General features: G+C 42.9%; 46 protein-coding genes, 1 tRNA gene and 1 other RNA gene (2 of these 48 cut by a window edge). 6 read left to right on the forward strand and 42 right to left on the reverse strand.

Annotated elements, in window-relative coordinates; all coding sequences use genetic code 11:
- The 9 genes from QVE09_RS25535 to QVE09_RS25575 form a co-directional block, all read right to left on the reverse strand.
- Positions 1-69, reverse strand: the 5' end (the start) of a protein-coding gene (locus QVE09_RS25535) for an MBL fold metallo-hydrolase (RefSeq protein ID WP_315939087.1). The gene continues 912 nt to the left of window position 1, outside the view; only the first 69 of its 981 coding nucleotides appear in the window; its start codon is at positions 67-69; its stop codon lies beyond the left edge, outside the window.
- 191 nt (positions 70-260) lie between these two features.
- Positions 261-2510, reverse strand: coding sequence for a UvrD-helicase domain-containing protein (locus tag QVE09_RS25540; RefSeq protein WP_315939088.1), 2250 nt, complete (start codon positions 2508-2510; stop codon positions 261-263).
- Positions 2507-5374, reverse strand: coding sequence for a PD-(D/E)XK nuclease family protein (locus tag QVE09_RS25545; RefSeq protein WP_315939089.1), 2868 nt, complete (start codon positions 5372-5374; stop codon positions 2507-2509). Before QVE09_RS25545 ends, QVE09_RS25540 begins: the two co-directional genes overlap by 4 nt.
- A 195-nt stretch (positions 5375-5569) precedes the next feature.
- Positions 5570-8746 carry a P-loop NTPase fold protein gene (locus QVE09_RS25550; protein WP_315939090.1) on the reverse strand — a complete coding sequence of 1059 codons (3177 nt, stop codon included), beginning with the start codon at positions 8744-8746 and terminating at the stop codon, positions 5570-5572.
- 9 nt (positions 8747-8755) lie between these two features.
- Positions 8756-9490 carry a hypothetical protein gene (locus QVE09_RS25555; RefSeq protein ID WP_315939091.1) on the reverse strand — a complete coding sequence of 245 codons (735 nt, stop codon included), beginning with the start codon at positions 9488-9490 and terminating at the stop codon, positions 8756-8758.
- The gene (locus tag QVE09_RS25560; RefSeq protein WP_315939092.1) at positions 9456-10385 is read right to left on the reverse strand and encodes a queuine tRNA-ribosyltransferase; all 930 of its coding nucleotides are present in this window, start codon (positions 10383-10385) and stop codon (positions 9456-9458) included. Before QVE09_RS25560 ends, QVE09_RS25555 begins: the two co-directional genes overlap by 35 nt.
- Before the next feature lie 109 nt (positions 10386-10494).
- Positions 10495-11286, reverse strand: a complete 792-nt coding sequence (locus tag QVE09_RS25565) for a hypothetical protein (RefSeq protein WP_315939093.1) — start codon at positions 11284-11286, stop codon at positions 10495-10497.
- Between the two features lie 92 nt (positions 11287-11378).
- Positions 11379-13427 (reverse strand): tRNA-guanine transglycosylase DpdA, encoded by a 2049-nt coding sequence (gene dpdA / locus QVE09_RS25570; RefSeq protein WP_315939094.1) that lies wholly within the window; start codon positions 13425-13427, stop codon positions 11379-11381.
- 83 nt (positions 13428-13510) lie between these two features.
- Entirely contained in the window at positions 13511-14053 is a 543-nt protein-coding gene (locus QVE09_RS25575; RefSeq protein ID WP_264934929.1) for a VUT family protein, read from the reverse strand.
- Positions 14054-14296: 243 nt separating this feature from the next.
- Between QVE09_RS25575 and queC the strand changes: the two genes are divergently transcribed.
- The 3 genes from queC to queE are packed head-to-tail and all read left to right on the forward strand — an operon-like array spanning position 14297 to position 16141.
- Positions 14297-14956, forward strand: coding sequence for a 7-cyano-7-deazaguanine synthase QueC (gene queC / locus QVE09_RS25580; protein WP_315939095.1), 660 nt, complete (start codon positions 14297-14299; stop codon positions 14954-14956).
- Positions 14953-15435 carry a 6-carboxytetrahydropterin synthase QueD gene (queD, locus tag QVE09_RS25585; protein WP_315939096.1) on the forward strand — a complete coding sequence of 161 codons (483 nt, stop codon included), beginning with the start codon at positions 14953-14955 and terminating at the stop codon, positions 15433-15435. Before queC ends, queD begins: the two co-directional genes overlap by 4 nt.
- Positions 15428-16141, forward strand: coding sequence for a 7-carboxy-7-deazaguanine synthase QueE (gene queE / locus QVE09_RS25590; protein ID WP_315939097.1), 714 nt, complete (start codon positions 15428-15430; stop codon positions 16139-16141). The genes queD and queE overlap by 8 nt, the downstream gene beginning before the upstream one ends.
- Positions 16142-16472: 331 nt before the next feature.
- On the opposite strand, the gene QVE09_RS25595 is transcribed toward queE, so the two are convergent.
- The 11 genes from QVE09_RS25595 to QVE09_RS25645 all read right to left on the reverse strand — a co-directional run bounded on the left by QVE09_RS25595 (position 16473) and on the right by QVE09_RS25645 (position 30222).
- A complete protein-coding gene (locus QVE09_RS25595; protein WP_315939098.1) occupies positions 16473-17069 on the reverse strand; it encodes a hypothetical protein in 597 nt (198 codons plus the stop codon).
- Positions 17070-17386: 317 nt separating this feature from the next.
- Positions 17387-17751, reverse strand: a transfer-messenger RNA (tmRNA) gene (gene ssrA / locus QVE09_RS25600).
- Between the two features lie 588 nt (positions 17752-18339).
- Positions 18340-18822: an SsrA-binding protein SmpB gene (gene smpB, locus QVE09_RS25605; RefSeq protein ID WP_036674736.1), complete on the reverse strand. Its 483-nt coding sequence runs from the start codon at positions 18820-18822 to the stop codon at positions 18340-18342.
- A 260-nt stretch (positions 18823-19082) separates the two neighbouring features.
- Positions 19083-21875, reverse strand: a complete 2793-nt coding sequence (gene rnr, locus QVE09_RS25610) for a ribonuclease R (RefSeq protein WP_315939099.1) — start codon at positions 21873-21875, stop codon at positions 19083-19085.
- 566 nt (positions 21876-22441) lie between these two features.
- A complete protein-coding gene (secG, locus tag QVE09_RS25615; RefSeq protein ID WP_036616231.1) occupies positions 22442-22675 on the reverse strand; it encodes a preprotein translocase subunit SecG in 234 nt (77 codons plus the stop codon).
- Positions 22676-22887: 212 nt separating this feature from the next.
- Positions 22888-24174 (reverse strand): phosphopyruvate hydratase, encoded by a 1287-nt coding sequence (gene eno / locus QVE09_RS25620; protein WP_062837741.1) that lies wholly within the window; start codon positions 24172-24174, stop codon positions 22888-22890.
- 240 nt (positions 24175-24414) lie between these two features.
- A complete protein-coding gene (gpmI, locus tag QVE09_RS25625) occupies positions 24415-25959 on the reverse strand; it encodes a 2,3-bisphosphoglycerate-independent phosphoglycerate mutase (RefSeq protein ID WP_315939100.1) in 1545 nt (514 codons plus the stop codon).
- Position 25960: 1 nt separating this feature from the next.
- Positions 25961-26713 carry a triose-phosphate isomerase gene (gene tpiA, locus QVE09_RS25630; RefSeq protein ID WP_036616221.1) on the reverse strand — a complete coding sequence of 251 codons (753 nt, stop codon included), beginning with the start codon at positions 26711-26713 and terminating at the stop codon, positions 25961-25963.
- A gap of 36 nt (positions 26714-26749) precedes the next feature.
- Positions 26750-27931 carry a phosphoglycerate kinase gene (locus QVE09_RS25635; protein WP_036674741.1) on the reverse strand — a complete coding sequence of 394 codons (1182 nt, stop codon included), beginning with the start codon at positions 27929-27931 and terminating at the stop codon, positions 26750-26752.
- Between the two features lie 151 nt (positions 27932-28082).
- Positions 28083-29090, reverse strand: coding sequence for a type I glyceraldehyde-3-phosphate dehydrogenase (gene gap / locus QVE09_RS25640; RefSeq protein WP_056695277.1), 1008 nt, complete (start codon positions 29088-29090; stop codon positions 28083-28085).
- A 106-nt stretch (positions 29091-29196) separates the two neighbouring features.
- Complete coding sequence (locus QVE09_RS25645; protein ID WP_221822444.1) at positions 29197-30222, reverse strand: sugar-binding transcriptional regulator; 1026 nt, start codon at positions 30220-30222, stop codon at positions 29197-29199.
- A 426-nt stretch (positions 30223-30648) separates the two neighbouring features.
- Here QVE09_RS25645 and QVE09_RS25650 point away from each other — a divergent pair.
- Both QVE09_RS25650 and clpP read left to right on the forward strand, forming a co-directional pair.
- A tRNA-Arg gene (locus tag QVE09_RS25650) sits at positions 30649-30723 on the forward strand.
- Between the two features lie 175 nt (positions 30724-30898).
- A complete protein-coding gene (clpP, locus tag QVE09_RS25655) occupies positions 30899-31495 on the forward strand; it encodes an ATP-dependent Clp endopeptidase proteolytic subunit ClpP (RefSeq protein WP_017691245.1) in 597 nt (198 codons plus the stop codon).
- A gap of 169 nt (positions 31496-31664) precedes the next feature.
- Here clpP and QVE09_RS25660 read toward each other — a convergent pair whose 3' ends face one another.
- The 10 genes from QVE09_RS25660 to QVE09_RS25705 all read right to left on the reverse strand — a co-directional run bounded on the left by QVE09_RS25660 (position 31665) and on the right by QVE09_RS25705 (position 42931).
- A complete protein-coding gene (locus QVE09_RS25660) occupies positions 31665-32762 on the reverse strand; it encodes a stalk domain-containing protein (RefSeq protein WP_315939101.1) in 1098 nt (365 codons plus the stop codon).
- Positions 32763-33149: 387 nt separating this feature from the next.
- Positions 33150-33902 (reverse strand): SIMPL domain-containing protein, encoded by a 753-nt coding sequence (locus QVE09_RS25665; protein WP_074092967.1) that lies wholly within the window; start codon positions 33900-33902, stop codon positions 33150-33152.
- 156 nt (positions 33903-34058) lie between these two features.
- Positions 34059-34328: an HPr family phosphocarrier protein gene (locus QVE09_RS25670; protein WP_017691248.1), complete on the reverse strand. Its 270-nt coding sequence runs from the start codon at positions 34326-34328 to the stop codon at positions 34059-34061.
- 254 nt (positions 34329-34582) lie between these two features.
- Entirely contained in the window at positions 34583-35521 is a 939-nt protein-coding gene (whiA, locus tag QVE09_RS25675) for a DNA-binding protein WhiA (RefSeq protein WP_091038642.1), read from the reverse strand.
- Between the two features lie 6 nt (positions 35522-35527).
- Positions 35528-36514 carry a gluconeogenesis factor YvcK family protein gene (locus QVE09_RS25680; RefSeq protein ID WP_017691250.1) on the reverse strand — a complete coding sequence of 329 codons (987 nt, stop codon included), beginning with the start codon at positions 36512-36514 and terminating at the stop codon, positions 35528-35530.
- 13 nt (positions 36515-36527) lie between these two features.
- Positions 36528-37427 (reverse strand): RNase adapter RapZ, encoded by a 900-nt coding sequence (gene rapZ / locus QVE09_RS25685; RefSeq protein ID WP_017691251.1) that lies wholly within the window; start codon positions 37425-37427, stop codon positions 36528-36530.
- A 51-nt stretch (positions 37428-37478) separates the two neighbouring features.
- Complete coding sequence (locus tag QVE09_RS25690; protein ID WP_062837749.1) at positions 37479-38429, reverse strand: ROK family glucokinase; 951 nt, start codon at positions 38427-38429, stop codon at positions 37479-37481.
- 443 nt (positions 38430-38872) lie between these two features.
- A complete protein-coding gene (locus tag QVE09_RS25695) occupies positions 38873-39943 on the reverse strand; it encodes an AI-2E family transporter (RefSeq protein ID WP_315939102.1) in 1071 nt (356 codons plus the stop codon).
- A gap of 123 nt (positions 39944-40066) precedes the next feature.
- Positions 40067-41026 (reverse strand): thioredoxin-disulfide reductase, encoded by a 960-nt coding sequence (gene trxB / locus QVE09_RS25700; protein WP_315939103.1) that lies wholly within the window; start codon positions 41024-41026, stop codon positions 40067-40069.
- A gap of 171 nt (positions 41027-41197) precedes the next feature.
- Entirely contained in the window at positions 41198-42931 is a 1734-nt protein-coding gene (locus tag QVE09_RS25705) for a tetratricopeptide repeat protein (protein WP_315939104.1), read from the reverse strand.
- A 455-nt stretch (positions 42932-43386) separates the two neighbouring features.
- On the opposite strand from QVE09_RS25705, the gene QVE09_RS25710 reads away from it, so the two are divergent.
- Positions 43387-43836 (forward strand): hypothetical protein, encoded by a 450-nt coding sequence (locus QVE09_RS25710; protein WP_315939105.1) that lies wholly within the window; start codon positions 43387-43389, stop codon positions 43834-43836.
- Positions 43837-43977: 141 nt separating this feature from the next.
- Here the strand turns inward: QVE09_RS25710 and QVE09_RS25715 are convergent, their stop codons facing one another.
- The 12 genes from QVE09_RS25715 to hisH form a co-directional block, all read right to left on the reverse strand.
- Positions 43978-45729 carry a hypothetical protein gene (locus QVE09_RS25715; protein ID WP_315939106.1) on the reverse strand — a complete coding sequence of 584 codons (1752 nt, stop codon included), beginning with the start codon at positions 45727-45729 and terminating at the stop codon, positions 43978-43980.
- A 256-nt stretch (positions 45730-45985) separates the two neighbouring features.
- Entirely contained in the window at positions 45986-46936 is a 951-nt protein-coding gene (locus tag QVE09_RS25720; protein WP_315939107.1) for a sugar phosphate isomerase/epimerase family protein, read from the reverse strand.
- Between the two features lie 57 nt (positions 46937-46993).
- Positions 46994-47866, reverse strand: coding sequence for a carbohydrate ABC transporter permease (locus QVE09_RS25725; protein ID WP_315939108.1), 873 nt, complete (start codon positions 47864-47866; stop codon positions 46994-46996).
- 75 nt (positions 47867-47941) lie between these two features.
- Entirely contained in the window at positions 47942-48838 is an 897-nt protein-coding gene (locus QVE09_RS25730; RefSeq protein ID WP_074092961.1) for an ABC transporter permease, read from the reverse strand.
- 102 nt (positions 48839-48940) lie between these two features.
- Positions 48941-50527, reverse strand: coding sequence for an extracellular solute-binding protein (locus tag QVE09_RS25735; RefSeq protein ID WP_397387098.1), 1587 nt, complete (start codon positions 50525-50527; stop codon positions 48941-48943).
- Between the two features lie 415 nt (positions 50528-50942).
- Positions 50943-53213 carry a helix-turn-helix domain-containing protein gene (locus QVE09_RS25740; RefSeq protein ID WP_315939110.1) on the reverse strand — a complete coding sequence of 757 codons (2271 nt, stop codon included), beginning with the start codon at positions 53211-53213 and terminating at the stop codon, positions 50943-50945.
- 260 nt (positions 53214-53473) lie between these two features.
- Positions 53474-54421, reverse strand: a complete 948-nt coding sequence (locus tag QVE09_RS25745) for a ribose-phosphate diphosphokinase (RefSeq protein ID WP_315939111.1) — start codon at positions 54419-54421, stop codon at positions 53474-53476.
- Between the two features lie 76 nt (positions 54422-54497).
- Positions 54498-55322, reverse strand: coding sequence for a histidinol-phosphatase HisJ (gene hisJ / locus QVE09_RS25750; RefSeq protein ID WP_315939112.1), 825 nt, complete (start codon positions 55320-55322; stop codon positions 54498-54500).
- A gap of 12 nt (positions 55323-55334) precedes the next feature.
- A complete protein-coding gene (gene hisIE, locus QVE09_RS25755) occupies positions 55335-56069 on the reverse strand; it encodes a bifunctional phosphoribosyl-AMP cyclohydrolase/phosphoribosyl-ATP diphosphatase HisIE (RefSeq protein ID WP_127546306.1) in 735 nt (244 codons plus the stop codon).
- Positions 56062-56823, reverse strand: coding sequence for an imidazole glycerol phosphate synthase subunit HisF (hisF, locus tag QVE09_RS25760; RefSeq protein ID WP_017691268.1), 762 nt, complete (start codon positions 56821-56823; stop codon positions 56062-56064). The genes hisIE and hisF overlap by 8 nt, the downstream gene beginning before the upstream one ends.
- A 30-nt stretch (positions 56824-56853) precedes the next feature.
- Positions 56854-57588, reverse strand: coding sequence for a 1-(5-phosphoribosyl)-5-[(5-phosphoribosylamino)methylideneamino]imidazole-4-carboxamide isomerase (gene hisA / locus QVE09_RS25765; protein ID WP_047841450.1), 735 nt, complete (start codon positions 57586-57588; stop codon positions 56854-56856).
- Positions 57589-57650: 62 nt separating this feature from the next.
- A protein-coding gene (hisH, locus tag QVE09_RS25770; protein ID WP_315939113.1) for an imidazole glycerol phosphate synthase subunit HisH crosses the window boundary here: on the reverse strand, positions 57651-57671 show its 3' portion. The gene runs 606 nt beyond the window's last position; 21 of the gene's 627 nt are visible here — the last part of the coding sequence; the start codon falls outside the window, past its right edge; the stop codon is at positions 57651-57653.

Genomic DNA, 57671 nt, shown 5'->3' on the forward strand with positions numbered 1-57671 from the left:
AAGATGAAACTCTTCGTCTTTGACAAGAAAACAATCTCCCATTCTAACCGGAAAAGCATAGAAATCCATCTTATCTTTCTCCTTTCAAATATTATTTCCACTCTTTTCTGTATACAGAGACTCAAAATTTCACCCATATAGCTCAACGAAAAATGGCTAATATCTGGCTTCATTTTTCGCTGGGCTAAAGAGAACTGCAGTACAGACTACCTACATGAATCACGTTCTTTAATAGCATTTATACTCAAACATTATTTATTTTAGTTTAGGCTTATCTTCACTACACCACTTCCTAATGATTCGAGTGCCGATCTTGCACTCAAAACTTCGTCCTGCCAAGACCAATTTTGATTTCCTATCTCTCCCGCCTTCGTTTTACCATGCCCGATTAAACAAATAACGTGTTCTGCTCTAGTTACCGCTACATAGAATATTCGGGCTTCTTCCTCTAAAAAATTGCTTTTAAAGGAGTTGATCCACTCATTGTACTTGGAAGAGGGTCCCAGTCCTACTTCCCCAGGCAATTTAAGATCAATACCCCAATCGGGATGTGGTATGAAATCGGGTATATTATTTTCCTTTAGAAGCGGACGACCGATATCTGGAATAATTACGATCGGATATTCCAATCCTTTTGCCGAATGTATGGTAGAGAACCTTACTTTGTTAGACCTAATTTCCTCTTCACCAGTGCTGGCTTCGTCTGTCTCCATACCCGATAAAAGAGCGGATTGAAATCGATCAAAAAATTGCTGTAAAGTTAATGCTTCAGTATTCATTAGGTCTCGTGACCACATAACTAATTTCTCAAGATTTGCCACTGCTTGGAGGTCGCCTAATTTACCGTAGTATTCTCTCACTTTAGTAAAATCATAAATATCAGTTAATAACTTTGGTACTAAATCAAGTTTCATCTGTTTTCGTATTTTTTGGATACCCTCGTACCACTCCTGGCAATCCTCTTCATTTTCGAACCAATCACAAAGTACTAAATTCTCACCAGTACTACGATAAATAGAACTTGAAGCTTTAAAAGGGAGAAAAGGCGTTTCAAGGGCAAGATCAAGGGAGACATCATCAGGATACTTAATTATAGCCTGTAACATATAATAACAAGATATGATTTCAGGTTTACGAAAGAACCCCCCTCCAAAATCCGTTTGAATAGGAATACTTTCTGGCATTAGCGAAGCGTATTGAGATATTTGATAATTTGATCGAAACAACACACAAATATCTCTATACTCAATTTGACGCAATCCCTCAGATCTATCATCGATTTGTTGACCAATGAATTCATTTATTTTTTCCACTAAGCGTTGAGCTATCGGTTGTGTACGTTCAGAATATACATTTATATGTTCATATTGAAAGGGTAACAATGAATCTGTAGGATTATGAGCATCATCTGCCTGAGTAGATTTATCTAACAAAAAATTATAGCGCTCTCCCATGTGTGTAAATAGAGACGTTTGAGCCTGAAATAACGGCATAGTCGGGCGTCTAGAAGCACTAAGAGAAAGCAGAGGCTTTTTATTTTCATTAGCTATCTTTTCTAACACTCGATGGTTTGATCCTCTAAATGCATAAATAGCTTGTTTACGATCACCCACAACGAGTACATGCTGCAATTTTGGTGATAACTCCTGTATGATCCGCATTTGTAACTCATCTGTATCTTGAAACTCATCAACAAATAAGTATTGAAAGCGGGAAGCAACTAATGGAGTTATTTGATCCCTATGCTGTTCAATAAGGGCAGCACTCTTATGAAGCAAGTCATTTGTGTCCATACCGTTAACACTATTCTTTTCTTCATGGTAATTTGTCTCTAACATATCCAGTATACGAGCAATAGCATTACGATAATTTTGATTATCATCCTTTTCATTTTGAGCAAATGTTTTTTCTACCATATCTTTAACAGAGTAGCCCCTGTTTCGAATCTCTTCATACCATTTTTCAATTTTATTAGCCATTTGATATGTTGCCCATTCTATTTTTCCTATGTCAAAAAGACACTGTGTTTCAGGATTATCCAACGCCTCACTCATAGTCTTTTTCATAGCAGTTCTAAAGTAATGTTTAGCCATCAATATTTGAGATTCATGAGCTATATTCTCTGTGTATCCAAAATTCCGAAGTAGCATTGTGCAAAATTTATGAATTGTGCCAATAAATGTTGATGCTATTCGTTCTTTCTGCTCGATCCATCTTGTACGTTGAGCCCAGTCATTATTTTTCTCTGCTTCTTTAACTCGGTCATATACTCCATTTTCTAGTCTCTCACGCATCTCATCTGAAGCTTTATTTGTAAATGTAATCAATGCAAATTCGTCTATATTTACTTCTCCATCATCTATTAATTGTAAAACAGTAGCTACCATCGTACGCGTTTTACCCGATCCAGCTCCTGCTGAGACAATTGTAATTTTATCGGTATCTCTGACACTGTCGACTATAACGGCCTGTTCCTCTGATAAAGAAATACCACCTCTTAGAATACTCATTCAGTGAAATCCTCCTTTGCTACAGTTATACCTAAACACTCTAACCTGACAGGACATGATTTGCAGTGATCCCCAGTATTTTTCGGAAAATTACTACTCTCAATGTTATTTATCCAATGTACTATTTTTTCTTTTACACCTGAATAATGTTTCTCTAATTTTTTAATGTACCAGTGGGTTCCGCTCTTTTTTTCCACTTCTACCATATAGTAAGAATTAATGGTGTCTCTCCACCAATCAACAGCTCTTTTTTGTGTAGGAAATAAACTAACTCCTTCAATATCAATATCTTCATCTGCCCCATTTCCACTCTTTTCATCTTTATTGCTTCCTGGTAGCAGCCATTCTTCTGTCTGTAGGTAATTTATAATTGGTGACTGTATTTTTGTTCTGTCAGCTATGAATGGAACATCAAGACTGATTTTTACTGTCCTCTCTTCATTCGTCCCAGATAACATCACACGAAAAGATTCCTTCTTCCCTTTTTTAACACCTTTAAAATAATTTTTAGTCCAATCTTCGAAATATTTAATTTGATTCTTAACTTGGTTCTCTATTGAATGCCAAGTTATTGAACCAAAGGCAGGAAATAACCTCAACATTCCCTCTTTCGAAGATTGCATATATTTCATTAGGAACTGTGAAGTAGGTAAAGAATAAGGTTTTTCTTCTTTATTTCTTTCAATTAGACTAAAAATACGATTAAGCCATACTCCTTGCGCGTAAATCTCAAGTTGCCACTCATTACGATACATTCGTACTTCTGGATGTAGCATCTCAAGTCTATATCTGAGTGGACACAGACCATAATGAGCTATTTCACTCAAACTATACTCTTTCCTTCTAGCCGAACGTACCTTTGATTGCTTTATATCTTCAGGCGCTTTACTTATATCAAGTGTATCGAGAAGAGCCTTTTTTTCTCTTTTAGTCCCTAGTACTCTCTCAATTTCTTGAAAATATGTACTTGGTTGAAAAGAATGGTCTCCATCCTTCTGGGAATAGCTAATCACAAGATTTTCTTGTACAGATTTTACTACAGTCATAAACATATATCTCTCTTTGTACAAATGCTCTCTTCTTCCGTCCTTATAAAAGGGCCACGGCTCAGGATATAGAACAGGTGAATGCACATTGTCGCATCCTACATATATCACAGCCTTAAACTGTATTCCGTCTAATGTCTCTGGTATAACAATACGAAGATTATGACTTTTTACATCTGATTTTTCTTGCTCCTCTTCATCTTCATTATCATTTTCTCCCCGAGTTATAGCATGAAGAGCATCCCCAAATTCAGTTGTTGTAAGATCAATGGAATAATAATTACTTAACTCATCAAACACCTCCCTGATTTTTTCCAGAACTTCTTTCTCTGATTTCCGAATATCTTCTGGAAGCATTTCGTTTAATTGCTCTTGCAATTTTTCAATATGCTCTGCCACTGGGGATTTTTTGTTTGAAAATAATCTGTAACAAACGGAGTATAACATCTCCACAACCTTATTCCAGTTCCTAACTGTTTCAGAATCGATTAATTTAGTTGGAAGACGTACATCATCTGTTTCTTCGCTATATCTTTCCAATTGCTCTAGTTTTTCAATCCATTCGTCTTTGGTTTTGCACGCAGTAAAATACTGATTTTTTGCGGCTCTAAATAAGGATGTCGAGTCTTGAATTGATGCACCCAGCCATCCAGACGCTATAATGGATTCGAATTCATTTGATTCAAGTAAAAAACCTTCTTCATGCCATAATTGATAGAGATTTAAAATAAATCTCCCAACAGGTGTTAACAACAGTAATCTCGGATTGTTTGGTAGAGTTACCAAATGTTTATTCCCATTTTCATCTGTAAATTCTAAGGGCTTCATGGAAAGATAGTCCTGAAAACGATCATTAAATTCTTTTGCCCTACGAGTAACAATTACAATTTCTTCAGGTTGGTACAAACCTTCACTAAACCACTTCTCTATTTGTTCAAGGCAGCCCTGGAGCTCACGATCCCGATTTACAAACTGTCTCAAAGAAACATTCTCAACTTGTTCAGGGAAAATCTGAGGTTCGCTATCAGCGAATAGATTATTTTGAATATATTTGATATCCTCTTTGGTACTTAATTTACTCGTTTCAATTGAAATACGACCAGCCCAAACAAAGTCGTATGTGTTTCTAATTATTTGATAAGCTTGCTTTTGATTATCATTATAGGGTGCTAAGAAGAATACTTCTTTTCCTTGCTTCTCACACTGCTCTATAAACCATTTTTGTAAATCGGTCAAAAATGTAAAACCTTCCATTATAACTATATCCGTAGTAATTTGGTTATTCGTAAGATACTCTCGAATAGCCTGCTCAAATATTTTTTTATTTTCTCTTCTCAAATTATCATAAAATGTTTTTTGAATCTCTTTCAGATAGTCCTCTATCTTTGGATTAACAAGTTGGTCCTTCTTTATTTTTGAAAGTTCCTCAATACGTAAATCGATCCCCTGTGCAGCTAGATCATACAATAAACGACTCCAAGACATAAAATCATGGCGTAATAAATTGCGCAGGCTTATGTCATCTTTAGAAACTTCATCCATAGCCCGGAATAACATTGTTTTGGCTTCGCCACGCGGTGCTAACAAATACTCACGCTTTGTCCACTCCCTTAGTACATCAGCAAATAGTGCCTTTTTACGGTCTTTACCTTCATCGTCTTGGAAAACTTGCTCCGCAGGTATTAGACCATCTTTTTCCCGTTGAGTAGCAATAGCCATGGTGGCAGTTAAATATGTATAACTACGTTCCTTTATAATAAGATTTTTAATTTCTGATTCTGCTGGTCTCTGATTATCATAAGTATATAGAGTAAGCATAAAGTCCTCCTTAAGATTGGGAAAATAAAACTATATAACTACCGAATAGAGATATCGTACCATATATGAACTACTTTGGAAAAAAGAATTTAGGGAGGAATAGATTACGTTTTTAACGAAAAATATCATACATATAATACCTTTTGTAACAAAAAAGCTTAGAGGCTAAGCCTCTAAGCTTTTTCAAGATTATATCTAGATCCTTGAAGCAACTAATCGTATTTCTACCACTTCGAAAAGAGTTGGGAATCTCATTTTTAATTCATCCAACAATCGCTTCCATTGCATAGGAGGAAGCGTAGTAAAGCCCTGCTCTAATAGCAACTTCAGATGTCTCTTAACAGATGGTCGTAAATCTTCATTAAGTTCAATTTTAATTATCAAGTCATCTAAATTATTTATACTTTTGTATCCAAGATCATTTTTTAGATGTTTGATCACACTCTGTTGCCCAGCTTCTCGTATGTCCATCACTTCCAAACGAGTTTTAAGTTCATAAAAATCAATACACTGCCATTCATTAATAAGATTCTGAACATCTATATTTACTGTGCTTCTTCTTACTAACTGTTTTGCAACTTCCACTAACCTAGCCCATATTGTTTTTACTAATTTTACGTCTTTTATTAAGTGGTTGGAACGTAGGACTTCTGTCCAAGCATTTCGAGAAATGGATAAACAGTGTACCAGCATACTTAGACTATTTATAGTCTTAGTTAACTCTTCTTTTTCTAAAGAAAGCATTGACCAATCCGGAAGATCACAACTCCAATCCTTATTTAATATTTTGTTGAACTCCCCCATTTGTTTTTCAACTACTAAACATACTGATTCAAATTGCTTAGACAAGTTCATCACATCATTATATAGTGATGTACTAATTGAAAACTTGTTCACTATTTCCTCTTGCTCAAGGCTTTCTTCGAATTCCGAATAATTTAAGTAATCGCTGAGCATATATGACGTTGTTACATCGAAACTGTTTATTCTATCTGCATGTACCAGGTATTCTTTATTTCCCGTTCCCAGCAAAAAGGGAAGCATGCCTTTTGCAAATTGGATTTTTTGCTTTAGGTGCTTATCTAATAAATCGCGATAAGTTAAATAATTATTTTTTAATCTTATAAAAAAGATATTGAGTGATTCCTCTCCAATTTGGTATTGTTCCAGCACCTTGATAGGTTGATAACGCTTCAGCCATATATCAAATTCAATAGCCAATTCTCTTTTATGACTAGATTTGGGGATTTTAATCATGTTATCTCGCAACAAATGCCAATCCTTAAAACTATCCTCAATGAGATTTACCACATCCCGAGTTAAAGGGAGCTGTTTTTGTATCTCTGATGACCAGTGGGCATTTCCAACTTCAATGCATGTTTCAGCCCAACTTTTCAATAGGTAAACAAATGAACCAATGGGCATTCCCAGACCACTTTCTAGCTCCCAATGCCAACTACGTTGTATCTCTTCAGATTCATATATCCATCTTGCAGTTTCATATTCATTTGCAATTTGTTGAAAAGCTCTAGTTTTTTCTGAATGCTTTAACGATTGAAAATTTGATATTTGGAGTGCTGCAAAACCTCGATTAACGAATATACTTCTTACTCCTATCCCCTTTGAATCAAATGTAATAGGATAGCGAGTCCGGTTCACTACACTTCTCCTTTGGATCGTTGCTGTCATTCTTGGAGTGAACGGTAGGGACATATTTACACCTTTTACTACTTCATGAATGAGAGAAGATACACCTAACCTGACAGGTTCAAGAAGTTCTGGATTGACTCTTTTACCTTCAGCCCACTCTCTCACTGTAGATTTAACTACATTAGGTAGTGGAACTCCTTTTGTTAACAAAACAGAGTTAATCTCCCCCCTACTTTCAAGAGTGTTTAAGCATACTTTCATTGCTCCATCAGGAAATCCAAAATAGCTCAATATCTTTTGGGGAATAAAACATTCGTTCTTTCCTTCAGAAACGTACCATTCAGCATACGTCTTTATAAAAAGCTCCGGATGATCAGAGAATTTCTCCCTTTCCACTAAAGGAAGAACTCTGGATATCTTATCTTTTTTTCCACTCTGAAAAAAACGAAGTAGCTCTTTACAATTGAGAATCATATATCTAAGTTTACCCTTCCCCACCGGAATAGCATCGAATGTTCTTCTGATTAAATGACGATTAAACGGTAAGAGATTTATCTCTTGTGCTATTTTTTCATCATCATTCTCTTTTTCTGGAATGCTGTATCCTTTACACTCTGAATAATGGGGGCATTGATTACCGCAATTGTACCCTTGAGAAGCCTTTAATTGCACTAAATAATTGGACATATAACTAACCACTTGAGAGCGATTTAGGTTGTAAAAATCCTTTCCTGACTCATCAGACAACCACAACTTTTTCACTCTGTCTGTAATGGTATCCAAATTTTGAATTCGTTGTGTTAGATCAAATCCTTTATCAGTGTCTCGCACAGCTCCTGGTGTAAGACCAATGACTACATCCCACGTTCCTTCCTCAAGGGTAATTATCTGATCGAGCAAGTCAGAAGCGTATATATTAACTGACTGTACAAGATCATCAATTAATAACAAAGGACGTATATTCAATCTTTTTATTTTCTCTGTCAACTCCTTAAATAGAGAAGCAATATCTTTACCTTCAAATAGGAATTGATCTAATTTTTGAGATAGTTTCTTTCTTAATAAGGAATACTCAACAGGAATTTGAAGCGTGGTGCTTGATATTAACTCATCAAACTGAACTTGATGCAGTACTTCCAAGGGCTTCTTAATTCGACCATTCTGCACTTGCACTATAAATTCTGTTACATTCTTTTCAATAACAGGCCTAATTAATAATGCAGTTGGAACAATCTCTTCATCGGAAGGAAGAATTTCTGATAGCGTTGACCACACAATTTGATTTATTAAGGTTATGGGTTTCTTAATTAGTAGATTCCAACGGGTTTCATCAATAGATATCCCTAAAGGAATACCTATTTCAGAATAACATTTCTTTATCAAAATCTGAGGATTTAACTCAGTACGGGATATACGAACGACAGGGCGATTTACCTCATGCTGCTGCCATTTATCTTTGATCCAACACAATAACTCTGATTTACCAGACCCAGTAGATCCAAACAAGAAAAACACGCGGTTTCCTTCAGAATCCACATCTAATAAATTTTTATATAGTTCGTTTTCACTTATTTCTTCAAGAAGTTGACTACCATGATATCTATGCATGACTTGAGGAAAGTGCGTTTTACGAAAGTACTCTGAAGAATAGTTATACCTCTCATCTGCGGTGCCTACCAATAACTTTAACGCATCTTTATTTAGACATGGTAACATCGTCATCGTTCCCCCCTAATTCTTTTTTAGTTGAATCCAATTCCACTCTTGATTAGGTCCGTACGATTTAAAAGGTAGGTCTTGTTTGTAACTAATTTCGAGTGATTTATGCTGTAAGCCCATTAATCCAAAAATCAATCCTCTAAAGATCATCCCTTCTGAAGTGATGCAAGGTAGAATAGGATGGATCTTTTCCTCACAAAATGGATGAAGTGCCCCTTCCCATTCACCCACCTCCTCTATAATTTCTTGTAAAAACGATATATGCGGCAAGGCATAAAACCCTGTGTATACCCGTCTTCCCGCTCCCCAAGATTCCATCATCCGTTTCCAAGCATTAATTTTTTCTTGACCAATCATTGTTCTTGTGAACCTTTTGTTTACATGATAATGAATGTTGGTTTCAAAAATCTTATCTTGTTTTACAAAAACTTCATTGTATAAGGATGAAAAGATGTAATTTAAACTTTCTTCATCTTTGCTTTGTGACATTGATATCTTACCTAATCGTCTAAATACATCTTTATTACTCCATGCCTTATCATCAACAGCAAAAAGTAATCCTTCTTCTTTCACTATAAAATGAAGATCCAGAAGTATAGTTATAACGCCCTCAATTAAGGAAGTAATATCTCCTTCGTCTGTATATTGATATGCTTCTCGGAGTGTACTGATCTTAATGCCCCTATGTTCTCTAATCGTTTCATAGATTGACTCAATTTCCGGTCCGTAACACATTTGAAAAAGCACATGTCTCACCTCCACTCTTTTCTGTTAAGAAGTCATTTATTACAATAGAAAGATGATAGTAATTATGTATCGATCTTAGTTTCATGTATTCTCTTGGAGAGGGAATAAATAAATTTTGCGCATCAACTTGGCATACAGGACAATTACAAGGAAGCGGTTCACTGAGCCTTGGACTAGTTAATTTTGCGTGTGACTTGGACAAAAAATAGGTTTTAAATGGTCTACTATAAAATACCTGAAAGAAAGCTGCTGCCATTGTTGGCCTCGTAGAATCAAAAGATTTCACCCCAATATCAATCATAGCTCGCATCTGAGGAACCCCTGTTACTCCAAAGACATGAAGGTTAGAAGGTCCAACTATATCTGCTGCGTAGTTAATCATTTCAATTTGTTTACTTTGATTTTGGAACAATAAAGAACCGATTCCGAATGATCTATAACCCATTCGAGATAACTCCCTCGCAGAAAACTCTATACTTACCCGATCGTAGCCTTGAATTACCCCCATTGGTACTACATGTCCAGGCAAACTTTTAGAATTAAAAAGATTCATATATTCGTAAGCATTAAACAAGGTTTTTTCCATAGCCATATATCTTTCGGATAATGATGTTTTGTTTAACATCGGTTCATCGAAGTGAACCATATAAGCCTTACAGGGATCACAACTCTCAAGAAAAGATATTTGTATTTGAAATATATCTTTAAGTGATGGACGAGTTTCTTGCTTTACATAATAGACCGATCCACAATCCAGTATTATATTTTTGGGTTTTGTTTTGAATTTTCCTAAGGACCCCTTATTATCAGGAACAGCGCTTACAAGTATAGAGCAATCTGGATAATAATCTGTGAATATAGCATCACTATGAGACCATCCAACATAAAATTGCATGATATCCCCTCCTATTTTTTACGTGATTTTACGTGATAAATGCATTTTACCATAGTTTTTTTATCTCAGCTACCGCTAAATAAATAAAAAGAGTGAGCCTTTTTTAGGCTCACTCTATCCATTCTTTCCAGATTTCATATATAGATTCACGAACAGCACGATGAAATCGAAATTTCCCATTCTTACTAAGGTAAGATTGCCAAAAGGGGTTATCTCGTTGAAAAAAGTCCCCCGTCCAACCCATATGATGAAATGGTTTTGATAAGTTTGGCAGGTTAATTACATAATCTTCAGATTTCCATTCATCTACGAAAAACTTTATATAAAACTCCCATGCAAAACTTGTATCCGCAACAGATCTTTCTCTAAATTTTTTTCGCTCCATAACAGGCAGGTATCCGAGATACGGATACTCTTTTATTAGGCACTTTAAATATTGGATGAAGTCGCTACAATAGTTAGGCCATTCTTCATTTCTAATTTTGACATTGTTAAGCATCTTAAGGATACTCTGCAACGATTGAAGAGTAAGTAATTTGGTAGAGTTACTACTGAGCTTATCCGTTCTCTCAACTATTCGATTGATGAAATCATAAGCTAGTATTACTTTCTCACAGTATTCGGCTAAAGAATTGTTTGAAGAAATAAAAATTGTTACATATTCATCCCCTTCATCACCATCTGGTAGAGGATAGAGGAACACCGGATTAGATAATTTTATTTTATCTTTTGCCTGTTCTATAATTTCTTCATAACTTACTGTAACAACATTCTGGTTAAAGATTGCTGTATTTATAACAGGAAAATCCCATAATTTTAGCCTATGTAATGTAACAACGCAAAAATGACCTGTTTTATCGTTCCTATTTAACCTACGTACTCCATCAATTGAAAATTGCATGGAACTCCCCCAAAGCAAATAAGCCCTAGTGTATCACACTAAGGCAACTTATGCAGTACTGCTACATAGTAAAAATCAAAATTTACTATTATTTATTCTATATTTAAAGACTTTCTGAGTGCTTTTACTTGCTCATGATATACATGTGTATTATGGAAACCTCTTCTTCTGTTTCGATTATTCCCACGGAACACTATTGTATCAATACCAATTGTCTTACATATTTCACATCCACATGTCTCCCATGGACGTTCAGAGAGCACCTCACGGTAAAGATCTTCATGGACTTCACGTTTCTCACCTAGTAACTCATCATATCGTAATATGGCTGATAGGGCTTCTTCCAATCCCAATTCTCCACTACTAAATGCTCTCAATGCCTTTAAAGCATTCTGTTCAAGTTCCTTATATTGAAGGAACTCTCCCTTTCCTTCTTGGACCATCTTTTTCACTCTTCCGGACGTTTCTTTCGCTTCTGGAATTCGAATGGCCGTATAGTGTTTTCCACTTAAAGCATGATAATTGTGTCCTGAACCTAACCACGCGCGTCGCAACGGGGAACTAGAGTCGAATGAAGTAACCCCTAGTTTATGAAAGGATTTCATAGTACGCATATCACGTGCGACCCCAAACAAGTGCAAACGGAAATTTTCGTTTGGAATAATCGGTGAAATTTCTCTTAAAATCTCATATATTTTTCCCGATTGTTCCCTTGCAAGTCCACCTATCGCAATATAGTCATAACCTAAGTTAATTAAATGCAGCGCTGCTTCTTTGAACGACTGGGGATCCCATCCTTGAATAATTCCAATCGGATGAAACTTATGAGTCCCTTTACGGAATTCGACAATAAATTCCTCGGCCTTTTTCAGAGTCAACTCATACCTAAACTGCCTTGTGTCCAAATCCTTCTTGAATGGACCAACGACCAAGTGATCAACGGAAACACCATAATTGATTCCTAATTCATCATAATAGTCGATAATTTGCTTCGTTGTATACGGTGGAACTTCGCTGCTAATATAACTGAATGCTCCGCAATCCCCCATGATTGGAAAGTCCTCAGGCAGATGGAGAAACTTGTGAATGCCACCCATTTCTTTTATAAGTTGAACCTTTTGTTTAGTTGCATTATCAATATTGACTTTAGACACCAACAAACCATCATATTGAGGAGTTCCATAAATCTGGTGAGAATAGACATCATGAAGGAGCGGATTCCGATCCTTATGAGAGACATCATTTATAAAATCATAATTTGGATCCACACGATCATCATTCTCTGGCAAAAAGAAATTAAGTTCCTTTTTATAGTTTACAGCAATTAAAGAATCCGGTACCGGGAATAACTCACTATAAAAAGTTAAGAGTTGAGATGCTTTTAGTGAGTCAACTCTATTTTCTTTTTCAGAAAAATCAGATAGAGTGAGTTGCTTGTCTTTGCTTACAAAAGATTCCATAACATAATCGCGTACTTTAGATGGGTTTAAATAAAGATCTTCCCAGACCTTACGGTGGCCCACAGCAGCAGCTTGTTTTAACAGTTGGGCAAAAAGGAATCCCTTAATACCAATGAGTCCAAATCTAAATACTTTAGCCTCATCCTCTCCTATGGAAAGAAGATGATAATTTTCTTCAACCATAACTCTAGTTCTGCTTGAATTCCCAGCAAAAAAGAAAAATCTTTGTTGACCACTAATGCTCAGCGGCCATTCAACAGATTGTAGATACTTATCACCAAGAAGAAAGAACACCAAATCGTATTCACGAACTCTTTCTTGCAGCGTTTCGGTGATTCTTTGTTTTTTTGACCAATTCTTTATAGTTTGGGAATTCATATTGTTAAACGTCACTTCATAAGGAACAATCTTGTCGTTCTCACTTAACAATCCATATCCTGCAGAAATTATATTAAGATCAATGTTTCCCCCGTGTTCACGGTAAGTATTAATACCATCCATCAATGCCAGATGTTGACTACCTGTGTACATATCCTTGGCAGTTGTTCTATACGGGGATAATTCGGTTTCTCTCTGATGTAATCTGTTTTCATCCTGAAAATCTTCAAATAACAATTGATTTTCGGGCTTACTTATTTTCTCACCCGTACATGAGGTTACCACTAATATGCGCTTTTCCATATGTCCTCCGTATCCCTATATACAAATGTTTGTTCCCCTGCAATATTAACATATATCTCTTTTTAATTAAAATGTCACTACTCTTAAACAAATCGGTCCAATCTTTTATTCAATGAGAGACGAATTACACCAGATGCAAGCAACTGAACAACAGTTTTAACAATAATCTGTCCTAAAATTGCATATACAACTGCATTCCATGGAATAAAGTTTGCCCCAAGTGGTGATAAGCCTACCACAACAAAAATTATACTATCTAAGAAGCCCCCAACAATGCCGCTATACATTACACGCAGATAAAAAGGAAACTTTAAACGAGTATATATTTCCGTATCAGTTGTCTCCGATACTAAAAAAGTCAAAACAGATGCAAATGTAATCCAAAGCCCATCACCAAGTAAATATGAAGTTGCTCCAGACAAAATCATTGCCAGGATAATAAGAATATATACCACTCTTCTCCCTACAAAAATCTGAACAAAATCTCTAAGGATAAAGGTAGCCCCAATAATAAAGGACCCTGCTGGAATAATAAACATTCCAATTTGGATAGGTTTTGTTCCTGCTGTTACGACATTCGCTGTAACAATAGCCGCTAAGTATAATAGAATAACTAGGTATTTCATTTGTTCACCTTTTCTCAATTTTATCAGTATTCCAACTATTATATAATAGGATTTTGAAATCAGCTACCCCCCTCTTTTGACTCATTGGGTACTCGAAGGTTTAAAGAAAGTTCTAACAACAAATAATTTATTCCACGTTTACCTGTAATCGCACCAGAAGAGTAAACATGATTCCTGACCGTATAGTGATATACTTGTTATGTAGCATACTGCTCATAGAGCATCAGCAAAGGAGACTAACCTATGAATAATAAAGCACTTGTTGTATTTAGTGGAGGACAAGATAGTACTACCTGCCTACTCTGGGCATTAAAAGAATATGATGAAGTTCAAACTGTCTCTTTCCAATACGGCCAACGTCATAAACTAGAATTAGAATGTGCATCTGAAATTGCAAAAGAACTTAACGTAAAGCACCATGTTCTGGATCTTAATTTACTCAATCAATTAGCACCTAATGCGCTAACTAGAAAAGATATTGAAATAGAAGCAGGTAGCGAAGGGACTCTTCCAAATACATTTGTAGATGGCCGTAACATGTTATTCCTTTCCTTTGCAGCCATTTTAGCTAAGCAATTAGGTTACTACCATATTATTACGGGTGTATGTCAAACCGATTTTAGTGGCTACCCAGATTGTCGAGATGTTTTTGTTAAGTCTCTAAATGTCACATTAAACCTTTCAATGGACTACAACTTTGTAATTCATACGCCGTTAATGTGGCTAAATAAAAAACAAACTTGGGAGTTAGCGGATCAGTTAGGACATCTTGATTTTGTGAGAACGAAAACATTAACTTGCTACAATGGAATTATTGGAGACGGATGCGGTGAATGCCCAGCATGTCTTTTGCGTAAAGCAGGATTAGAACAATATCTTCAAGAGAGGGGCAATATTTTATGAAAAACGAAATTAATGTGTGCAAGATTTTTCAATTTGATGCCGCTCATCAACTTATAGGTCACAATGGGAAATGTGCAAATGTTCATGGGCATACGTATAAACTTGAGGTTGTCATTAGAGGTACAACTTACGGTTCTGAAGATGTGTCCAACGAAGGATTCGTTATGGATTTTAGTGATCTCAAAAAAATTGTTAATGAGGTTATTATAGATAAGTTTGACCATGCTTTTCTAGCAGCGGGGAATGAACCTGTTCTCCAAACACTAAAGTCTACTGGATCAAAGGTTTGTATCGTTGGATGTCGTACAACCGCAGAGAATATGTCAAAGTACATTTGTTTTGAACTTATTAAAGCCAACCTTCCAGTATGGTCCATAAAACTTTGGGAAACGTCTACAAGTTGGGTAGAAGTCTTTGCTTCAGATATAGATCATGAAGGACCTTTTTATGCACAAAGTGGAGTTTGCGATTATGAGTAAACTTCCAGTAATTGAGCTTTTCGGACCGACTATTCAAGGAGAAGGTTCAGTTATTGGACTGAAGACAATGTTTGTTCGTTTATACGGATGTGATTACAAGTGCTCCTGGTGTGATTCAGCTTTTACCTGGGATGGCTCTAGCAAATCAAGTATACAACGTTTAACCAGTTTAGAAATTATTGATAAACTGAATTCAATTGGATTAGATGGTTGTACCTATGTCACAATATCAGGTGGTAATCCTGCCCTCTATAATGAACCTATGCATGATCTTATTTCTGAACTTCATAAAAGGTCAAAAAAAATCATTGTCGAAACACAAGGGAGTATTTGGAAAGACTGGTTTAATGATGTTGATATATTAACCATTAGCCCTAAACCTCCTAGTTCTTTAATGTCAACAGATTGGGGGATTCTTCAATCTATCTTTGCGAACCTCCAACATTCAAACGTCTCTTTGAAAGTAGTTATTTTTGATGAAACTGATTATCTTTATGCAAAAAAAGTTCAAAGTTTATTTCCTGACATTACTTTATATCTTCAAGTAGGAAATGCTGAGGTAACACGCAGTGAAAGTATTGCAGGACAACTACTAAACAAATTAGAATGGTTATTCAATTTGGTTATTAATGATCCAGAAATGCAAACTGTTAGAGTACTCCCACAACTGCACACTCTGATTTGGAATAACGAACGAGGAAAATAGGAAATTAAAAAATATTATATAGACCACCAGTAGGGGAGTTAAGCATACTCCTATTGGTGGTCTATATCTTGTTTGCAACATCACATCATAATTGAGTTGTTTTAAGTGCGTCGTTTAATGCTTGAACCACTCCCTTGTGAGTTTTATCAAATCTGTGAGTGTAAATACGACTAGCACCACTAAGAATATTTCTTTTTCAGTATCCAAAATGACCCCCTCACCAATTTAGTCACTTTACACCTATAATATGCTGCTTACTTGACCTGTAGATTTCTCCTCACTATCAATAAAACCGACAGTAGTTAGCCACTGTCGGTTTTATTTTGAAAGATTAAATTTTATTAAATAAGTTCTGTATCTTATCCATGACATCTATATCATCCACGACTTTTGTTAAATATCTTTTCCATTTATCATATGTAACTTGATTAGGCTTTAGCGAATTATTTACTCTTATATTGGGATGTTCCCCATTATAGTCAATTTCAAATAATAGATACGCATCTCTGGTATATTTCCTACCTTGTTTAATTCCAAGGTTTATCAACTTAATTTGTTTATCAAGCGGCTTCCATTCTATCATGTGTCGATACTCAGAGATCTTTATGGAACTCTCTTTCTCATTCCATACTCCACCTTTATAATAGAGAATCTGTTCTTCTTCTCCATACTGCCAAAAATCTAATATTTGTATGCGGTTACTCGATTTGTCACGAAGTTCTCCAAATCTTATAACGTTTACTCCAAAACATGTGTCCTTCTCTAATAATTCCATAAGTCTTTGACAATTCTCCAATAGCCTTTCATCTGCAAGTTTCATTAAGGCAACTACTTGATAAAAAGATTCTAGGGGTATTAATTTCTCTTGGCTATATTGGTGGTTTATCCAATTAGGAATAATGAATCCATCTGAAGATGAGAAAATCATACGAAATACTTTTTGCCCTTTTTCATTGTAGCATTCGATCTGATAGCGATACTTATCAAACCACTTTTTTACGTTTGTCTCGTCCCCATCTGTCGTTTCTTACTTCTTTAACGTAATTTTTTATAAGGCTAAAGCTCGAGTTTTCTGTCCTAAATTCAATCATTAATGTTCCAACTCCCAATAAAATAATAGCAAACCTAAATAGACATTATGTCAACAACATCATCGATATAAGCACTATAGAAATCTAGGGTCTATATTTGGTCTATAATTTTTACCTTTACAAGTAAAAAACCCGCTCTATGAGCGGGCTTTTAGAATGGAGGCGAGGGGAGTCGAACCCCTGTCCGAAGATAACGGCACATAAGCTTCTACGGGTGTAGTCACAGTTTTGATGTCACCCGAGTATCGCCCCGTAACCGGCTATACGTTGGGTCAGCCTGATTATCTTCTTCAGCACACCCCAGGCGGAGATGTGACAGCGTATCCCACTACTTGTTAGCCCCTATCCCTGTCACATGGGCGATGCAGGGTAGAAGCACGCACACAGTTTCTTAGGCTGCGAAAGCGTAGTTTGTTTGTTGTTTGCCGTTTAATAGGCTTTAGCGTTGATAAAGCGGACGCGTCCCCACTACCCGCTACCCATGCTCGAACTATCCCCGTCGAATCCATAAACGCCCCCTCAATGAAGAAGGGCTCCAGGATTAAATCCGTGAATACGGAGCAAAGGTGCTGCACATCTTTTTCCTCCAAGGTAAAAAGATGCTTCTTTCAAACTCGGCATTCCTGTCTGCTACATGAGTAATCATAACACAGGACACATCACCGAAATAGTACAGATTGCTGGAAGACATTCCAGCAGGCTGAGCATGTGTACAAAGTTATACAATACAACAGGCTCAATCGTCTACATATTATACCGCGTCACTAATCGGAAGTAAAGTTTCCCAGATCGGATCACGAACAACTGCACCTAAGTATTTTACCCACTACCCTGACAAACTACGCAACAGGTGATAATTTAGATTCATCACCACACTTAGCTCCATGCTCCTAGCAATGTACTTAATCACACACAACAAAAATCAGCCAACTGCATACTTCAGCTATTCACATCAAATCACCTTCCCCAATACAAATAACAAAAGCCTCAATTTGCCCATTGCAGGACAAACCTTGAGACTCCTTAACTCATACATCAATCTTCCTAGCTCCATCACAAAAACTAACTTATACACCTAAAGTAAAGCTTTCGCGCCCAGCGCTCCACTTAACGTGCGACCTTCTGCTTCTCGCGCAGTACCCGTTGGATATCACGTTGAGCATCCCGCTTGGCTGCAGTCTCCCGTTTATCATACTGCTTCTTACCTTTACCCAGTCCAAGCAAGAGCTTTGCGTAACCATTGCGGATATAGATTTTCAGCGGCACAATGCTGTATCCGTCCTGTTTCGACAGCCCGAGCAGCTTGTGAATCTGCACTTTATGCATCAACAACTTGCGCGTTCGTGTTGGATCGAGCGGATTATTTCGGTTCCCTTGTTCAAAAGGACTAATATGCATATTGTGAATATGAATCTCACCGTTTCGAATCGTGGCAAATGCATCACCAATATTCGCACGGCCGTTACGAAGAGATTTGATCTCCGTTCCGGTAAGCACCATGCCCGCTTCATACGTATCTTCAATGAAGTAGTCATGGGAAGCCTTTTTATTCTGTGCGAGCACTTTACTCTGTCCATCATTCTTGCCCATGTCCTCACTCCTTCTCCGTAAAATAAGCCGGTACCATGCTATATAGCAGCGCACCCAATGTTGCACCAAGGTACCTCGTGCCAGACCTTAATTGTAGCAAGTACGGCTGTTAAAATCAAGAAAGAGGCGACCTCTGCCGCCCCTCCTCATTACACCACTTTCAGACTGTGCGAAACAACACACCGGCTGAAGTGACTATTTCTCTAACGCTTAACCCGGAGGAACCAGTTGTAATCCGTCTCTCCAAAGTTACGTTAGCTTTATTTTTTCTTTTTTCGTACAAAAGCTGCCGTGCCGTTACCAGCGGCACCTTTGCTCTTCTTCCGCTTGCGTCGTGGTGCTCCACCTTCCTGAGCGCCACCAGGAGTTGCATTCTCTCCAATAAACACGCCGCTCGGCGAAGTGTTTTTGCGTCCACTTACGCCTTTGCCACCTTTACCGCCGCCCTTGCCGGACTTAAAGCTTCCTTCACCGCGACCGCTGCCGCTGTTCAGGCCACTTCCTTGTCCACCGGTTGAACTAGTATCCGATCCACCCGATGTAGAGCTATAACCGCCTTTACCTGAGCCAAAACCAAAGCTCACCGCGCCTTTGCCCCGGCCAGTTGATCCACCAGCATCACCAGCACGACGCTCACCTTTAGGTTTGCCGCCTTTACCTGCGTAGCCACCAGATGAGCCTGCGCCCGCGCCTGCACTTGCTGCTCCACCGCGACCGCCACGTCCACCTTTGCTGCTTTCTTCCGTTGATCTGCCACCACGGCTGGCTCCAGCACCTGTTGAACTGCCTTTGCCGCCACGTGAACCGCTGAAACCACTTGGTCCACCCTTGGCACCGCCGCGTCCGCCGCCGCTACTAGGACGTCCACCTTTTCCTCCACGTCCGCCACCGAAGCCGCCAGGACGTTCACCGCGAGGTTTCATATCCACCATTTCAAAATCAATCGTATACTCTTCCATGCTTACACGTGCCACACGGATCTTCACTTCATCACCGATGCGGAAGACTTTCGAGGTACGTTCACCAATCAGAGCCATATGCTGATCATCAAAATGGTAATAGTCGTCTGTGAGCGCGCTCAAGCGAATCAGGCCTTCGACCGTGTTCTCCAGTTCAATGAACATACCAAAGCTGGTCACACTGCTGATCATGCCTTCGAATTCTTCGCCTACTTTATCGAGCATGTACTCGGCTTTTTTCATTTTCTCCGTATCCCGCTCAGCTTCTACTGCCACACGTTCACGTTCCGAAGACTGCTGCGCAATATCGGCCATACGTGCTGCCAAATACTCCTGACGGTTCTCCGGCAAAGCACCATTATTTTCAATGACTTCGCGAATCACCCGGTGAATGACGAGGTCGGGATAACGACGAATTGGAGACGTAAAGTGACTATAGAATTCTGCCGCGAGGCCAAAGTGACCTGACATTTCAGAATCATACTTCGCCTGTTTCATGGAACGGAGCATCATCGTACTAATCACGGTTTGTTCTTTCGTTTCTTTGATATCCTCAAGCAAAGATTGAAGCGCCCGTGGATGAATCGCATTGCCACGTCCTTTGACCTGGTGTCCAAAATTCGCCGCAAAGGCGAGGAAATTTTGCAGTTTTTCCTGATCCGGATCTTCGTGCACACGATAAATGAACGGAACCTTCAACCAGTGGAAATGCTCTGCCACGGTTTCGTTCGCTGCCAACATGAATTCCTCAATGATTTGCTCTGCAATTGAACGCTCCCGTTTTACGATATCTATCGGTTTGCATTCTGCGTCCACAATAATTTTGGATTCTTCAAAATCAAAGTCGACCGCACCACGGCGCATACGCATAGCACGCAGCTTCAGGGCAATCTCTTTCATCAGATGGAAATCATCTACCAGATCCTTATAACGCTCGAGTAATTCCGGCTCTTCACCTTCAAGGATTTTACGGACGTTGGAATACGTCATCCGCTCTTTGGTTTTGATTACACTTGTGAAAATATCATGTTTTACAACCTTCATCTGGTCGTTAAACTCCATCTCACAAGACAATGTCAGGCGGTCTACCTGTGGGTTTAAACTGCAGATACCGTTGGATAGACGCTGTGGCAGCATCGGAATAACCCGATCCACCAGATACACACTGCACCCACGGTTGTAGGCTTCTTGATCAAGCTTAGAATTCTCTTGCACATAATAGCCGACATCGGCAATATGAACGCCCAGACGGTAATTACCATTAGGCAGTTTCTCTACATTTACAGCATCATCCAGATCCTTGGCATCTTCACCATCAATCGTGACAATGTTAAGTCCGCGCAGATCACGGCGACCCTGTTGTACAATCTCTTCATCCGTGATGGAGTCTGGTGCTCTCTCCGCCTCTTCTACCACTTCATCCGGGAAAGCTTCAGGCAGCTGATGCTTGCGAATGACGGACAAAATATCGATACCCGGCTCATCCTTATGACCAAGAATCTCGATCACTTCACCCTCGGCTGCCGCACGGCCCTCCGGATAGCTGACGATTTTTGCTACAACTTTCTGTCCATCCACAGCCCCAGCAAAGTTCGTACGCGGGATGAAAATATCGCGATTAATCCGTTTGTCATCCGGAATAACGAAGCCGTACACCTCATGGCTTTGGAACACACCTACAACTTGTGTCACAGCACGAGTAACAATACGGACGATCTCACCCTCCAGGCGACCGCCAGAAGGTCCTTGAGACGTGACTTTAACCAATACCGTGTCACCATTCATTGCACTCTTCATATCATTGGCGTGAATGTACACATCCGGGTGCTCCCGATCCTCAGGAATAAGGAAAGCAAAACCTTTGGCGTGAGCCTGTAATCGTCCGCGTACCAAATCCATGCGCTCTGGCATGCCATAACGATTGTTACGGGTCAGCAAAACTTTGCCGGATTCCTCCAGCGTATTAAGCATAATCAAAAAGGCTTTGAAATCAGCTGCATCTTCAATAGCGAAGTGCTGTTCCAACTCCTGATAAGTCATAGGTTTATAAGCGGTTTCCCGCATGAAGTCGAGCAATTGTTGTTCTGTTATCATTAATATATTCACCTCGGGAAACATAAAAGTGTAAGCAAGTCTTATCTCTTTATGTATCGGAATTCTTACCATTTTCATGCAATACAATATCACTTTTGTGAAGAGTGTTGTCGTGCAACCATACTATCTCATACCCTAGTATACACGAATTCAATCCGGCCCATCCGTACCTCGCAAAAAAACCACAGTTGCCGGGCGCTTTTCTAAAATCACGCTTTCACGTATCTCTACAGACATTTTATGCGATACAAGTGCTGTGCGCATCTGGAAAAGAACTACATCCGAAAATTTTCTGTACACATGACATTCATTATAGGGAGTGAGTTCGCGCGTAACGAATAAGCGAGGTACATTTCCATACATGATAGGGGTTTTGTTGCATGATTAAGGAAGGAAAACCGAACAGAAGTGAGAAGAAGACCGAAAATCATGGAGTCTATAGATTAAATTGTTGGAAAAGTTTGGACGCGTAAGAATTTATTAAAAAACCCCCGTTTCTTCACGAAACGAAGGTTCATCAATTAAGCCATTAGCTTAAGCTATTCATTGAACAGCAGTTCCGAATCTTACTTGGAAACCACCGTAACAACAATAGACAAAATCATAAATCCTGCACCCAGTACCACCGTTGCACGTTGCAGGAAGAGATCCAATCCGCGCGCTTTCGTTTTACCGAAAAGATGTTCCGCACCACCGGAGATGGCACCCGCCAAACCAGCGCTTTTCCCGTGCTGCAGCAATACTACAGTGATTAGACCGATCGAGAAGACAACGAGCAGCAATTTCAAAGCAATATCCATTCTTTCCACCTCCTACCCATGTGGGCATAACATCTCACCATAAAAACAGTTACTTTAATTGTAACATAGCTATGGTTGTACTACAAGTAGTACCGTTTATACAATGCCCTACATTTCACCATCTGCTTAATCCTCACGTTATACCATTACTCCGTTTCAATAAAAAAGACAAGCCGGTTACCCGGCTTGCCCGTAAAAGCTGGATATCCAGCTTATTTTTTAAGGTTGTAGAATCCTTTAAGACCATTGTATTGAGCCAGTTCACCCAGTTGATCCTCGATGCGGAGCAATTGGTTGTACTTCGCGATACGGTCTGTACGGGAAGGAGCACCCGTTTTGATTTGACCAGCGTTAGTTGCAACAGCGATGTCAGCGATTGTGCTGTCTTCGGACTCACCGGAACGGTGAGAGATTACAGCTGTGTATCCTGCACGTTTAGCCATTTCGATTGCATCAAATGTTTCAGTCAATGTACCGATTTGGTTAACTTTGATCAGGATGGAGTTACCGATACCTTCGTCGATACCTCTGCCCAGACGCTCAGTGTTTGTTACGAACAGGTCATCACCAACGAGTTGTACTTTGTCTCCCAATTTCTCAGTGAGCAATTTCCAACCATCCCAGTCATCTTCGGACATACCGTCTTCGATTGTGATGATTGGGTATTTCTCAACCCATGAAGCCAGAAGGTCAACATACTCAGCGGAAGTGTAAGATTTACCTTCGCCAGCAAGTGTGTACTTACCATCTTTGTAGAACTCAGTGGAAGCAACGTCCATACCCAAGAATACGTCAACGCCTGGTTTGTAACCAGCTTTTTCAATTGCTTCGATGATTGTAGTGATTGCTTCTTCGTTCGAACCAAGGTTCGGTGCGAAACCACCTTCGTCACCTACAGCTGTGTTCAAGCCTTTGGAGCTCAATACGGATTTCAAGTTGTGGAAGATCTCTGCACCTACGCGAAGAGCTTCTTTGAAGCTTGGTGCTCCAACTGGAAGAACCATGAACTCTTGAACGTCGATGTTGTTGTCAGCATGCTCACCACCGTTGATGATATTCATCATTGGAACTGGCAGTGCTTTAGCGTTGAATCCACCCAAGTAAACGTACAATGGCAGGTCCAGAGCGTCAGCAGCTGCGCGAGCTACTGCCATGGATACAGCCAGGATTGCGTTAGCACCCAGTTTACCTTTGTTTGGCGTACCATCCAAAGTGATCATCAATTTGTCGATACCCAGTTGATCCAATGCATCCATACCGATAACTTCTGGAGCGATTGTTTCGTTTACGTTTTTAACAGCTTGCAGAACGCCTTTACCGAGGTAACGGGATTTGTCACCATCGCGAAGCTCAACGGCTTCGTGGGCACCAGTGGATGCACCAGATGGAACGATTGCGCGTCCGATTGCGCCGGACTCCAGGTATACTTCAACTTCTACTGTAGGGTTACCGCGGGAGTCGAGGACTTCGCGAGCGTACACGTCAGAAATAATAGTCATTTGTGATAATCTCCTTTATAGTTGGGATTTAATTTTAGGACCAACTTGTGTTTGCCCTTATTTCACTTCGTCAGCAGAATCGTCTTCCGATCGCTGTTATCCCCTGATTTCTTTGAACTTATTTTCATAAGTTGAAATCATGTGATAAAGGCGAGCGCTTCGCTTCTTCAGACTATTTCTGCTGCCTTCGTTCCATGTGCAAACGCCAAACCGCCCAATTTATATCTGTTGTTGCGTAACTTATTTACGGGTAGCGATGACGGATGTACCTGTCATCTCAGCCGGTTTAGGCAATTGCATCAGGTCAAGAATCGTTGGCGCGATATCTGCCAGGATTCCACCTTCACGCAGGGTTACATTGGCGTCCGTAACGATAAATGGAACCGGGTTCGTTGTATGAGCTGTGAACGGACGTCCTTGCTCATCGAACACCATATCCGCGTTACCATGATCCGCCGTGATCAGTACAACGCCGCCTTTGGCAAGTACTGCATCCACAACACGGCCCATGCACTCATCTGTTACTTCAACCGCTTTGATGGTAGGCTCCAGCATGCCGGAGTGTCCAACCATGTCAGGGTTAGCAAAGTTCAGAATGATGGCGTCATGTTTGTCTGCTTCTATCTCGCGAACACATGCGTCAGCTACTTCATACGCACTCATCTCTGGTTGCAGGTCATACGTTGCAACTTTTGGTGAGTTGATCAGTACGCGAGTTTCGCCCGGAAGCTCTACATCACGACCGCCGCTGAAGAAGAAGGTAACGTGCGGGTATTTCTCAGTTTCTGCAATACGCAGTTGTTTTTTATTGTTCTGTACCAGAACTTCACCCAGGGTGTTGTCGAGGTTCTTCGGCGAATAAGCCACATAACCTTCAACCGTCTCACTGAACAAAGTCAAGCATACAAAGTGCAAGCCCACAGGGAACTTCGGACCACGATCGAAACCGCGGAAATCCTGGTTCGTGAATACTTGCGACAACTGGATCGCACGGTCAGGACGGAAGTTGAGGAAGATAACGGAATCGCCGCTCTCTACCAGACCTACCGGCTCACCATCCGCTTTGACGATAACCGTTGGTTCAACGAATTCATCAAATACGGATTTCTCATACGATTCTTCAACCGCTTTGAGTGGGTCAGTGTATTTCGGTCCATCTCCATAAACGATGGCGCGGTATGATTTCTCAACCCGTTCCCAACGTTTGTCACGGTCCATCGCATAATAGCGACCTTGAACCGTTGCGATTTGTCCTACACCAACTTCTTCAATCTTAGCGATCAGCTTCTGCATGAAGTCTTTACCACTGTCTGGCATAACATCACGGCCATCCATGAAGGCATGAATATATACATCGTTCATTTCTTCTTTTTTGGCCAGATCCAGCATAGCAAACAGGTGGTCGATGTGACTATGTACGCCGCCATCGGACAACAAACCGTAGAGATGAAGCTTTTTGCCGCTTTGTTTCGCTTCGCGAACAGCTTTGACAAGTGTTTCATTGTCGTAGAACTCGCCGTCACGAATGGATTTGGAGATACGGGTCAAATCCTGGTATACGATCCGGCCGGCACCAATGTTCAGGTGACCTACCTCGGAATTTCCCATTTGCCCTTCTGGCAAACCTACAGCTTCACCGCAAGCAGTGAGTGTTGTATGTGGGAATTGGCTCATGAAACGGTCATAGTTCGGTTTCTTGGCTTGCGCTACCGCGTTGCCTTCCACCGTGTTACGCAGACCAAAGCCATCCATGATGATCAGTGCTACAGGTTTTGGAGCTGTCATCTTACTTCGCCCCCTCAACAAGCGCGATGAACGAAGCCGGCTGCAAGCTGGCACCGCCAACAAGTGCGCCGTCGATGTCGCTTTGTCCGAGGTATTCTGTTACGTTTTCCGGTTTAACACTGCCGCCGTATTGAATACGAACTGCATTCGCAACCGTCTCGTTGTACAGATCCTTCACCAGCGTACGGATGTAAGCAATAACTTCATTCGCATCTTGGGAAGTGGAGGATTTGCCTGTACCAATCGCCCAGATTGGCTCATAAGCGATAACAACTTGTGCCGCTTGCTCTGCAGACAGACCTGCAAAAGCAGCTACTGTTTGCACTTTGCATACGTCTTTTGTTTGGTTCGCTTCACGCTCTTCAAGCGTCTCACCCAGGCAGAAGATTGGAGTCAATCCGTGACGGAATGCTGCATGCAACTTTTTATTAACAGTCTCATCGGTTTCCGCAAAATATTGACGGCGCTCCGAGTGACCAATAATGACATAATCCACACCCAGGTCTTTCAGCATCACGCCGCTTATTTCACCTGTGAATGCACCGTTGTCTTCAAAGTGAAGATTTTGTGCACCAATTTTGATGTTTGTGCCTTTAACGGCTTCTACCAGGGATGGCAGATTTGTAAACGGTGCGCAGATTACAGTCTCCACGCCTTCAACTTCCGCTTTTCCTTTAACTTCCTGAATGAAGTCATTGGATTCGGAAACCGTTTTGAACATTTTCCAGTTACCTGCGATAATCGGTGTTCTCATGGGTTTCAACTCCTTCATGCTATAGACTACTAAAACTTACTTGTCGTTCAATGCCACTACGCCTGGAAGTACTTTACCTTCCATGAACTCGAGCGATGCACCGCCACCTGTAGAGATGTGGTTCATTTTGTCAGCCAATTTGAACTTCTCAGCTGCTGCTGCGGAGTCACCGCCACCAATTACAGTGTAAGCTTCTGTCTCAGCGCAAGCTTCTGCTACTGCACGAGTACCGTGGGAGAATGGCTCGATTTCAAATACGCCCATTGGTCCGTTCCACACAACCAATTTGGAGTTTTTGATTACGTCAGCATAGATTTCACGTGTTTTAGGACCGATGTCGATACCTTCCCAATCGGCTGGGATACCATCGATGTCAACGATTTGTGTGTTTGCTTTCGCACTGAAATCGTCAGACACTACGATATCTACCGGCAGGTAGAAGTTTTTGCCCAATTTTTTCGCTTTTTCGATAAAACCGAGAGCAACATCAAGTTTGGAATCATCCAGCAAGGATTGTCCAATTTCATGTCCTTGTGCTTTGAAGAACGTGTAAGTCAGACCGCCACCGATGATTACGTTGTCTGCAATGTTCAGCAGGTTGTCAATTACATCGATTTTGTCCTTAACTTTGGATCCACCAATGATGGCTGTGAAAGGACGCTCAGGGTTGGAGATTGCTTTACCCAACACTTCAAGTTCTTTCTCCATCAACAAACCGGACACTGCTGGAAGCAAGTGTGCGATCCCTTCAGTCGAAGCATGTGCTCTGTGAGCTGCGCCAAACGCATCGTTAACGAAAACGTCAGCCAGTTCAGCAAATTGTTTTGCCAGTTCCGGATCGTTTTTCTCTTCGCCTGCGTGGAAACGAACGTTTTCAAGCAACAATACGTCGCCATTGTTCAGTTCAGCGATTTGAGCTTTAACAGCGTCACCAACAGAATCGTCAGCTTTAACAACTGTTTTACCAAGCAATTCAGACAAACGCTCAGCTGCTGGAGTCAAACGCAAGGATTCAACCACTTCGCCATTAGGACGACCCATGTGGCTTGCCAAAATGACTTTAGCGCCTTTTTCAATCAAGAAGTTAATTGTAGGAAGCGTTGCACGAATACGTTTGTCATCTGTAATTTTACCATCTTCGAGCGGCACATTGAAATCTACACGGACAAAAGCCCGTTTTCCTGTCAATTCGATATCGCGTACACTTTTTTTGTTCATCTGTATTTCCTCCGCACCCATGTATTTGGTGGACCCATCAAGAGCTGAAATCCCTTGTCAATCCTGGTGTTTTTGAGAAATTTGCAAAATATTGATATATAAAGAGCGGAAACAATATAGCATCTGTTTCCGCTCTATGTTATTGCAGATATTACTTAATCATTTTTGCAAAGTGCTCCAAAGTGCGAACCAATTGTGCAGTGTAGGACATTTCATTGTCATACCAAGCTACAGTTTTAACCAATTGTTGGTCGCCAACAGTCAGAACTTTAGTTTGAGTTGCATCAAACAGGGAACCGAAAGTGATACCTTGGATGTCGGAAGATACGATTTCGTCTTCAGTGTATCCGAAAGTTTGTGGATCGGAAGCTTCTTTCATTACTGCGTTAACTTCTTCAGCAGTAACTTTTTTACCCAGAACTGTTACAAGCTCAGTCAGGGAACCAGTAGCTACTGGTACACGTTGAGCTGCGCCATCCAATTTACCTTGCAGTTCTGGAATTACCAGACCGATTGCTTTAGCAGCACCCGTTGTGTTAGGGATGATGTTTTCAGCTGCTGCGCGAGCACGACGGAAGTCACCTTTAGGGTGTGGAGCATCCAACGTGTTTTGGTCGCCAGTGTAAGCGTGAATTGTAGTCATCAAACCTTGAACGATTCCGAATTTGTCTTGCAGTGTTTTTGCCATAGGTGCCAGGCAGTTTGTTGTGCAAGATGCGCCGGAGATTACAGTTTCAGTACCGTCGAGGATTTCATGGTTTACGTTGTAAACGATGGTTTTCATGTCGCCAGTAGCTGGTGCGGAGATAACAACTTTCTTAGCTCCACCTTTCAAGTGTTTCTCAGCTGCTTCTTTAGTTGTGAAGAAACCAGTACATTCCAGAACGATATCTACGCCCAGGTCGCCCCAAGGAAGTTCTTCCGGGTTACGGTTAGCCAATACTTTAACTTCTTTGCCGTTCACTTTGAAGAAGCCATCGTGTACTTCAACATCGCCATCGAAGCGACCTTGAGTTGTATCATATTTGAGCAAATGAGCCAGCATTTTAGCGTCAGTCAAGTCGTTGATTGCTACTACTTCAATGCCCTCTACATTTTGAATACGGCGGAATGCCAAGCGTCCAATACGTCCAAAACCGTTAATACCTACTTTAATCATGAGTAAGTTCCTCCCAAGTTTTGATTAATTTTTTATGAAACTTATATATTCAAGACAGACCGTGAAGTCCGTCAAGACAACAATAGTTGTGATGCAAAGTAAACCCTTATTCCATTTCAGCAACGATGACTTCGGCAGCAGCCTCATCAATAATCAGAATATCTTCCTGACCAAATCGCAACACGGAATGTATGGCAGCAGCTTTGCTTTTGCCACCTGCAATTCCGATCACAACATCGGTTCGTTCAATATCCTGAAGTCGCATACCCAGTGTAAGCATGGTATGTACCACCTTACCCTGATCGTTAAAGTAATAACCGAAAGATTCAGATACGGCTCCTTGCTCCTGAAGTTCATCTATAATCTCCGTCGCAAGTTTCCGTCTTGTCGCCATCTCCACGGCATCACCAATTCCATGAATAACAATCCGCGATTTCCGAATCAGCTGCAGAATCTCCTGAACACTGGGGTCCTGAATTAATGATTCATAGGCATGATCACTAAGCAAATCCGGTACATGTAGGAGTTTGTACTGAGCTCCTACCCGTTTTGCCATTGTGGATGCAATCGTATTTGCTTGAATTTCAAGGCTTTCTCCAAGTCCACCCCGTGCTGGTACGAACCAGACACCTTTGAGCGATGTTGGCGGAGTCAGTTGCTCTGCGACTTCGGCCGTTGTTGATCCGCCAGTAACGGCGACAACGTCGTTGTCACTCATGATATTGCCGAGAGCCTTCGCTCCGGCTCTGCCCAGTTCCCTTTTGGCAAATGGAGAAACGTCCGAATCACCAGGAACCACAACTACCTTTTGCAGACCGTAGGCTTGCTTGATGCGCTCTTCCAGCTCGGATAATCCGAACAACTCTTTGGCTACGGGCTCTAACTGCTGCAGCAAATCATACCCTGCCTCGCTGATCTTCATTCCTGCACTGTCAATTTCAATAAGTCCCTGAGCCTTTAACAGATCGGTCTCAGCCCTCAGAACCCGCTCGGTCATCTGCATGGAATTAGCTAACGTCCTCCGTCCGATCACATCCGATAACATGATCTGTTGCAGAATCGTATACCTCTTTTTCAAGATATCCATGAGATCAGGCAGAAGCTGCTTTTGTACTTCTAAAATCGTTCGCATGCTTTCCACTCCCGCAAGTTCTCGTTCTAAGCTCTCTTTCGTGGCCCTAAAACGTCCCGGGTTAACTTTTTAAGTCCCACGTCTATTCTACCTAAAACTGACGTGACATGCAAGTGTTTCAACGTGTTATTTCGACACGCATTCAGCGTTTGTACGCGCCTATTTTCACAATCCTAGACTTCCATGATCAAGGACTAGCTCACGCATACTATATATAGAAGAAACAAATGAATTCCATCTACATATCGCTCAGAATCACATTTCATACGGCATGTCCAAAACCTCTAATAGCATTTACTTAAATGCACTCTTTATCCACTCTTCTTCATCATGATCATTTTTAGGTTAATCCAAACCAATACCACAACGAACTGCTTGCAATTAAATATTTCATGAGCTATAATCATTATTGCTGTCACATAATGTGCGCCCGTGGTCCAATGGATATGACGTAGGCCTCCGAAGCCTGAGATCCAAGTTCGATTCTTGGCGGGCGCGCCATTTTATTTAACAACTCATAACCCATTTAACCAATGAAACCGGAAAGGTTTCTTTTTTTTGCAAGTTAGTTTGACTTTCTTTGACTTTTTGTTTGGAATTGTTTATTATGTGGGTAATACGGTAACAGTTTAATTATAAAGACCAATAACATTTACATTCCAAGGAGGTTTTTCACGTGAGTTTTATTCCAATGGTCGTTGAACAGAGCAACCGGGGTGAGCGCGCCTATGATATCTACTCCAGATTGCTGAAGGATCGTATTATTTTCCTTGGTAGCGATGTTAATGACGTAGTGGCTAATGCCATTATGGCACAGATGTTGTTCCTGGCTGCGGAAGATCCGGAGAAAGACATTCACTTATACATCAACAGCCCAGGCGGATCAATTACAGCCGGTATGGCAATTTACGATACAATGCAATTCATCAAACCGGATGTATCTACCATCTGTGTAGGTATGGCCGCTTCCATGGGTGCATTCTTGTTGAATGCCGGTGCAAAAGGTAAACGTTTTGCGTTGCCTAACAGTGAGATCATGATTCACCAACCACTTGGTGGTGCTCAAGGTCAAGCTTCCGACATCGAAATTCGTGCTCGCCGCATCCTGAAAATGCGTGATACGTTGAACCGCATCATCTCTGAGCGTTCAGGTCAACCGCTGGAGCGGATTGAGAAAGATACAGATCGTGACTACTTCATGAGTGCTGCTGAAGCTGCCGATTACGGTATCATTGATAAAGTTATTGAAAACGTAGGTTCCCAAGGCATCTAAGTGTGACGTAGACCACGGTCTATGCGTTAACATAATCAACACCTAACGTAATCAGCAACATATAATTGTGTTGTCTATACGAGAAGAAGCCCTCATCATGATCATGATGAGGGCTTCTTTTTTTTCATTTTATAAGAAAGATAACCGAAGAGTGCATAATAATGATTCGTTATTTGGTTCCCGTTACATCACTGAAAGGTTCTGTACCTTTAGGGAGAATCTCTTTATACGTAAATGGCATTTCAGGGAATCCCTCTGCGTACGCTGTATACTCATATAGCTGGAAGAACACGACCACACCCGTTGGTGTCACATAGAAATCCTGATCTTTATTTAACCCTTTATAACCATCGAGGTATCCACCGCGGGCTTTCAGTTGCTCGCCCACTTTTTTACCCAACGTCTCACGCATGGTTTTGTTATTTTGCAGCACATCATCTAACGTAAGTTCCTTACCTGTGTCCAGTGCAAAGGTGTGGCCCGTACGGTATGTCATACCATGAGCGCCGGCATAATCCTCATATCGTTGTGTAATGAGTCCCAGCACGCCTTTTTCGTTGTACGTCACTACATAAGAGCTCTCAAATGCATATGGACGGTTGGCTGTTGCACCGCCGAATTCAGATGTCTGTTTCTTGAAGTCAGCTACATAAGCATCCACTTCGTCTTTCAGCACTTTGTTGATCGCCGCTTCAGCTTCTTTGCTGGCAAGTCCACTCACCTGTGGATATTGAACATCTACTTCAGCATTTTTCACAGTGACATTAGCTGTTGCCGCTTTAATTTTTACGCTATTTTGTTTCACCTTGCTGAGTGTCAACGTTTTGGTTTTGGCATCCCAATTCCCCTGTACACCCAGATAATCTCTCATTGCCGAGAATGGGATATATAATCTGCCGTTGATCAGCTTTGCATCCACTTGAGGGTAATAACCGTTAATGTAAACGTTTGGTTGTCCATCCATCAGGCTAATGGTCATCGCATTGTTGGCTGCTGTTACCGTATATGACTTGGTTTTCGCATCATATTTCAGGGTTCCACCTGCCACATCTTTAACTGCCGTAAGAGATACCCAAGTTGAGCCACCTTGAAGAAGTCCTTTTTGAGTTAGTGTTTTCCCACCTGATTTCAGGGTCACCTCAGCCGGGGTTGTAACTTTGGAGGATACGGAAGCCGCTTGTACCGAACTATCCTGCCATACCGAACCGCTACCTACAATAATTCCTGCTGCGAGCAAAGCACTTGTCCACTTTTTCCATGATGTCATATATAAAACTCCTCTCTGAATTCACAATTAGGGATCATTGCGTATGTAATCCTGACCTGATCGCATATCTCATACGCTCACCTCTCTATTATAATTAACCCGATTTCGGAAAGGTTTACAGCTCGAGTTACAATGTTGATGAATATCAAGCGGAAAATATAACGGGATATGACCTTTTTGTCACGAACAACTATACAAAAAAGATACCAATAACCAGCATTTCATGTTGCTTCAAAAAGGTACCCTTCTATATAACTTCATCAAAGTTTGCTTTTCCAACAAAAAAAGACTCTGTCCACAGGACAAAGTCTTTGTCATTATTTCGTTGTACCCTTCAAATGACACTTAAAAAGGTTCTTGAGTTTACAATCTTTAGTTCTATCTTGTTTATTTCATTTCATACGTGATATTCAGGATTGTGCTAACTTTAACTTGGCCTGTTTCAATCTCAGTGCCACCTGCTGTATCTTGTGCTTTGGACATCAGCGCCTCACTTGCATAGAATACAGGCACATTGGCATCACCCTGGCTCACGGAAAGAACAGCACCCAGTTGACGTTTAACTGCTTTTGCAATGGCGCCTGCTTTCACATCTGCATTGGCAACAGCTTTCTCAATCACTTGGGACTCATAACTTTCCGGATTTTCTACAGTAAAGCGCACGTTTTCAATGTTGTTGGCACCTGCCCCCGAAGCAGCATCGAGCAACTCGCCGATCTTATCCATCTCACGATATGTGACAGTCAGCGTATGATGCGCTGTATATCCTTTAATCTGTTGTCCGTCTTTTTCGCTATACGTATAGTTGGGTTGTACAGAGAACTGACTCGTTTGAATGTCGTCTGCACTGATCTTCCAAGTATTTTTCAGCAAGTTGGATACCTTTTGAACTTTCGCAGCATTCGCTTTTTGAGCAGATGCAGCTGTCTCTGCAGTACTGTTCACACCAATGGACAGATAAGCGATATCAGGCTTCACCTGAATCTCACCTTTACCCACAACATTAATCACATTCTGTTGTACTCCCTGAACCTCTGCAGCGTAAGCATAGTTACCTGGTGCAACCCATGCTGTTCCTCCAACAAGCAACGTACTTGCCACCAGCACCGCACCAAACGGTTTCATCCATTGTTTACCCATCACGATAGCCTCCTTATGTGTTAACATCTCAAACTTTAATCGATTTGATACCTTAACAGACGGGACAAATTCCATAATGTTGCACTTGACGATAGCAAATACGTCAATAACGCAAAAAAGCCCCTTTCGGGACTTCTTCATTGGATTGATCATATCTTATTGGTTTTCGAGCTCTTCCTTGCTTACCAGACTAACTAAAGCGTTTACAGCCTGTTCGGCATCCGCGCCTTCTGCACTAATCTGGATTTCCGTACCTGTGCTAATTGCAAGGCTCATGATCCCCATGATACTTTTTGCATTAACTTTTTTGTCGTCCTTCTCGACGAACACTTCAGACGAGTACTTATTCGCTTCTTGAACGAACAGTGCCGCAGGTCTGGCATGGAGACCCGTTTTCAAACGGACAACTACCGGGTGCTTTGTCATGGAAACTTACCCCCTATTATGAAATCTGGACATTAAATACACAATTATATTTATACAACATTATACCATTAACCCGTGCAGGACACTAGAAGAAAAAACTCAGGGTACTTTGACGGACATTATCTTGCCCTATTTCATCTTTTGCACAGCGCATCCAATGACCTAAGTAAGTCCCCTAGATCCTTAACGGTTGACTTTCCCGACCTTTCTGTTCAGCAGAAACAGCCGACCTTGTTACTTTACCCTACTCCGTCTTAACCATAACGTTCTGTGCGCACTTTCTCAGCCAGCTCATCAATTTTACGAAGCCGATGGTTCACTCCCGACTTGCTAACTGTACCTTTGAGGAGTTCGCCCACTTCCTTCAAATTGATATCTGGATGAGCGAGTCGAACCTCCGCTACCTCGCGAAGTTTCTCAGGCAACGATTCCAGACCAACTTCCTTTTGCAACAACCGGATATTATCGATTTGTCTTACCGCGGCTCCAATTGTTTTGTTCAGGTTGGCGGTTTCACAATTGACAATTCGGTTAACGGAGTTACGCATGTCGCGCATAATTCGTACATCTTCAAACTTGAACAAGGCCTGATGAGCACCAATGATGCTGAGCAGCTCAATGATTTTCTCGCCTTCCTTAATGTATAGGATGAATCCTTTTTTCCGTTCTATACACCGGGCATTCAGATGAAATTCATTGGCCAGGTCAACCAGTGCCTGACAGTGCTCTTCATACATGGACGCAATCTCCAGATGGTACGAGGAACCTTCCGGATTATTGACCGATCCACCGGCCAGAAATGCACCGCGAAGATAGGCACGTTTACAACAGTTCTGCTGAAATAACTCCGTATTAATCCCCGGCGTAAACAGAAAACCTTCCGATACAATATGAAGACTATTGAGAATCTCCTGTACCATGGTTGGAATACGAACAATATATACATTGTTCTTTTTCAGCCGCATTTTTTTGCGGACCAGTAATTCCGTATGCACTTGAAAATGCTTTTTAAGCAGAGAGTATGCCCGTCTTGCAATGGCGGCATTCTCCGTCGAAATATCCAAGATCACTTTTTTATTCGATAACTGCACTGCACCAAGCATACGGATGAGGGCTGAAAGTTCCGCCTTTTCGCAGCACGGTTCGCTCTCGATCATGGTTAATTCTTTTTTGGTCTGTGCTGCAAACGACATGGGACTTCACCTCTTCCGTAACATCCAATTTTGTACCAGTTGGTAGATGTGATGACTTAACTTGTCGGCATCATGACGCAGATAGGTTTTGAACAGAACAAGGGTATCTGCAACCACCTGATAGCCAGCACTTTCGAGTACATTCATATCCAGTACAACCGGTTTTGCTCCTTTTTCCGCATACTTATTCTGCACTTGCAGCGGAATATCACCATTATTTACGATAACATAGTCGAATAGTTGATGACCTATATGCTCGTGTACCGCCTTAAGGTGGTCACTTACCGTATAGTTATCCGTTTCTCCCGGCTGAGTCATAACATTACAGATAAACATCTTCACCGCATCAGCCTCTACCACAGCTTCAGCAAGCTTAGGTACGAGCAGATTGGGAAGGATGCTTGTATAGAGGCTGCCTGGCCCGATCAGAATGGCGTCAGCTTGACGAATGGCCTCTACTGCCTCTGGCAACGGCTCCACGTGATCCGGTTCAAGGAAAACACGTTTGATGCGTCCACCTGCCTCAGGGATTTTGGACTCACCTGTAATAATTGTCCCATCTTCCATCTCGGCATGCAACACAACGGCCTGGCCTGCGGCTGGCAATACCTCACCTCGAACGGCAAACACGCGGCTAAGTTCCCGCACTGCGGTCACAAAGTCGCCCGAAATATCCGTCATTGCAGCCAGAATCAAATTTCCCAAGCTGTGGCCTGCAAGCCCCGCGCCTGTATTGAAACGGTACTTCAACATATCTGAAAGCAATGGTTCTACATCAGCCAGTGCCGTAAGCACGTTGCGAATGTCGCCCGGAGGCGGCATCTGTAGCTCATTGCGCAGGATGCCTGAACTTCCACCGTCATCTGCAACCGTGACGATGGCCGTGATATCCAGCGGCTTTTCTTTCAAACCGCGCAGCATCACGGATAATCCGGTTCCGCCGCCCATTACAACTATTCTCGGACGTTCTCTTCGTGGTCCGGCCTCTTTCATCCCTTCACCCTCTTCAATGACGGTCCCGGTCAGCGTCGCGATGGCTCACGGTGACAGCTTCTGTCTCGCTGCTTCCCAACATCTTGCCCAAATATTCCGATATTGCTACCGAACGATGCTTGCCTCCGGTACAGCCGATTCCAATAATAACCTGGCTTTTGCCTTCCTTCCGGTATTGCGGAATCAGGAAATGCAGCATATCCAGCAGCTTGGTCAGAAACGCCTGTGTCTCTGGCCATTTCATAACATATTCGTACACATCACTATTCTGCCCCGTATTCGGTCGCAAATGATCAATATAATGCGGATTCGGTAAAAAACGTACATCAAACACCAGATCAGCATCAATCGGAATGCCATACTTGAATCCGAACGACGTAATATTCACCGACAGCATTTGGCTTTCCAGATGAGAAAAGCGGGATATGATGCGTTCTTTCAGTTGGGCAGGCTTCATTGTACTTGTATTCAGCACCTGAGTCGCGGAGTTTTTGAGTTCCTCCAACATCTTGCGTTCCAGTCGGATGCCGTCCAGCGGCATGCCCTCAGGAGCCAGAGGATGTCTGCGCCTGCTTTCTTTGTAACGCTGAACAAGTACAGAATCTGTAGCATCCAGGAATAAAATTTCGCAATGAATGGTAAAATGATCTTTAATATAGTTCAAAGACTCGGACAGAGCCGTAAAGAATTCACGCCCGCGCAGATCGATAACCAATGCAACCTTACCAATCTTGCCGTTTGACTGTTCAATTAGTTCCGCAAATTTTGGAATCAATACCGGCGGCAGATTATCCACACAGAAGAAACCCAGATCCTCCAGGCTTTGTACTGCAATGGTTTTACCTGCTCCGGACATGCCCGTAATGATAATGAGCGTGGCGCCTGTGCCTGGTGAGCCTTCACCTTCAAGCATAAATGTCCCCTCCTTATCATATTGCTGTCTCCATATATTGTTACGAGGTTACTAGGAACGCAAGAGAAGACCTGCTGCACCCACAATACCTGCATTATTACCAAGTGTAGCTTCCAGAATTTGAACCCCTTCTTGCAGTGGTTCCGGTGTCAGCTTAGCAAATACCGTACGTATTTCATCGAACAAGAAATTGCCTGCTTTGGATACGCCACCACCAATGATGAACATCTCCGGGTTAATGACAGCCGCTACAGTAGCCATGGACTTGCCCAGGTAAAAGGCCGCACGGTTTACAATGCGCTGTGCCACTTCATCGCCTGCCTTGGCAGCATCAAATACTTCTTTGGCTGCAATCTTGTCGACGAGTGCCAGTGACGTGTGATCACCGCGCTCTACTGCATCCTTCGCCATACGAATAATACCCGTTGCAGACGAAACTGTTTCAACACATCCCATTTTACCACAACCGCACTTGATGGCCTCCAGATCAGGTACAACACTGATATGACCCAGTTCTCCCGCCATTCCGGAGAAACCCTGATAGATGTTACCATTCAAGATCAAACCTCCGCCAACGCCTGTACCGAGTGTATAACATACGCAATTGTCTACGCCTTTGCCAGCGCCTGCCCATACTTCACCCAGTGCAGCCACGTTTGCATCGTTATCTATTTTGATTGGCTTGCCCAGACGTTCTTCCAGAATCGAACGAATGGCCACATTCCGAAATCCAATGTTAGGGGCATGAACGATAATTCCCTCGCGTACATTCGTGAAACCGGCCACTCCAGCACCTACACCCTCAAGCTGTTCCCAACTGTAAGGTGATTCGGCTACGATATGTCGGACATACTTCTCGATGTTGGCGATGACCGTGTCTACGCCCTTATCCACTTCAGTCGGTCCTTCATACGTATGCATTAGCTGACCTTGTTCATCGCATATACCGACTTTGATTGCTGTTCCGCCGAGATCGACCCCAACGTAGATTTTCTCAGACATGCTGCAAGCCACCTTTATCTATCTAAAATAGTTTAAGTCCTACGTACCAACTATAATTGAAGGATACGCCTGGGTCAAGACGATAAGACCTTGGATACACCATGCTTCACCAGGATTGTGAACTACATCACATAGCATTTTTGAATACGTATACATCCTTAATACCTTCATTTATTAACGCACGCTTTATTCCTTCCTCCATATCAGAGGAAGCCTCAACTCATGATATTGCATCTTCACTCGTTCCATTCATAAAAGATGATCTTCGCCCCCTCAGAGTGGTGACTCGTCTTATGCACCCCGCCACCTGTCATTCTTACGCAGAATGCTATCCAGTGGCGGTATTGCCAACAAAAAAACGCCTTCCACATATAGAAGGCGCCTTTACTTTTATAAAAATCTGAAGTTGTAGAATCAGGTTAAACTTAGTTGATTTTCTTACGTTATAACTTCGATTCCACACGTACCGGTTCTTCTGTCTTCTCCATCTTGTTCACATCCAGAATATCGAGCAGGAAGACAAAGATTGGAATACCAATGATCAGTCCCCAGATCCCCAGGAAGTGTTGCGACAGAATCAGTACGATAAAGGTGTAGAACATTGGCAATTTGGTCTTGTGTGCCATCAGTTTTGGATTCAGGAAGTACGTCTCCAAGGCATGAATAACAATAATCATGATGATCACAATAATGCTTAATTTCAGTCCACCCATCTGATACCCAATCAGACAGAGCGGCACAAGTGAGATGATAACCCCCGCAACGGGAACCAGACTGAGCATGAACACCAGAATGGTCAGAGCGAACAGATACGGGAAACCCAGAATCCATAAGCCCAGTATCGTCAGCACCGTATTAAACACCGCAATAAGAAGCTGTGCCTCAATGACTTTACCAAAAGAAGACACGAACTTGTCTCCCAGATAAGCAACTTCATTGTAGAACCATCCAATTTTACTTGTTTTGAACTTGGACGTGAACTTGGATATCTCCTGCTTCTGCAATAAGAAGAACAGACTCAGAATGATAACGAGCAGAATAAACTCCAGCCATTTGCTCAAAGCGAAAATATATTTCAATGCATCATTGGTGTAATTTTTAATATCGAAGGATTGAAGATAACCCGCAATTTTGGATGCAAAATTATCACCGTCTGCACTATCCAGAAATTTCATAATCTCGTTCGTCAACTGAACGACCTGATCCACGATCCGTGGTGAATATCTGGAAATGCCCAGCACAATGACTGCGATCACAATCATATAGAGCAGGATGACCACAACTTTATAATTGATCGGAAATAACCGATTCAAACCACCTGTAATGAAATGCTGTAACCTGTTCATGACATACGTCACCAGGAACAACAGCAGAATCATGTGCAGCATACTCCCCATACTGAACAAAATTAAACAGAACAAGAGCAGGATCAAAAATCGTCTCACTGTCGCATTCTGTAACCAATCTTTTATCATTTCCCCCAAAATCTTCACCTCACAGCTAATATGCCCCATATGTATACGAACTCATGCCCACTGTAGTTTCAAAAAAAGAGAAGCCTTCCGGCTTCTCTCATTTCATGAGACTTCCCGTTGTCTCTTATTTCTAACATATGCCTAACTACATGCACGAAATGCTTATTTATCCAACGTTTCGCTCCAATCATGGACAATGCTTCCTTCAAGGAACTTCTCACAATCCATGGCGGCCATACATCCGGATCCTGCAGCTGTAATGGCTTGACGATACTTCGTATCCTGAACATCACCACAGGCGAATACACCCGGAATATTGGTCTCCGTTGTTCCCGGTTTAACGACAACATAGCCATGTTCGTCCAGTGCGATCGCATTACCCAGGAATCCGGTATTCGGTGTGTGACCAATGGCAACGAATACGCCATCTGCTTCGAGCAACTCTTCCTGCCCCGTCTCGTTGTTGCGCACCTTCAGCCCTTTGACACCCAGCGCTTCAGGTACGACCTCGAGTGGAGTACGGTTCAGCGCCCACTTCACCTTTTCATTGCTGCGAGCCCGATCCTGCATAATCTTGGATGCACGTAATTCATCCCGGCGGTGAACCAATGTCACGTCTGTTGCAAAACGAGTCAGGAAACTCGCTTCCTCCATCGCGGAGTCTCCACCGCCCACGACCACGATTTTTTTGCCTCGGAAGAAGAAGCCGTCACATGTCGCGCATGTACTTACACCACGTCCCACATTTTCCTGCTCGCCCGGAATACCGAGATAACGAGCGGATGCACCTGTGGAGATAATGATCGATTCAGCTTCCAGCTCACCGATTCCTCCAACTTTGACCTTGAAGGGCGGTTTGCTGAAATCAACCTCTTCCACCCAACCGTTTTTGAATTCCGCCCCAAAACGTTCAGCTTGCTTACGCATATTGTCCATCAGTTCAGGACCCATGATACCTTGCGGGAAACCGGGGAAATTCTCAACTTCCGTTGTCGTCGTCAATTGACCACCCGGCTGAAGACCTTCGATAACCAGTGGGTTCAGATTAGCACGAGCCAGATATATCGCTGCTGTAAGACCCGCAGGTCCCGTTCCGATCACAATCGTTCTGTATTTAGACATATAGATACAGCCTCCTTAATTAAGGTGAGAATGTGTTGTACTAGCGATGAACTTGCCAAGATGATATCCTACAGGCGTTTACGAGGCCCATTCGTTAAGTTTACCCGTTTTCCCGGTTGTTGTATCCTTCACCTGATGATGTCTTTCTGAAAACGAGTGAGGGCCAACTTTCTATACAAGTGGTGGATTGCTGTTACACACCGAATGAATCTGTTTAGCATACTTGCTAACCGTTGATGCCGATATCCCATACCGCTCAGCAATGCTTTGATAGGTAACGGGCCGACTGTGATTCTTGGCTGCCAAATATTCAAGTCCTGCAGCCCAACCCTCAATCTGCTTCGTACCCGGAACCTCCGGATGTACCCGGGATACATAATCCGTCCAGAGCCGTTCCATCTCTTGCTGCAACTCAGCCTTTGCTTCAGACATCTGTAACGCACGATCAACAACAGCCTGCCAATGGGAGGTTGAACCAGTGTCCGATTGCTCTGATGTGGATGGAACCTTCCCAATAGACTTCAAGGCTACAGGAGAAAAGGGTCGAACCACCTGAGAATTTCGATCCTCATGTTCAGCCGATTTCAATCCGTTCAGTACAGCTTGTGCTGCCTCAAGCAGATCCTGTTCTTCTCCAGGCTCTTCAATGAAAGATTGCAGTGCCTGCTGCACCTCATAATCACCGATCATCCCAAGCGCATGAATAACCTGTAGCTTGGTTGCCCGATCACCATGACGCAATGCCCAGAAGAACGAGGAACGAATCAGGGGATCATTCTTCATTTCTTCAGGTATGCCACTACCATAGTTCTCCCACTGTCTGAACTGCTCATCAAATGGCAGATGATAGTGATAGCTCAGCTTCTCTGGCTCTTGCTCGCCTTGTCTTACAGCCTCAAGACCTGACAGATAATACCGGGATACTTCGGAACCCGGATCAAGTTTGGACACATGATGCCATAAACGCTCAGCAGCATCATAACGTTCTGTATTATAAGCCGCCACCGCTGCATAATGAGCAAGTGCCGGATCAGCAGCTGTCTCTTGGTCCTTGAGCAAACGCCGGAAGTGAACATAAGCCGTATCGTGTTGGCCCAGAATTCCCATCGTTGTTGCCAGTTTGTAGACTTGTTCGTGCTGGAATGGCACGATGACCCGCAATTTTTTGATCAGAAGCAGCACTTGATCAGCCCGGTTCTCATTTTGATGGAAAATGGCCAGATTACAGAGTGCATGCAGATTACCTGGTTCTTGTTCAAGCACTTCGGCAATAGTCTCTTTTGCTTTGGGAAACAGACCCATATAATAGTAGGCGAGTGCCAGATTGTTACGGGCAGCCAAGTAATCAGGATAATCAGAAGACATGCCTTCGAGCAATTCAGCAGCCTGTGCAAATTTCCCTTCTTCCAGCAGTTCCCGTGCCTGATCGTGCTCCACTACACCTTTGCGTGATTTGATTCGATTCAGTTTGGTCGGACGATCCAGCTCATAATACAGAAGCTCCATCATCTCTTCGGCTTCCGTCATGAACTGACCTTGGGTGTCCTCCTCCAGATAGGTAACAAGTGCTTGCTCGGCTTCCTCAAACCGATCCATATTTGCATAATTGTTCGCCATATAAAAATAACATTCCGTCATCGACGGATCTACCACTTCCAGCACGTTAGCCAGAATGGCATTGGAGGCTTCGTAATCCCCCTTCTCCGATAATATACCCGCCATATTACAATGATTTACCGGATTTTCCGGTTCGTATTCAACAGCTTTGCGAAAATATTTTAATGCCTTGTCGACATGATTACGGTCCAGCGAGCGGACAGCTCTTTCAAAGAAGAAAGAAGCATCCAAGTGAATCGGTATAATATTGGCAAGGTGTCCCTCAGCCCGCACTAGCTTGCCCTTCATCTTCCAAGGCACCTCCTCTTTGCATTTCATTCATACTCTTCAGTATACCACATCTTAAGGCCCACTTCTCAATATGTAGTTTCATGTCGTTTATGAAAAAAATGCAAAAGAAGGTGATATTCCATTTGCGGAAACCTATCACCTTGGAGCATTGTTTATTCAAGGGGAACCCGTCTTTGCCTAGAGACTCTTAAACTCACTTGCCACAGAATCTCTTTGCAGTATTGCATTAGTCCATTCTTGTCGGTTACGGGACGTCTATCTGAATTCGGTTTGTTTATGATAAAGATAAGTGCGCTTTTGTGGTATTATTATCCTTATTGTCCTTTTGAGTGGTTTATCTCCATTAAATGCAATCAAACAACGTACATTGGCTCTGACCCTCAACTATTATTTGCGTATGTAATTATACAAATAAAGGCACTTCATTATTATTTTAAGGAGATGTTATATTGATGATTTCGAGTATAAAACCAATTGTATTCATCTTAATATGCTTGTTTGCTTTGAATGGATGTTCAAAAGATATAGAAAACAAAGAAAATAATTTCACATTAGATAATGTACTGAAAGCGCTCGAGTCTCAAGAACTGGATTTAGTGTCCTTTGGTATAACCGGGTATCCTTTGAAATTAAATGATGTTGTACCTGAGGTGTACTCCGTTGAAGCGCCAGTGAAAGAAGATCCGTATAACCCTGAATTTATACATTTTTATATTTTCAATTCTGAAAAGGATCGCATCAACGGGACAAAAGAATTCAATAAACACATGGAAAGCGCCCAATTCACAACATTCCCTTTTCTATATGAGAAAGGAAATGTTCTTATCGTTTACTGGAGCAAAACCAAAGATACTCCTCTGTTCACTAAACCAATCGAAACTGCGTTAGAGCAACTGAAATGATAATAGTTCATACATTACTGAACTGAGCTCGACAGTGGGAATATCATTTTAGAACGATAATTGCAGTCATTCGTAAAAAAAGAAGACCGAGCCCAAAGGCTCGGTCTTCTAACTGTTATAGCTTTTAAAGATTCAATAGATTTAGATCTTCAACGCCATCGAAGGAGAAAGTGAAATATGAAGGGTTTTATCAAACGGTGTCATAAAATTGACCAGCACAACCTTACACTTGTCCGGCAGTTTTGCCTCACGTACCGTTGCAGCCAGATGCCCCAGCTCGCCCCCGGTGATCTCCAGCCAGTCTTCTCCGCAGGTATAGCGTAATGTACCGCCTTTCCACAAGTAGTGACCCTCACTCGTTTCAATTGCGTCCTCACAGGTCAGTTCACCTTCGCTTCCGAATACAAAGGATAGTTGCATCATAATGTCTTCCGGCTCCTGTCCAGATAGATGCATGTTCCATCCGTTTTCCGTTGGCTGTAATTCTGCTCCTACACGGAAGGTCTGCTCATGAGTAAGCTGACGACTCTGATGAGGTAGCAAATACCATGGACTTATATCTGATGCAGCCGATTCTGGCAGCAGGTTCGCAGGGATTGGACCGTAGTAGCCTTTTTTCTGCTCACCAGTCAGTCGATACCCTGCAGTTGATCTGGTCATTTGCTGCATAGGGACATACCCTGGATTAAAGTAAGAGGCCAGTTGTACCGCCAGCAGACGCACCTTGCCATGACGAAGAGCGAAGAAGGAAGGAACTTCTGTCATCACTGTCACGCTAGTAGCGCCATCCCGAATTCGGGCTACGGGAGCACCAAAATCCGTATGCATCCGACTGTGAGATATCTGTCCGTGATGCCCTACTGCGTCCATCTGCTCCAGATATTCTCCCCGTACAAAATGTTCATTCAGCATGACCTCATACTGTTCCGGTAATGAATCACGTGCGTCATTTGTCTGCTGAAGCTCCGGCTCAAGCATTAATCGAATAAGCGTATTCACCGAGCATACACCCGGATCTGTCAGTGTATCGCCCGCCCAAGCTGCCATGCCAGCAAAGAGTGGATCATCATCCAGCCGCGCCAAAATGGCATAAGGCAGGTAGTAAGGTGACAGATCATGAACACTGCCCAGATCCTGTCGCCCTGAATAATCTGTAACAATTTCACCCGTAGGGTGGACCAGATACACCATCATGCGGAGATTAAGCCTCACTGGTTCCAGCAGTTCAGGACGATTGAGCAGGCGTGCAGCATGAATTAACATGATGTCGCTAACTGCGCTGTATATCCCATTGCTCCGTTCTGTCCACTCCCCATCAGGTGTAATATCCATGCCTTCATCCATCCACTGCTCTGCACGCTGCACAGCTTCCTCCAGATCAAATATTTCATGCAGGAAACCAAGCGCCGCGCATAGCACCCAGCGATGATTGGGCGTATGACAACCTCCTGTAAGCATGGTTGGGATTGTCCGTTCCAGAAACAGCCTCATATTGTTCAATACAGGTTGAAGCGGCTCCCATTCTTGCTGCTGAAGAAGCTGATACAACTGTGAATACCCTACAACGACAAATGCGGTATCCGGAGGGGAATGGTAATTGGTCCAGCCAGGCGATATTGAACCGTCTTCATGCTGGAAGCGGAGTACAAATTCCGTAGCTAACAGCAGTCGATTTAACAACGATTCATCCCGGTAATAGATAGAGTCCGGATTGGAGAGCGCAGCTCCCCAGTAACACATATCCGTGGGCGTTCCAGTCGTATGGTTGACCCAGGCAACACCTGTGAAGGGATCAATTGTCCCTCCATAGTAACGGCTTTCCGGGTCAAGCATCTGCCGGGATATGCCTCTTTCTACCGCTCTGTCATTACTGTCCACCAGTTGTTTGTACATGTGCAGTCCCCTCCATACCAATGCATTCTCCCGATGTGCGGAGTATGTTGCTTCAGTGCCTTCAATTCAGACCGGAAGCCTACTCATACCGCCCGTAGGTGAGTTCATTTTTCTCGTCAGTATATATCATATTTCTACAAAAGTCGTTAGAAAATCTGTGCTTGTTTTACTACATTATTTATGGGTCACCGTCACTGCGGAAACAGTCATTAAACACATGCTGTGAACATGCAAACTGTTCCCCACTTCACCGCGCCTACTCTGTCACTCCAAGCTTCTTCATAAGCAAGTCATGACTCTCATTGATCTCTTCTGTCTTACAGGCAGACTTCAACTCATACACCTTCACCTGTGCGCGACGAATCATCGGCAGATAGGCATCATAGAAGTTCATATCCTTACTGTGTACATACGGGCACCAGTGATCCGAGAGACCAAGTGTCTCATGGATATGGACCCCTACGATATCATCCATCAGACCTTGCATTTCTCCCACACTGTCATAAAGGCCCATTCGGTCCATCATGATGGCATGACCCGTATCGTACCAGATACCAACCGGAGCCCCTTTGAGGGCAGCAATGATGGTCTTGGCTTCGGCAAGGGTAGGAATCTGTTGTGGTCTGGATCTTGTCTCGATACCAAAACGAACATCCAGACCTTTAGCTGCCGCCCGATTGCATACCTCATCCAGACTGGCGATAATTTTCTCCACATATCCTGAACTGAGAGCTTCCCGCCGCTCCATCAATTCAGCCCATTTGCTGTGATACTTCGGTGAATCCGGACCTTCCTCGTTGTAGATCTTTCCAAGGTCTTTGCTGATATCCTCAGGAAAAGGTACCTCTCCAGGATGTACAACAACAGCTTCTCCCCCATAACGTTGGGCATATTCAGCCGACTCTACCAGCAATTCGATTGCCCGCTTACGTTTCACTTCATCTTCGAAGCCGAGCAAGATGGAATCCGTACCATAATCGGGATCAGGGTCATGTGGAAAAGTGTTGTGCACACTGGACACCCCAATCTCCCCGCGCTCGATCATCGGCTCAATCGTTGCGAGCATATCCTTCGTTACATTGTAGTTAAGCTCTACCCGGCGAAAACCGAGTGCTGTGATCTCCCGAATCATGTCCTCACCTACAGGATGTCTCCTGATGTTCCAGCATGTCGAGAATGAGTATTCTCCCTTATCTCTTCCCTGCATATTACGTTCCTTCTCCTTCCCCAATTGTGATGTTTAGCGTGTATGGGGACTACGAAATTATCCTTTAACCGCTCCCAGCATGGCACCGCTGACGAAATACTTTTGCAGCCATGGGTATACCAGCAAAATTGGCACCGTTGCAAAGACAACCGTCGCAGCTTTGAGACTTTCTGGCGTTAATCTTGTACGGCTTGCACCTTCAAGCAATGTAAGCTCACTTATCATGTTGTTCTGTACCATTTGATAGAGCTTCAGTTGCAATGGATATAACTTCGGATCAGTGATGTACATCAGGGAATCCTGGAAGCCATTCCAGCGTCCAACCGCATAAAACAGAGAAAGTGTAGCAATTACTGGCATAGATAGCGGCAAAATGATTTTAAAGAGCGTGTGCACATGTGAACTTCCATCAATCTCAGCGGATTCTTCCAGACTTTCAGGAATGCCGCGGAAGAAGGAGATCAGGATAATCAAGTTAAACGGACTCACTAATCCTGGTAGAATCAAAGCCCAAACGGAATTCAGCAAATGCAGGTCACGAATCAGCAAATATTCGGGAATAATCCCTCCGCTGAAGAACATGGTGATGATGATGACGTACATAAACAGTTTACGACCTTTTAATTTTTTCTTCGTGAGCGGGTACGCTGCAGCAATGGTAAACAACATGCACAGCGCTGTCGTAGCTATCGTAAGAACCGTGGTGAAGCCTAGTGAATAGATCATGGAATGATCCGAAAATACTTGCCCATATGCATCCCAGTTAAATTCCTTTGGAAAGATGGTTACTTCACCTGATGTAATGGCCCGGTTCGAACTTAGCGATATCGCAATCGTGTGCAGAAACGGAGCAAGACAGAATATAACAAACAAGGTGATAAAGGAGACATTGACAATATCAAAAATCCGGTTCGAGGTGCGGTCACTCATCTGCGCACAACTCCTTTACTGATGGTCTATACGTTCAACAAACCAAATGTAACAAATTTTGTTATTTTCCTAAAATTACAGTATTCCTTCACCGGTTGTTTTCTTCGAGATATAGTTTGAGCCGAGTACAAAGATCAATCCGACAACAGCCTGGAATAAGCCGACAACCGTTGCAAGTGTATACTGTCCAGACTGTATACCCATTCTGTATACAAAGGTACTGAGTACATCGGAATATTCACGAACAGCCGTATTACCAATAACATAAGGCCGGTCAAAACCGATGCTGACCATATTTCCGAGATTAAGGATAAGCAAGGTTACAATGGTTGGTTTAATACTTGGCAGTGTAATATGCCAGATTCTCTTCAGCCGCGTTGCACCATCAATCTCAGCTGCCTCGAACAATTCCTTGTTAACGCCGGTTAATGCAGCCAGATATAGAATGGTTCCCCACCCAGCACTTTGCCACACACCTGTGAACAGGTAAGTAACAAGCCACGGGTTTTTCTCTGTCAAAAACGGAATTGAATTTAGGCCCATACTTTCCAGAATACCGTTTACCATACCGGATTGATTACCAAACAATTGGTATACAATTCCCCCGATGATAACCCAGGAGATAAAGTGAGGAATGTACAAAATGGTCTGTGAAATTTTCTTAAACCATTTAAACCTTACCTCATAGAGCATAATGGCCAGAATGATTGGAGCAGGGAATGAAACGATCAGATCAAGAAAATTCAGCATAAATGTGTTACGTAGCGTAGTGTAGAAATCCGGCATTGCAAATACCTCGCGAAAAGCATCAAAACCGATCCATTCACTACCGTTAATACCTTGAAACAGGTTAAAGTCTTTAAAAGCGATCTGCACACCGTACATTGGTCCGTATCGGAAAATGATAAAATAAATAAGGGGTAGTGAAATTAGCGCATACAGTTGCCAGTATCTCTTCAAGTATGTGGTCATGTCTCTCTCTCCTCCTCACAAACGAAGAAACGCTATGCCGCCACCCAAGAGACGGCACAGGCTTCATCGAAACACTTCAATTTACACACATTTTGTTCAAACTTATTGTTCAGCAGCTTCCAATTCTTTTTTCAGCTCTGTTCCACCCAAGGACATGTAGTCAGCCATTTCTTTTTCAAATACAGCATCGAATTCTTCAGGTTTTGCCATCGCTGTTTTTACGATAATAACGTCCAATTTGTCTGTCAGTGCTGTGCTATACTTCATCTCTGTCTGAATTGGCTTGCTGAAAACAATTGGCCCAACAGTATCTGTGTTTGCAACTTCAAGTGCTTTTTTCAAAATTTCCTGATTCGCTGGAGGGAATCCCATGATCCAAGCTTTTTCATTTTGTGCTTGATCACCAAGGTTTTTACCGTTCGAAATAATCGCGGTATCTCCTGCATTGAACAGACGATCTTTTGCTTCTTGAGTAGCGTCTGCTTTAGCAACCGGAATGCCGTCTACCAGATCATAGTTCTCGCCTTCCACACCATCATAAATGGCAGTGAGGTTTTTATCGGAAGCCATCCAATCCAGATATTTAATTGCTTCTGCCGCACGTTCGCTGCTCTTCGGAATCATGATGTACATACCATTCGAACCATAGCGGGACTTGATATGTTTTCCATCAGCATTCGCATTGGTGTATGCATCGAGCGGAGCCAAGTTGCTGTCCGGTTTGTTTGTTTTCAACAGATCGTAAGATCCATCTGGCCAGAAAATAGAGTCCACATCTTCAGAGAAGAAACCAGTATTTCCATTTGCAACGTCTTTGTTTAACTGGGTTTTATCCTTATCCAAGCTGAAATCCTTACTGATCAATCCTTCGTTGTATAGCTTGTTCAAGAACTGCATGGATTCTTTGAATCCTTCATGCAGAGGCAGTTCATAGCGTTGAGCATAAGTCTTATCACCAGCGATTGGCTTAATGAAAGAATAGATGAGTGGTTCATAGGAAGCTGGTGCAAGCGCAAAACCCATAGGAATGTTTTGACTTCCCACATTGCCAGGATCTTTTTCTTTAAAAGCTTTCAATGTGTTATACAACTCATCTGTTGTTTGAGGTGCTGGCATTCCCAGCTTATCTAACCAATCTTGACGAATGAAGGAGCTGTACCGCGCTGTAATCGCACGTTTACCCGGTATAGCAAACTGCTGTCCCTCCACTTGACCAAACTTTAATGTATCTTCGCCCAAAAACTTTTTCAGATTCGGTCCATACTGATTAATCAGATCACCTACATCTGTCAACCCGCCTTGTTGTGCATAGCGGTAAAACACGCTGGAGTCATAAACGAAGACAATATCCGGAACGTCCGAAGCACTAGCCATCAGGACATTCAGCTTGGTTACTTCCTCAGAACGTTGAACAGGTACGAACTGTACGTCAATGTTGTTCGGATCACCAAAGTTCTTTTGAATCATTTGAGAGATAAAGTTATTTGAGATCGTGTACTGAGCAGGTGTTTTACCACGGTCGAAAAGCTCCACCTTTAATGTGACGCGTTTTCCTTCGCCAGATGCCCCACCTTCTGCTGATTTGTTATCAGCAGATGAGCACCCCGCAAGTAGTGAGACGCCCATTACTGCTGTAAGCGCCAAACCCATCAACTTCTTTAGACTCCCTTTTCTTGTCATTCCGTTCATCCCCTTTGGCTTTGCGTGAATGTTTTTGAAGCTTGCTCTGAGTATTCCACATCTCTCGTCTTTCTTACAACAAACTAGTTTCGTAAGCGTTTACATACGGATTATGGTTTATACACTCTGATTATTTTCGCAGACTGACTATTTTCCAACCCCTTGCTGCTAAAGGCTTTAGTGCTAGTCTGCCCCCTCTGACACAGAACACTCTGCTCATATTCGGATAAACCATTTTCACATACTGCTTATATTCGTAAATAGAAAAAAATGGGAATATTCTTGTATTCTCGCACACAAGTAGTTACTTCCCTTTCAGTTTATAACTAAATAATACAAACAGGGTGAATCCCAGACTGTCCGCTCTCTCAGTGAAGAGCGACTGCCTAAAACTCACCCTGTATTTCCTTACGCAAGGACATCTTTATTTATTATCTAATTCTTCGGGATCAAGGTGTTCACGTTTCAATCGACGATAATCACCTGGTGTAATACCCATCACCCGCTTAAACACACGTCCCAAAGTAATTCCGTTTGCATACCCTACCTTTAAGGCAATGTCCTGTAAAGAATGATCCGTTTTTAGCAAAAGCTGTTCTGCCTCCTTCATGCGAAGCTCTGTAACAAAATCAACAAACTTCATGTTGAATTCGGTCTTAAACAAATAACTCGCATGTTTGCCCGTAATCTGGAATCGATCGCTCAGATGTTTCAATGAAAGATCAGGATTTGCAAACTGTTCTTCGATATAATTTTTCATTTCGTTGACCATGGCTTTGTAACTCTTGGTTTCCGTTACCGCTACATACGTTCTGAACAAGTCCGTCAGACCATCAAACAAAAGACTTTTCACATCCGTAAGCGTCTCTGCCTCTTCTACAGCACTCAACCATCCGTTAATGTTTTCTTCGGACAGTTCTTCTTGGAGTCCTTCCGACATCATGGCCACTTCTCTACTGAGCATCTGTAACATCGCCTGGATGAGAGAGCGAATCTCGTCATCTGGCAGCTTATTTCGCTCAAATGCTGTGAAAATCTCTTCCAGTTGATCACGCCACTGAACACTCGACATGCGGAAACGTTTAACAAAGTCGGCAATCATCTGCAGGTAAGTGTAGGTATCCAGCAAAGGATGCTGATGCTCTCCGCAATCGGCCTGCCCCACGTCACCATTCATCAAGAGCTTACGTTGCATTACCGTCTCGGCTGCTGCATAGGAATCCCGAATCGATCCTATGCCTTCAGCAATAGGCCCAATGCCAAAACTAAGGGAAATACGCAGATTCTGTTCCACCCAAGATTGACATTCCTCTGCCACAATGCGAATCTGCCCTGACATATCCGAGCTGTTACTGTCACTATTTTCTTTGGACAGAAAGAGTATCGCTATTCGATCCGCACTGATCCATTCCGCCCAGCACTGTACTCCCGTATTACGTGATAGTTCCTGCAAAACGTTCATCAAAGCAAACTTCAGCGTATTTTGTTCACCTCTCGTATACCGTTCCTGAAACCCTTTTTCATACTTGTTGATTTCTCCAACCACAACGGCAAAACGCGACGAGTCATGCACTTCATCAAAAGGAGAAAGCTCCTTTAATTGCTCTGAAACTTGATCCATATGTTCCCCAAGCAGCAAAGCATTAAACAGCCTGCTGCGTTGTAAAAGCGCGTTCTCTCTGCTCTTCTTATCATAGTCCATCATATGATTGATCAAATTCTCAAGAACACCATCAATCATCTTCATCTCATCGGTACGAGTTCCTGAATTCTCCAACGCACGAATCTGATGAGCTTCAATCCGGTTCATGATGATCTGAATAGGCTTATAGTTACGACGAGTAATATAGACAATATAAATGATGGCACAGATAACAGTCACCATTCCAATTACAATCCAGACGTAGGAAACTACGGATACCCAGCCAAACAAGTTGCCCGCCTTAATTCCACTGGACAGGGTCCAGCCCAATCTGTCTAGCGGTAAATGGTTTAGCTCCTTTCCATTCACTGCGCCTTCATGATCGGAATGGGCATTATACACAACCTTGCCCTCACGATCCGTAATCGTCAGAAAGGATAGTTGCCCATTAACCATACTATCTACACTCTGCTCAATACTACTCATCTTGATATTAATGACCAGGGTGCCCTCGGAACCAAAAGGTAAAGGCATGTCCTTATTCACTGTCAGTACCCGTACAGGTCGCTGAAAGTCCACCGCAATTTCCCGGATTGGTTGCCAGCCCGACCCGATTGACCCCTTAACAATCCGATCAATCCACATCTTGTCCGAGAAGCTGTCCGAATCTCTGGAACCACTTACAGTCAAAACCTTGTCATTTCTCTTGTCGTAGATATAGATGGATTGAATCCATGAAGAGGAGTTGGACAGTTCGCTTAGATTATTTGCAATTGAATAGACTGTTTCTGAGCCGGTCTGGACGGTGTTATTAAAATAAAGTTTGTAAGCCTGTGTGTTCTGTACTGTTTCGGTCACAAATAGCTCAATATCCCGAATCGTACGGTCCAGTGTAGACTCCAAGTAACTGGAGGAGATTCGATCTGCCTTTCTGGTCTCTTCCCTAGAGACATCATTTATGAAAACAAATGCGATAAAAATAAGTATTGTCATGGTAAAAAAGAAAATAGGGAAATACGAAAACAACAGTCGATAATACCAAGTACGCGACAATAGATCCCACTCCTCATTCCACGATGCCAATGTTCTTCAGCCGTGGCTCTACTGTATATTAACCGTTACATCTCTGGGATAGGATCACCCATAATATGATAACGCTATCATAACTGATTTTATGTTATTATAGCACAAGCCTCTGAGCAGCAAAGCAAGAAATGAATTCAAAGAGCTAAAACAAAAAAACCGTGCTGAGCAGACAACAACTCAGACACGGAACAGTTCATCTGGCAGCACACCGTTATATCCTCGATGCTCTAAATTCCAGAATCCTTAAACAATGTGGCCATGGAGCCACCATCCACAATAATGCGTATAGCGCGGGCCAGCATTGGCGCAACAGGTAACACTTTGAAGCATTCAGGGTGGTCATCTGGCAGTGCGATCGAGTCCGTAACTACCACCTCTTCAATAGACGGGTGATTCAATTTACTTAATGCCCCATCCGAGAACAATCCGTGTGTTGCACATACATATACATTTTTGGACCCACGTTCCTTCAACCCTTCCACAACATTCAGAATGGTTGTTCCGGTGTCGATCAGATCCTCAATAATAATAGGTGTCCGGCCTTCTACATCACCAATGACATGGGTAATCACCGATTCATTATGGCTTGGACGTTTCTTGATCATAATGGCAAATGGAGAATCCAGACGGTTCGCCAGCTTCTCTGCCATCGATGCTCGTCCCGCATCCGGGGAGACTACAACAGGGTTCTCAATTCCTTTGCTTAACAAATAATCACTAATCAGATCCAGCGATGTCATATGGTCAACCGGAATGTTGAAGAATCCCTGAATGGCCGCTGCGTGCAGATCGATCGTTACCACTCGATTGGCACCAGCTGTCGTTAATACATCTGCTACCATCTTGGCCGAGATCGGCTCCCGTGGAGCGGATTTGCGCTCTTGACGAGCATAGCCATAATACGGAACAATGATGTTCACAGTGCGCGCTGAAGCCCTTTTTGCGGCATCAATCATCACCAACAGCTCGACAAACAGCTCATTGATCGGATGAGACAACGACTGTACCAGAAACACATCACAATTACGGATCGTTTCTTCATAGTGAACGTATATTTCTCCGCTCTTGAACCTGGACAGCTTGATCTTGCCCAGTTGTACACCCAGCTTGTCACATACCTGTTCTGCCAGCTTAGGGTTCGATGAACCGGAAAAAATACGTAACGAATGCTGCATAATGCCCTCCCGAGGGTTGAAGTCCCTATATAATCCCTTAGCTAAAAGGTTATTTCCCTCATTATACTCCACTGGCTTATACATTTAAAGGAATGAACGAGCGATGACGGCCTTCAAAAACAGCCACTTCCGTACAGCCCAACTCATGTAAAAGTGCTTCAGCTTCTGGCAAATAATCCCCAAGCTTCAGTGGGTCATGTGCATCAGAACCCATGGTTAATGGGATGCCCAATCGAATGGCTTCCGTCAGCATTCTGCGACTAGGGAACATCTCGGCACAAGGCTTCGATAACCCGGAAGCATTCAACTCCATGGCGCAGCCACTTTTGGCAATAGCCTGCAGCGCTGCGTTCTCCAGTGGGATACGTTCTTCTGTCTGCTCCGCTGAAGGAACAAAACCGAAGCGTTTAATGACATCCGTATGGCCCATAATATCGTACATGCCCGTCGCAGCTGCCTTGCTTACGGCATCGTAGTACTGACGATATACTTCAAGGATGTCTTTGCCCTCCCAGTGATGGGTCTGGCGGAAATCCGTAATGTCCCATTCCCCGAGGAAATGAACGGAGCCAATTACATAGTCCCATGGATAACGCTCAATGATCGCACGGATCTCTGTTTCCCAGCCTTCAATATAGTCACCTTCCAGACCAACACGTACGTCAATCTGCCCACGGTAACGTTCTTTCAGGGAAAAACACTCCTCTACGTAACGCGGCAGTTCATCCATAGGCATCGCCATTTCCGGATAATATTGAGCCGGATCGACATGCAACAAGGGCATGTGATCGGACAATCCAATCTGGGATAGTCCGATCTCCACACCACGCTGCACGTACTCTTCCAGTTTGCCAACGGCATGTCCACACCGCTCATGGTGTGTGTGATAGTCTATACGCACGAAACTCGCCTCCTAATCGCGGCGAGGCCGTTCATGACGGCGGCTCAGCTCTGACATAATGTCGTCCAGCGGCAGCTTGCGCTCTTGTAACAGGACGAGCAGGTGATACATCAGGTCACTGACTTCCAGACGAAGCTCGTCGTTATCTTTATTTTTGGCGGCAATGATCGTTTCGGACGCTTCTTCACCGATTTTTTTCAGTATTTTGTCTACGCCTTTATCAAACAGATACGTTGTATATGCACCCTCAGGACGCTCACGTTCACGCTCTGCAATAACGGATTCCAGTTCAGCCAATACCTCAAAGCGACTTTCGGAACCGGAACTTGCAGAAGCAGATGCCGCACCCGCTTCATCCGAAGCCTTGTCTGCCGATTTCTCTGGCAAGCCAATGATCTCATTATGGAAACAAGTTACCGCCCCTGTATGGCAAGCAGGACCGTTCGGTTTCACCTCAACCAACAAAGTATCGCCATCACAATCATATTTTAGGGAAGTAATCGTCTGCACGTTGCCAGATGTTGCCCCTTTATGCCACAACTCCTGACGCGAGCGTGACCAGAACCACGTCTCACCGGATTCAAGCGACAACTTCAGAGATTCGCGATTCATATAAGCCATCATTAAGACTTCCCGAGTATCCACATCCTGCACAATGGCAGGAACCAATCCGTCACTCCAACGAATGTGTTCCACAACCTGTTCCAAGGACAACTGTTCCTTGATTTCATCGCTCACTTTAGTCACGGATCTCCACCCCTTGTTCTCTCAAATGTTGTTTTAACGCCGGTACGGCGATTTCTTTGTAATGGAAAATCGTTGCGGCCAGCCCTGCGTCCGCTTTGCCTGTGGTAAATACATCATAAAAATGAGATTCCTTGCCCGCACCGCCCGATGCGATGACTGGAATACGCACAGATTCGGATACTGCTGCCGTCAGCTTCAGATCAAAGCCGTCTTTTGTTCCGTCCGCATCCATACTTGTGAGAAGAATCTCCCCCGCGCCCAAGCTCTCAGCCTGTTTAACCCATTCCAGCGCCTTGATCCCGGAGGGTTTCCGTCCACCATGGGTATAGACTTCCCACTCGCCCCAAGCTTCGTTATACTTGGCATCAATCGCTACCACGATACACTGCGAGCCAAAGCGACGTGCACCATCTGCAATCAACTGCGGATTAAGTACCGCGGCTGTATTCACTGCAATTTTATCCGCTCCTGCACGGAGAATCCGCTTCATGTCCTCTACCTTGGAGATGCCACCACCTACCGTAAAGGGAATAGCAATCTCGCCCGCCGTCTGCCGCACGACTTCTTCCATCGTTTCGCGACCTTCTACCGAAGCGGAGATATCGAGAAACACCAATTCGTCCGCGCCCTCGCGGTCATATAGTGCCGCCAGCTCTACCGGATCACCCGCATCGCGGAGATTAACGAAGTTGACGCCTTTGACGACCCGGCCGTCCTTCACGTCCAGACAGGGGATGATTCTTTTTGCCAGCATGCTACCTCTTCCTCTCTATCCGAATATCCCTTACTTATTGACCGCACGTACCGCTTCAGACAGATCGATACTTCCCGTATACAGTGCCTTACCCACAATTGCTCCACCAACACCATCATCCGCGTGGCGACTCAGACGAAGTAGATCATCCATTACACTTACACCGCCGGAAGCAATAACCGTCCGTCCGCTTGCCTTGGCTAGAGACACAATCGCTTCCACATTAGGACCCTGCATCATACCATCACGGGAAATATCCGTAAAGATAAACGTTTCTGCCCCATACGCCGCCAATTCCTTCGCGAGTACCTCTGCCTGTACTTCCGATGTTTCAAGCCATCCGCGGGTTGCTACGTAACCATTACGAGCGTCAATACCAATTGCCACTTTGTCGCCGTAACGTCCCAATACTTCCTCTGTAAAAGCACGATCCTCAATGGCTGCTGTTCCAATGATCAGCCGGCTAACACCCAGACCCAGCAAACGTTCTACATCCGCTACTGTACGAAGTCCGCCGCCCACCTGAACAGGTACATTCACAGCCGAGGCAATCCGCCCGATCAGCTCATCGTTAACAGGATGACCCGCTTTGGCACCATCCAGATCCACTAGATGGACATATGTACCGCCTTGTTTCTCCCAGGATAAAGCCACTTGAACCGGGTCATCGTTATACACGGTCTCCTGATTATAATCTCCCTGCACCAGTCTTACACATTTGCCGTCCCGGATATCAATCGCCGGATATAGGATAAAAGATGACATACAAGGCCTCCTGAATATGAATTAGATTTGTACGCTTTCTATAGTTAAGCAGAGATGATGCTTTACCTTTGTACAGGTGCTCC

This window comes from Paenibacillus sp. ClWae2A (assembly GCF_032452295.1).
Lineage (GTDB): Bacteria > Bacillota > Bacilli > Paenibacillales > Paenibacillaceae > Paenibacillus.

What these genes read in the sequence shown, in the direction of transcription:
- QVE09_RS25670 (WP_017691248.1), bottom strand. Translation starts at nt 34,328, where the DNA reads ATGACAAAGCACCCGGTAGTTGTCCGTTTGAAAACGGGTCTCCATGCC.
- QVE09_RS25680 (WP_017691250.1), bottom strand. Translation starts at nt 36,514, where the DNA reads ATGAAAGAGGCCGGACCACGAAGAGAACGTCCGAGAATAGTTGTAATG.
- queD (WP_315939096.1), top strand. Translation starts at nt 14,953, where the DNA reads ATGAAAAACGAAATTAATGTGTGCAAGATTTTTCAATTTGATGCCGCT.
- hisA (WP_047841450.1), bottom strand. Translation starts at nt 57,588, where the DNA reads ATGTCATCTTTTATCCTATATCCGGCGATTGATATCCGGGACGGCAAA.
- QVE09_RS25720 (WP_315939107.1), bottom strand. Translation starts at nt 46,936, where the DNA reads ATGCAGGGAAGAGATAAGGGAGAATACTCATTCTCGACATGCTGGAAC.
- QVE09_RS25560 (WP_315939092.1), bottom strand. Translation starts at nt 10,385, where the DNA reads ATGCAATTTTATGTTGGATGGTCTCATAGTGATGCTATATTCACAGAT.
- gpmI (WP_315939100.1), bottom strand. Translation starts at nt 25,959, where the DNA reads ATGACAGCTCCAAAACCTGTAGCACTGATCATCATGGATGGCTTTGGT.
- QVE09_RS25690 (WP_062837749.1), bottom strand. Translation starts at nt 38,429, where the DNA reads ATGTCTGAGAAAATCTACGTTGGGGTCGATCTCGGCGGAACAGCAATC.
- queC (WP_315939095.1), top strand. Translation starts at nt 14,297, where the DNA reads ATGAATAATAAAGCACTTGTTGTATTTAGTGGAGGACAAGATAGTACT.
- QVE09_RS25645 (WP_221822444.1), bottom strand. Translation starts at nt 30,222, where the DNA reads ATGCGAACGATTTTAGAAGTACAAAAGCAGCTTCTGCCTGATCTCATG.
- rapZ (WP_017691251.1), bottom strand. Translation starts at nt 37,427, where the DNA reads ATGCTTGAAGGTGAAGGCTCACCAGGCACAGGCGCCACGCTCATTATC.
- QVE09_RS25695 (WP_315939102.1), bottom strand. Translation starts at nt 39,943, where the DNA reads ATGGGGCATATTAGCTGTGAGGTGAAGATTTTGGGGGAAATGATAAAA.
- QVE09_RS25545 (WP_315939089.1), bottom strand. Translation starts at nt 5,374, where the DNA reads ATGCTTACTCTATATACTTATGATAATCAGAGACCAGCAGAATCAGAA.
- QVE09_RS25735 (WP_397387098.1), bottom strand. Translation starts at nt 50,527, where the DNA reads ATGAACGGAATGACAAGAAAAGGGAGTCTAAAGAAGTTGATGGGTTTG.
- QVE09_RS25715 (WP_315939106.1), bottom strand. Translation starts at nt 45,729, where the DNA reads ATGTACAAACAACTGGTGGACAGTAATGACAGAGCGGTAGAAAGAGGC.
- QVE09_RS25665 (WP_074092967.1), bottom strand. Translation starts at nt 33,902, where the DNA reads ATGGGTAAACAATGGATGAAACCGTTTGGTGCGGTGCTGGTGGCAAGT.
- QVE09_RS25635 (WP_036674741.1), bottom strand. Translation starts at nt 27,931, where the DNA reads ATGAACAAAAAAAGTGTACGCGATATCGAATTGACAGGAAAACGGGCT.
- rnr (WP_315939099.1), bottom strand. Translation starts at nt 21,875, where the DNA reads ATGATAACAGAACAACAATTGCTCGACTTCATGCGGGAAACCGCTTAT.
- gap (WP_056695277.1), bottom strand. Translation starts at nt 29,090, where the DNA reads ATGATTAAAGTAGGTATTAACGGTTTTGGACGTATTGGACGCTTGGCA.
- QVE09_RS25550 (WP_315939090.1), bottom strand. Translation starts at nt 8,746, where the DNA reads ATGACGATGTTACCATGTCTAAATAAAGATGCGTTAAAGTTATTGGTA.
- QVE09_RS25575 (WP_264934929.1), bottom strand. Translation starts at nt 14,053, where the DNA reads ATGAAATACCTAGTTATTCTATTATACTTAGCGGCTATTGTTACAGCG.
- trxB (WP_315939103.1), bottom strand. Translation starts at nt 41,026, where the DNA reads ATGTCTAAATACAGAACGATTGTGATCGGAACGGGACCTGCGGGTCTT.
- tpiA (WP_036616221.1), bottom strand. Translation starts at nt 26,713, where the DNA reads ATGAGAACACCGATTATCGCAGGTAACTGGAAAATGTTCAAAACGGTT.
- QVE09_RS25710 (WP_315939105.1), top strand. Translation starts at nt 43,387, where the DNA reads ATGATTTCGAGTATAAAACCAATTGTATTCATCTTAATATGCTTGTTT.
- dpdA (WP_315939094.1), bottom strand. Translation starts at nt 13,427, where the DNA reads ATGGAAAAGCGCATATTAGTGGTAACCTCATGTACGGGTGAGAAAATA.
- QVE09_RS25730 (WP_074092961.1), bottom strand. Translation starts at nt 48,838, where the DNA reads ATGACCACATACTTGAAGAGATACTGGCAACTGTATGCGCTAATTTCA.
- smpB (WP_036674736.1), bottom strand. Translation starts at nt 18,822, where the DNA reads ATGGGCAAGAATGATGGACAGAGTAAAGTGCTCGCACAGAATAAAAAG.
- QVE09_RS25565 (WP_315939093.1), bottom strand. Translation starts at nt 11,286, where the DNA reads ATGCAATTTTCAATTGATGGAGTACGTAGGTTAAATAGGAACGATAAA.
- eno (WP_062837741.1), bottom strand. Translation starts at nt 24,174, where the DNA reads ATGACTATTATTTCTGACGTGTACGCTCGCGAAGTCCTCGACTCCCGC.
- QVE09_RS25540 (WP_315939088.1), bottom strand. Translation starts at nt 2,510, where the DNA reads ATGAGTATTCTAAGAGGTGGTATTTCTTTATCAGAGGAACAGGCCGTT.
- whiA (WP_091038642.1), bottom strand. Translation starts at nt 35,521, where the DNA reads ATGTCGTTTGCAGCACAGACCAAAAAAGAATTAACCATGATCGAGAGC.
- QVE09_RS25595 (WP_315939098.1), bottom strand. Translation starts at nt 17,069, where the DNA reads ATGATTTTCTCATCTTCAGATGGATTCATTATTCCTAATTGGATAAAC.
- hisF (WP_017691268.1), bottom strand. Translation starts at nt 56,823, where the DNA reads ATGCTGGCAAAAAGAATCATCCCCTGTCTGGACGTGAAGGACGGCCGG.
- secG (WP_036616231.1), bottom strand. Translation starts at nt 22,675, where the DNA reads ATGGATATTGCTTTGAAATTGCTGCTCGTTGTCTTCTCGATCGGTCTA.
- queE (WP_315939097.1), top strand. Translation starts at nt 15,428, where the DNA reads ATGAGTAAACTTCCAGTAATTGAGCTTTTCGGACCGACTATTCAAGGA.
- QVE09_RS25745 (WP_315939111.1), bottom strand. Translation starts at nt 54,421, where the DNA reads ATGCAGCATTCGTTACGTATTTTTTCCGGTTCATCGAACCCTAAGCTG.
- QVE09_RS25660 (WP_315939101.1), bottom strand. Translation starts at nt 32,762, where the DNA reads ATGACATCATGGAAAAAGTGGACAAGTGCTTTGCTCGCAGCAGGAATT.
- QVE09_RS25705 (WP_315939104.1), bottom strand. Translation starts at nt 42,931, where the DNA reads ATGAAGGGCAAGCTAGTGCGGGCTGAGGGACACCTTGCCAATATTATA.
- QVE09_RS25725 (WP_315939108.1), bottom strand. Translation starts at nt 47,866, where the DNA reads ATGAGTGACCGCACCTCGAACCGGATTTTTGATATTGTCAATGTCTCC.